The organism is Candidatus Igneacidithiobacillus taiwanensis, from assembly GCF_031962545.1.
Lineage (GTDB): Bacteria > Pseudomonadota > Gammaproteobacteria > Acidithiobacillales > Acidithiobacillaceae > Igneacidithiobacillus > Igneacidithiobacillus taiwanensis.
On record NZ_JAVRKK010000007.1, the window covers coordinates 1 to 48,806 of the forward strand.

Below are 48,806 nucleotides of genomic sequence, written 5' to 3' on the forward strand. Positions count from 1 at the left end.
ACAACGCCGAACGGCCACACCATCGACTCGGACAGAAACCACCGCTATCCTTCCTCCTCCAACATCTACCACAGTGCCAAAGGTGGTGGACGCATACATGGAGTTGTAAGTTCGCAACAGTCGTTGTATGGTTAGATACAGGAAACGTGGGAGGGCGATCGCACCGATCGCAGACAGCTTAGATGATTCAGCAGCGCACACTGAAAAACATGATCTGGGGTACCGGCATCGGCCTGCACAGCGGCAAGAAAGTCTACCTTGGCCTGCGTCCGGCTCCGGTCAACACCGGCATCGTCTTCCACCGCAGCGACCTCCCCGGCAACGCATACATCAAAGCGGATCCCTTGCACGTCGTCGATACGCGCCTGTCTACCAACATCGGCGATGGCGACGTGCGGGTCGGTACCATCGAGCACCTGATGTCGGCTTTTGCCGGTCTCGGCATCGACAATGTCTATGTCGATCTCGATGGGGCGGAAGTACCGATCATGGATGGTAGTGCCGCCCCCTTCGTATTCCTCATTCAGTGCGCCGGCATCGAGGAGCAGAACGCTCCCAAGCGTTTCATTCGCATCAAAAAAACCCTGGAGGTGTGGGAAGAGGACCGTTGGGTGCGTATCGAGCCCTACGACGGCTTTCGGGTCAGCTTCGCCATTGACTTCGACCACCCGGTATTGCGTAACGGTGGCCAAGAAGTGAGTGTCGATTTTGCCCACACCTCCTATCTCAAAGAAGTCTCCCGCGCCCGCACCTTTGGCTTCATGCGCGAAGTCGAGACCTTGCGGCGCATGGGGCTGGCCTTGGGCGGAAATCTCGACAACGCCATCGTCGTCGACGATTACCGCGTCCTCAATGAGGATGGCTTGCGCTATGCCAACGAATTCGTGCGCCATAAGGTGCTCGATTCCATCGGCGATCTCTACTTGCTCGGACACCCTCTCCTTGGGCACTTTTCCGGTCACAAGGCCGGCCATGCCTTGAACAATCAGCTCCTGCGCCTATTGCTGCAGCGCGAGGATGCCTGGGAATATGTGGATTACGCCGCGCCGGAACGGGCACCCTTCTCCTTCGTCGAGTCTTTGGTGTCGGTACCGGCCTGATCTAGGGTCCGAATCAGGCGTTCGAGGGCGCCGCGTAGCGGTCCCTCGGTCGTTGCGGCGAGTTCGCGCAGGGCCGCTGGCGCCGGCCCCGTTATGGCGGTCGAGGCCGGCACTCGGGGTGCGGCAACCCGCGGATGCCAGGGGCGCACCGATGCCTCGATACGCTCCACACGTTGCTCCGGATAGCGGGCATTCCAACGCTGGCAAATCTGTTTTTGGTGGCGGCGAATCCAACTCAGCCAGACGCCGCTTTCCACCAGTACCTGCAATACTCCACCGTGCCAATCCACCAGCCAGGTACGTTCCTGGGCCTCGAGGCTCAGGAGGGCATTCCAATCCTGCTGGCGCGCCTGCAGCTCCTGGCCATGGCGAAAGAGGGCGGCGAGGGTGGGGCCAAGCTGATCGCGGGCATGGCGTTTCGTCCGCGCGGGCTTCGTGCTACCCTCGGGCATATTTTTTTGACTTAGAGTTTTGGCATTCATGCTGGGAACCATCATCCGTCATGTGGTAGGTAGTCGCAATGACCGTCTGATCAAGAAGGCCGGCAGCGTTGTCAACCGAATCAATGGGCTCAAGGAGCAGTATCGGTCCATGAGCGACGCCGAGCTGCAGGGGCAGACGGCGCGCCTGCGCGCCCGCTACGAGCAGGGCGAATCCCTCGACGACTTGCTCCCCGAGGCCTTTGCCACCGTGCGGGAAGCGGCGCAGCGAACCCTGGGCATGTCCCATTATGACGTACAGCTCATTGGCGGCTACATGTTGCACCACGGCAAGATTGCCGAGATGCGCACGGGGGAAGGCAAAACCTTGGTCGCGACTTTGCCCGCCTACCTCAATGCCCTTGCCGGTAAGGGAGTGCATGTGGTGACCGTCAACGACTACTTGGCCAGCCGCGATGCCGAGTGGGTGCGCCGTTTGCATGCTTTTCTCGGGCTCTCGGTGGGTACCATCATTTCGCAACTGTCGCCGGAGCAGCGCCGCGCTGCCTACGCAGCCGATATCACCTACGGTACCAACAACGAATTCGGCTTCGATTATCTGCGCGATAACATGGCCTTTTCGCCTGCCGAGCGGGTACAGCGGGGCCTGCACTACGCCATCATCGACGAGGTCGACTCCATCCTCATCGACGAGGCGCGAACGCCTCTGATCATCAGTGGTCCGACCGAGGAAAGCACCGACCTCTACGTGCGGGTCGATCGCTTGATCCCTTTCTTCCAGGCGGAAGAAGACTTCACCATCGACGAGAAAGCCAAACAGGTCCTCCTCACCGAAGAAGGCGTCGAAAAGGCCGAGCGGCTGATGCGCGAGCATGGTCTTCTAGTGCAGGGCAATCTCTACGATGTACTGAATGTCAGCCTCGTGCATCATCTCAATCAGGCTCTGCGCGCGCATCACATTTACAAGCGTGAGACGGATTACATTGTGCGCGATGGTGAGGTCTGCATCGTCGATGAATTTACCGGGCGTATGATGATTGGGCGCCGCTGGTCGGATGGTCTGCATCAGGCGGTGGAAGCCAAGGAGGGGGTGGAAATTCAGAACGAGAGTCAGACTCTCGCCTCCATCACCTTCCAGAACTACTTCCGCATGTACGAAAAGCTTGCCGGCATGACTGGCACGGCAGATACCGAAGCCTTTGAACTGAATCAGATTTATGGCCTGGAAGTAGTGGTCATCCCAACCCATAAGCCCATCCGTCGCAAAGATCTGCCGGACCAGATCTACCGCACCGCAGGAGAAAAATGGGATGCCATCATCAACGATATCATCGACTGCCAGCAGCGTGGGCAACCTGTCCTCGTCGGCACCACCTCCATTGAACATAACGAGTATCTGTCGCGGCGTTTGCGCGAGCGCAAAATCGTCCACGCGGTGCTCAATGCCAAGCAGCATGAGCGCGAGGCGGAAATCATTGCGCAGGCAGGTAAGGTGGGCGCCGTGACCATCGCCACGAACATGGCAGGTCGCGGTACCGACATCGTCCTGGGTGGCAATGTGGCGCACGAGATCGAGATGATCCGCGCGCGGGAAGATCTCGACGAGGCGAGCAAGGAAGAGCAGATCCGTGCCCTGCGTGAAGGTTGGCAGCGGGAACATGACGCCAGTGTGGCTGCTGGTGGCTTGCACATCATTGGCACCGAACGCCACGAGTCGCGCCGTGTCGACAACCAGCTGCGCGGTCGCTCCGGGCGTCAAGGCGATCCTGGCAGCTCGCGTTTTTATCTCTCCCTGGAAGATCCGCTGATGCGTATCTTTGGTAGTGACCGTCTCGGTGGCTTGATGCAAAAACTCGGGATGCAGCCGGGGGAGGCCATCGAGCATCCTTGGGTCACCAAATCCATCGAAAACGCCCAACGCAAGGTGGAAGCCCGCAACTTCGATATTCGCAAACAGCTGCTGGAGTACGACGATGTTGCCAACGAACAGCGCAAAATCATCTACGCCCAGCGTAATGCATTCATGGACAGCGAAGATCTCCACAGCGAGATCGAAACCCTGCGCGAGGACGTGCTCGCGGCCCTGCTCGAGGATTATGCCCCACCCGGGGTCATGGAAGAGCAGTGGGATATCGAGGGCTTGGAGATGGCTCTGGAGCGGGTTTTTGCCGAGAAATTCCCGGTGGCCGAATGGTTGGCAGAGGACCGCAGTCTCAACCATGCCGGGCTGCAGGAGCGGATCCTGCAGCGCGTGCAGCAGCGCTGGCAGGAGCGGGCAGCGCTGATGGGCGAGGAGATGGCTCGCCACCTGGAAAAAAGCATCACTTTGCAGGTGCTCGACAGCCAGTGGAAGGACCACTTGGCGAGCATGGATCACCTGCGCGAGGGCATCCACCTGCGCGGTTATGCCCAGAAGAATCCCAAGCAGGAATACAAGCGTGAATCCCTGGTGTTGTTCAACGCCATGCTGGCGCGCATCCGGGAGGAGATTGTCAGTACCCTGTCCCATGTGCAGATCAGCCCAGCGGACGAGGCGGCAGCCGAGGGTATGGACTGGAGCAGCCTCTTTCCGCAGCGTTCGAATCAGGGCTTGGTTTTCCAACACCCCGAAATTGCCGGGGGCTCCAGCGCTGATGAAGATCTCGATCTGCCAGCGGTTGCAGCCCTATCCGCGGCGGCAGCGGCCCCCTTCCAGGCGCACAAGGTGGGGCGCAACCAGCCCTGCCCCTGCGGTTCCGGCAAGAAATACAAGCATTGTTGCGGCCGTTTGGATTGAGGAGCCAGCATGCCCGTTGCCCTGTCCGCCCCCGTTCTCCTTCCTCCCGTGGCCGGGGTGCGCGTGGCCGTTGCGGCGGCGGGGATTCGCTATCCCGGCCGCAAGGACCTGACCTTGTTGGTTCTCGACCCCGGTACCCAGGTCGCTGCCCTCTTCACCCGCAACCGCTTTCGCGCCGCCCCGGTCCTCGTTGCCGAGGCGCACCTGGCAGCCTCGTCGGCCGTTCGCGCCCTGGTCATCAATACCGGCAATGCCAATGCCGGCACCGGGGTGGCGGGCGCCCAGGCGGCTGCCGACAGCTGTCGCGTGGTGGCCGAGGCCTTGGGTTGCGCGCCGGAGCAGGTCTTGCCCTTCTCGACCGGGGTGATTGGCGAGCCGGTTGATTTGGCAGGCAAAATCGCCGCCGCCTTGCCTGTTGCCCTGGGGGCTCTGGATGCCGATGGCTGGCTGGCCGCCGCGGATGCCATTCGCACTACCGACACCGTCGCCAAGGGGGCATTTCGTCGCCTGTTCTTGGGGGGCAAGGAAGTGACGGTGACCGGAATTGCCAAGGGATCGGGAATGATCCGCCCCGACATGGCGACCATGCTCGCCTTCATCGCTACCGATGCGGCCCTGGCGCCAGACCTGCCGCGGCCGCTCTTGGCGGCAGCGGTAGAAAAATCCTTCAACCGCATTACCGTCGATGGTGATACTTCCACCAACGATGCGGCGGTGTTGATGGCGACGGGGGCGGCGGGCAATGTACCCGTACATGCGGGCAGCGAAGATCAGCACGCCCTCTTGCAGGCAGTCACGGAAGTCGCCCAGGAATTGGCCCAGGCCATCGTCCGCGACGGGGAAGGGGCAACAAAATTCATCCCCATCCGGGTGCAAGGCGGGCGAGATGCCGCGGAATGTTTGCAGGTGGCCTACCGTATGGCCCACAGTCCCCTCATCAAGACCGCATTCTTTGCTTCAGACCCCAACTGGGGGCGCTTGCTGGCGGCCATCGGGGCGGCAGGCATCGAGGATCTCGATGTCTCCCGGGTGCAGATTCGCTTGGGCGAGCTTGCCATCGTCCGTGACGGCGCGCGCGATCCCGACTATCGTGAAGAGGCCGGCCAGCAGGTGATGGCGCAGGCAGAGATCCCGATCACCGTCGATCTCGGCCGCGGAACGGCGGTCGAGGAGATCTGGACCTGTGATCTCTCCTACGACTACGTGCGCATCAACGCCGACTATCGGAGCTGACGCATGGCGGTCGTGCCGGTAGCCACGGGGGTACTGCAGCGAGACGATGGGCGGGTGCTGATATCCCTACGCCCGGAAGGCAAGCCCTGGCCGGGTTTTTGGGAGTTTCCGGGGGGCAAGATCGAGCCCGGTGAGGCACCGGAGGCGGCTTTGGCGCGGGAACTGGCGGAAGAAATCGGGGTGCAGGTGCAGGGTATCGAGCCCTTGCTGCGTCGCGATCATCCCTATCCCGAGCGCACCGTTGCCCTGCATTTTTTTCGGGTGCGCTCCTGGACTGGGGAGCCCTTTGGCTGCGAGGGGCAACAGATTCGCTGGGTCTACCCCTGGGAAATCGCTGCCCTCGACTGCCTCGCCCCCAATCTCCCGGTAGTCGCCAAGCTATTGAATGAAAAACTGCCGCAGCCGCCGCTTTGGCTCATTGCCGACCCGGCTCGGGTAGCGACGGAGCGTTTTCTCCCGGCCCTGGCTGCCGCTCTCGATGCCGGTCTGCGCGCCGTGGTATTGCGTTGCAAGGCCCCGGTCCCGGCGGCGCTGGCGCGCTCACTGCCAAATTTTTTGGGCGACGCCCTGGCCAGCGGGGTCCAGGTCTACCTCAATCATCCCGACCCCTTGCCGGATTGGCCCGCGAACGGCCTGCATTGGACCGAAGCGCGCCTGGCAGCGGCGCAAGAACCGCCCGCCCAGCCTTTTGGTGTGTCCTGCCACAGTCTCGCCAGTTTGCAACGGGCGGCCCAGTTGCAAGCGCGCTATGCCTTTCTTTCGCCGCTCTTTGCGACGGCCACCCATCCCGATGCCGAGGCCCTCGGCTGTGAGCGCTTTGCCGAGTGGGTAGCGCCAGCGGCCTTGCCGGTCATCGCCCTCGGGGGCTTGCGCCCGGATCGGGTGGCTGCCGCGCGGCAGGCTGGCGCCCAGGGGATTGCCGTGTTGTCGGGGATTCTTGAAGCTGCCGATCCCGCCCAAGCCACCCGCGCCTATCTCACCGCCTGGAACGAAGATGCCTGAACTCTCCGTCGTCATCCCGCTCTATAACGAGATCGACAATGTCGAACCCTTGGTAGCGGCCCTGCGTGCCGCCTTGACCGGGGCCGATGTCGAGGTCATCATCGTCGACGATGGCAGCCGCGACGGCAGCGCTGCCGCCCTCGATCGCGCCCAAGCCGCCTGGCCCGAGGTGCTGACCATCATCCATTTGCAGCGTAATTTCGGCCAGACCGCCGCCATGCAGGCAGGCATCGACGCCGCCCAGGGCGAAGTCATCGTCACCCTCGACGCCGATTTACAGAATGACCCCCAGGATATTCTCCCGCTGGCGCGGCGCTTGCTGGAGGAGAATCTCGATGTGGTGGCGGGCTGGCGGAAAAATCGGCAGGACGGCCTGCTCTTGCGGAAGATTCCCTCGCGCATCGCCAATCGCCTGATCCGGCGCCTTACGGGGGTGCATTTGCACGATTACGGCTGCACCCTGAAAGCCTACCGTGCTTCCGTCCTGCAAGGAGTGCGCCTCTATGGCGAGATGCATCGTTTCATTCCTGCCTGGCTTTCCACCCTGACCTATACCGATCGCATTGTCGAAGTGCCCGTACGGCACCATCCGCGGCGGGCGGGTAAGAGTAAGTACGGCATCACCCGCACCTTCCGTGTCCTGGTGGACCTGCTCTTCGTCAAATTTTTCTTGGGTTATAGCCAGCGACCCATGCATTTTTTTGGCGTCATTGGCCTCTTTTCCTTGTTCATCGGCAGTGGCATGCTCGCCTATCTCTTCATCGACAAATTTGCCGAGGGTGCTGCCATTTCCGGGCGGCCCATGCTCATCGCCGGGGTGCTTTTCTTTCTCGCCGGACTGCAGTTTCTTAACACCGGCATCGTCGCCGAGATGCTGGCGCGCATCTACTTCGAGGGGCAGGGCAAGACGACGTATGTGGTGCGCGCTCGGGTTCCCGAAACACCCTGAGATGCGCCCCATCCCCATCCTCATGTACCACAACATCGAACTGGCGCCGCCGGGAGCGCGGTTGCGCAGCCTGTATGTGTCGCCGCGGCGCTTTGCCCGGCAGATGCGGCTCCTCGCCTGGGCCGGGTACCGCGGCGTTTCCTTGGCGGATGCCGAACCTTACCTGCGCGGTGCGCACCAGGGCAAGGTGGCGGTCATCACTTTTGACGATGGTTACCGCGACAATCTCCAGCATGCCCTGCCGGTTTTGCAGCAATGGGGTTTCAGCGCCACCTGCTTTGTGGTTTCTGGCGCCCTGGGCGACTGCAATCGCTGGGATGCCGCCGAGCTTGGGGTCGAAAAGCCGATGATGACGGCGGCGGAGCTACGGCAGTGGGCGGATGCGGGGATGGAGGTCGGCGCGCATACCCGCAGTCATGTGCGCTTGCCGCAGGTGGCAGCAGCAGAGGCACAGGCGGAGATTGCCGGCAGCAAGACGGATTTGGAGGCATTGTTGGGGCGCGACGTGCGCAGTTTTTGCTACCCCTATGGCGACGGGGGTCCGCGCGAGCGCGATCTCGTCGCCGCCAGCGGTTTTGCGATGGCGGTGAGCACCCGTCGGGGACGGGCGCGGGTGGGGGATGACCTGCTTACCCTGCCGCGTATTTCCGTGGGCGGCCATCATCTTCCCCACGTGCTGCCCTTGCAGCTCTGGACCGGCTATGAAGACCGCCCGCGGGCCTGAGAAAATCCCCATGGCAGGACCGATGCGGAGACCTCTCCTTTGGGTTGGCACCAACCCTGGCGGCGGTGGCACCGAAACGCACATGATCACCATGCTGCGGGCCTTGGCGGAGGCAGGTGTGGAGGTGCATGCCCTAGTGCATCCACAAGGAAAGATTGCCGCTGCACTAGAGGACACCCCGGTGCAGTTGCATTTCGGACGCTTTCACAATAGTGCCGACCCCAACGGCATCGCTGTTTTGCAACGATTGCTGCGGCAGTTGCGCCCTGGCTTGGTGGTCGGCAGCTTCAGCAAGGAATACTGGCCTCTGGCTTTGAGCACCCGTGCGCGCGGGATTCCCCTGCTGCTCTTTCGGCACATGGATCTGCCCATTCGCCCGAGCACCCGCTGGCTGCTGTCGCGCTGGCCGCTGCGCTTGGTGGCTATCTCCCGCTACCTACAGCGGCGCCTGGTAGAGCGGGGAATTCCGGCAGCGCGGGTGGAGTACCTGCCCAACCCCGTTTTTCTGGAAGACTTTGTGCCGCCGCCAGGAAGCCGAGAGCGCCTGCGTCAGCAACTGGGGATCGCCGACGATGTTTTTCTGGTGGGCTATGTGGGTGCCTGGCATCGCGGCAAAGGGATCTTTGCCTTGGCCGAGGCCATCGATGCCGCCCATGTCCAGGATGCCCGCGTACAGGGGCTCTGGCTCGGGGGCGGCGCCCACGAGGAGGCTTTTCGTACCGCAATGGCGGGGCGACCCTGGCAACATTTGCAAGGCTGGACCGACCTCGTAACTCCCTGGTACGGTGCCATGGATGCCCTTGCCTTGCCTTCCATCGAGCCCGATACCTTTGGCCGGGTTTTGGTAGAGGCGCAAGCGGTAGGACTGCCGGTGCTCGGTGCCGATATTGGCGGCATTCCCGAGGCCTTTGCCGCGGGCAAGAGCGGCTTGCTCCTACCGCCCGGCGACTTGGCGGCGTGGCGGGAGGCCCTTCTCGGCCTAGGACATAGTGCCGCACTGCGCGCCAGCCTTGGCGCGGAGGGGCGAGTCTATGTGCAGTCTTTTGCTGCACAGCGCGTTGCCGAGGCATTCCTGCACCAATCCAATGCGTTGGGATACGCCGCCTGACATGCTGCGCCGCCCTCTACCCAGCCATCCTCGGCGCATCATCCTCATCAAGTCCCACAGCGCCGGCATTGGCGACATTTTGCGTAGTTCGGCCGCTTGGGCAGTCCTCAAAAGACGCTGGCCCGATGCCGAATTGCACCTGATTTTTCTGACCCGCTGGCCGGGGTATCCGAGCGAGGAGCTCATTTCTCGGCATCATCTGCTGCACAGCGCCCACTTTTTGCCTCTGCAGGAGGGTCGTTTTGCCGGTATGCGTGGGGTGGGCCCCAAGGGCTGGCGCAGTTTGCTGCCGGAATTGCGTCGTCTGGGAAAGGAAATCCAACCTGACCTCATCATCGACCACGAGCCGCACGGTATCGAGACGGCTATCGCCAGCCGTATTCTGCGTGCGCAATCTCCGCGTGCCGCGACGGTGGGGGTGGCGCAGGTACCGGGGCGGGGTTTGCTTTACGATCATTCCGGCCCCAGTCTCTCTCGCTATGCGCAAAAGCACGGCCTGCCGCAGCCCATGGACTATACGGAGCGAGATTTTGCAGCGTTGGCGGCTTTGGGCTTGGAGCGGAAGGGGCAGCCGATTTGCTTGCAGGTGGGTACCGACGGGCGTGCTTGGCAGCAGAAAAATTGCAAGTCCTCAGAAAGATTGCGCATTGGATTGAATATTGGTTGCGGAACTCCGGATGCGTTGGCCAAAAGGCCGGATCTCGATCTTTTGGTCGAGAGTTTTGGAAAACTCGCCCTGCTACAGCCATATCAGCTCTTGCTGACGGGTGCTCCCAACGAGCATGCGGTGAATGCCGAGTTCCGGCAACGCTACTGGCAGCGTTGGGGAGAATCACCAATCGAAAATCTCGCGGGTGCGGGCTCTCTCGATCTGTTGAGCGGTATCATCGACAGTTGCGATCTTTTTGTGTCCAGCGACTCTGGGCCGTACCACATGAGTGTCGGTCTCGGAAAACCGACCATCGTCTTGTTCCATCGACCCAATCCCGCACATTATCACCGGGTTGGTAATCTGCTCGTGCTGGTGGCGCCTTCGGTCGACATGCTGCTCGACGCGCTTCGCCAACGTCTTCCTGCACCTTGAGAGAACCATGCGTATTCCCGATCCCTGGATGTTCAGTCTCTACGCGCTACCGCTCTTCTTTTTCCCTCTCAGCACGGCGGGTTCGGGAATTGCCATGGGCTTGCTGCTGCTTGCTTACGGATTCAGCGGACATTGGCGGAATTGGCGGGCGATTGGGGCGCGCAGTTGGTGGTTGCCCTGGCTGCTACTCATGGCCTGGACGGCCATCGGTTTGTTGTGGACGACGAACATGTTTTTTGGACAGAAGGTCCTGGTTTCGACCTTTGACGCCATCTTTGCTTTCATTGGCGCGACCTTACCTTGGCAAGAGCGTTGGGTGAAGTGGGTGATTCGTTGGTTTTTGGCGGGAATCTTGGTCAATGAAGTGCTTGCCTTTCTCATGACCTGGAAAATCTTGCCCTGGCACAATACCGACTGGATTCCGTACACCGGTTTTTGTGACCATATTTTTCTCTCTCTGGTCATTGCCCACGCCATTCTCTGGCTGATCTACGATCAGAAAATGCAGTGGAATTTCTCGCGCTCAGTCAATTGGATATTGATCTTCGTTCTGCTGGCGCAAATGGCGCTCACGCCCGGACGCTCCGGTCAGGTTCTGCTGATTCTGCTGTTGCCCATAGCCTTATTTCTGCTCTATCCCGGACGTTGGCGCTGGGCCTTGCCGCTTGCCGGCTTGCTCGGTGCGGCGCTGTTGCTGGCCATTCCCGAAGTCCGCCAACACCTGCTGGTGGGTGTGCATGAACTCGCGAGCTTCTCCCCCGCGCAGGCGGATGTGCGGACGAGTTGGGGAATTCGTCTCGTTGCCATGTGGGGTGGTGCGCTGCTGTTCTGGTTGCACCCCCTCTTTGGGGTGGGTACCGGCGACTTCTACCCCGCCGTCCTGCAGCTACAGGCGCAGCACCTCTTGCCCGCCACGCCGGGTTTTGTCATGAACACGGCCGCCAACAGTTTTCTGAGTGAGGCGGCGAGCCTGGGCATCATTGGGCTCTTGCTCTTTCTCTGGGTTCTGTGGGCTATTGGCCGCGAATCCTGGCAGGCGCGTTTTACCCCGCAGGGCTGGTTCGTCCTGAGCTATTTTGCCATTTATGTGATTGGCGGGATCTTCGATTCCCTCAGCTGGGGCTATGCGGATGCCGTCAATATTGCCCTTTTTGCCGGTATGCCCTTGCTGGCGCGTTGGTCTGCGAGCGGGCGAGGATGACGACGAGGTTTTCGCTGGTCTACGTTGCGCAAGACTGTAGCTCTGCGTTGGACCGTTCTCTACTTAGTGCCGTAGGAGTTGCCGACGAGGTTTTGGTGGTGGATGGCGGTTCTCAGGATGATTCGATCGTCGTTGCGGAGTCACACGGTGCACGAGTACTGCAAAATCCCTGGCAAGGGTTTGCGGCCCAGCGACAATTTGCTGTGGAGGCGGCAAAGCATGATTGGATTCTCATGCTCGATGCCGATGAGGTGTTGCGACCCGAGGGAAAACAGGCCATCGTCGACTTGTTACGTGAGGGCCCCGAGGCGGCCGCCTATTTTCTGCGCCGGTGCAGTTATTTTCACGGGCGGCGTATTCGCTACGGAGACTGGGCCAAGGACCGGGTACTACGCCTCTTCGATCGTCGCCGCGGCGCCTATGACCTTGCCGAAGCGGTACACGAGTCCTGGCACAGCGCTGGGCCGGTGGCAGAATTGGGCGTTTTGGCCTTGGACCATTACTCTTATGCGAATTACCAGCAACTCTTGCAAAAAATGCAGCGTTACGCCCAGTTGAATGCCGAAAAGCTCGTCGCGCATGGGCGGCGAGTTGCAAGCTATGATCCCATGTCTCACGGCTTGGCGGCATTTTTTCGCGCTTACCTTGTTCGTCTTGGCTTTCTCGATGGCGTCGATGGGGCGGCCATCGCCTGGACCACCGCCCTGGGCTCGTTCATGAAATATGCCATCGCCCGGGAAATGCAGCAGGCGGAGCGGCGGTGAAGGTTCTTTTGCTGCGCCTGAGTTCTCTGGGCGATGTGCTGCATACCCTACCGGCGCTTACCGACCTGCAGGCGGCGCGGCCGGATGTACTACTGGATTGGCTCATCGAGCCGGCCTTTGCGCCCGTGGCCGCCTGGCACCCCCTGGTGCGGCGCAGCCTCGCCTTTTCTTTGCGCCAACGCCCGCGGGGCGGCACGGCATTTTTACGCACCGTATTACGCCTGCGGCGGGAGTTGCGTGCCGCGGCCTACGACCTGGTGGTGGACAGTCAGGGTCTCTACAAAAGTGCAGTGCTGGCGCGGCTGGCGGGTGCGCAGGTGGCCGGGCTCGCCGCGCGCAGTGCTCGCGAGCCCTTGGCAAGTCTCCTATATGGGCAGCGTCATGCCGTTCCCTGGGGGCCGACGGCCATCCAGCGTAATCGCGAGCTTTTTGCCCAGATCTTTGCCTACCCGCGGCCGGAGGGCGAGGCGGACTACGGTTTGGCGAGGCAAGCCGAGCGCTGGCGTGCTGCAGCAACGGAGGACTTCGAGTTCTTGCGTAGAGGTGCGCCCTTCGTGCTCGGCTTGCATGCCACTTCTCGGGTTTGGCAGAACAAGGAATGGCCCGTTGGCCATTGGATTGCCCTTGCACGAGAACTGGCGGGAGAGGGCTATCAGCTCTTGCTACCGGCCATCGACGAGCGGGAGAGGCTACGCGTAGAATCCATTGCCAATGCGGCGCCCAATGTCGTGGCCTTGCCGCCGCTGAAACTGGAGGACTTGGGCAGAATCATGGTGGCAGCGAAGGCCTTTGTGGGCATGGATACCGGGCTTTCTTACTTGGCTGCCGCCCTGGGGCTGCCTGGGGTAACCATATACGGACCGACGCCCCCGGAGCAGGCATCGCGGCAGATTGCGGTCTTGCAGTCCCCAGAGTCTTGCGCCCCTTGTGGCAGCAGGCGCTGCCGCCGCATTGCCGCGCCGGGAGAGCCCATCCCCTGTCAGCAAGCCCTCTTGCCGGAGCAAGTTTGGATGGCACTGCGGCCATCGTTGGCGGTCGCATGATTGCCGGCAGTTCTCTCAGTCGCGAGGAGACGCGGCGGTTCCGCCGGCACCAGTTCTGGACCGATCACGGTATTTTCCGCGAGCTTTTCTATGCCAACTTGCATGAGGTGGCGCCGGGGCTTTTCCGTTCCGCCCAGCCCGCCCCCTGGCAGTTGCAGCGTTGGCAGGCAATGCATCACTTTGATGCCGTCCTCAACATTCGCGCTCCGGCCCCCGAGGAGCCGCACTTTCGCCTCGAGCAGGATACCTGCGATGCCCTTGCCATTCGGCATCTGCCCATCCACGGCTTTGGTTCTCGCGATTTACCGCGGCGTGAGTCCTTGCTCGCCTTTCTCGACCAGATCCCGACCCTGCCGCCGCGCCTTCTGGTGCACTGCAAATCGGGGGCGGATCGGGCGGGCTTCATCTCTACCTTGCTGTTGCATCAACGCTATGCCGTACCGCTGGAGGAAGCCCGTGCGCAGCTGCGTCTCTGGCCCTACGGGCACATTCGCCACGCCAATACCGGAATACTCGACTGGTTTTTTACCCGCGCCGTGACGGAACTGGCGCAGAGGCCGGGTTTGAATCTGCGCACCTGGGTGGCAACGGATTACGATCGCGAGGAAATGCTGCGCAGCTTTCGCCCCTGGTATCGCCTCGATTGGTTGACGGACCGCATTTTGCGCCGGGAATGATGCCGCGCCTCTACCGTCTGCTGACGCGCCTCCTGACCCCCCTGCTCCTGCTCTTTACTTGGCAGCGCATGCTGCGTCGCCCCGCCTATCGCGCCCATTGGCGAGAACGCTTTGGCTGGGTGCCGCGGCGACGGGATCGTCCCTTATGGATCCATGCAGTGAGCGTGGGGGAGGGGATGGCGGCCCTGCCCTTGATTCTTGCCCTACAGGAGCGCTATCCGCAACTGCCGATTTTGCTGACCAGCACCACCCCTGGCGGGCGGCAGGTTTTGCGCGCGCGTCTGGGCGATTCGGTACAGCAACTCTACTTGCCCTACGACGTGCCCGGCGCCATAGCGCGCTTTCTGGAACGGCAACAGCCGCGTCTGGGGCTTTTTCTGGAAACCGAAATCTGGCCCAACCTCATTCATGCCGCGGCGCAGCGCCACATTCCCCTCTTTTTACTCAATGCCCGTTTATCGGCTCGCTCCCTGCAGGGCTACCAGCGCTGGCAGGGGCTCTTTGCGCCGGCACTCGCTGGACTGACCCAGATTGCTGCGCAAAGTACCGCAGATGCCGAACGCTTTCGCGCCCTTGGGGCGCCGCGGGTGACGGTGGCGGGGCAACTCAAATTGGACTTGCAGATTCGCCCTGAGCAGCGGCAGGCGGGGGCGATGTGGCGGGAGCGTTTTGCAGGGCGACGAGTCTGGGTCTTTGCGTCTACCCACCCGGGCGAGGAGGAACTGGCGGCAGATCTCCTCTCGACCCTGCAGACGGAATTCCCCGATCTGTTGCTCGTGCTGATCCCCCGCCATCCCGAGCGGGCCGAGGAGATTGTGGCGGCGCTGCAGCGGCGTGGGCGGCGCGTTGTGCGGCGCAGTCTGGATGCTCAGGTCGCGGCCGACACGCAAGTCTTTCTAGTCGACAGTTTTGGTGAGGTGATCGATTTCTGTGCCGCCGCCGATCTCGTCGTCATGGGCGGCAGCTTTGTGCCCCACGGCGGTCATAATCCCCTGGAACCGGCGGCCTTGGCCAAGCCGGTGCTGCTGGGGCCGCATACGGAAAATTTTGCGAGCCTGGTTACCGAGATGGCGGCTGCCGAGGCGCTGCTCGTCTGCGCCGACGGCAATGGTTTACGAGAAAACCTGCGTACCCTGCTGCACGATCCTGCCGCCGCCAAGGCCTTGGGGGAGCGCGCCGGGACTTGGTTTGCGGGGCAAAGCGGGGCAGTGCAGCGCAGTTTGCAACTGCTCGCGCCCTACCTCTAGGCAGAATCCAAGGCCTGAAGCAAGCGCTCGACTCCCTCGCCGAGGACGGCGCGGGGGGTGGCGACATTCATGCGCAGATAGCCGTTACCCCCGGGGCCAAAACTGGGGCCGGGATTGAGGCCGAGACCAGCACGGCGCAAACCCTCGGTAATTTCGGTATCGCTGCCGTAGGCGGCCACCCCAAGCCAGGCCAAGTAGCCGAATTCCGGCACCCGATAGGTCACTTGGGGAAGACGCTCGTGCAATTGCGCGGCGAGGAAGTCGAGATTCTCCCGCAGGTAGGCGCGCAGGGCATCGAGCCATGCCGCGCCAGTCTGCCAAGCCGCAATCGCCGCGAGCATGCCGAGATCGTTGATGTGATGGCACTGACTGCGTTGCAATTCCGCCGCCAAGAGGGCGCGCAGATCCGGATCGGCACAGCTGGCAACTCCACCCCCAAGACCAGCGATATTGAAGGCTTTTCCCGCCGAACTCAGGACGACTGCCTCGGGCGCCAGCTGCGCCAGAGGCGTGTGGGTAGCGTAGCTGAGATCGGCATGGATCTCATCGCTGACCAAGCTTACCCCCAAAGCCCGACAGAGCTCGATGAGCCGCTGCAATTCCGTGGTCTGCCAAACCCGGCCAACGGGGTTGTGGGGGGAGCAAAAAAGCAAGAGTTTTGCTTTTGCTAGGGCGGCCTCGAGGGCCGACCAGTCGATCGTATACCAGCCCTCGGCATCGGCGCGCAGGGGCACGAGTTCCAGGCGGCGATGATTGTCTCGTACTGCCGCGAGGAAAGGCGGGTAGACCGGGGGCAGGACGACGACGCCGTCGCCAGGCTCGGTAAAGGCGCGCACCGCCGCAAAGAGGGCAGGGACAACGCCGCTGACGCTCAGCAATGCCTCCGCGGCAGGGGCCCATCCGTAGCGTTGCTGCCACCAGGTGCGCGCCGCTTGCTGGAAGGCGGCGTCGCGCTCGGGGTAGCCAAAGATGGGATGCTCGAGGCGCTGGCGCAAGGCGTCGAGAATGCCCGGGGCGACAGCGAAGTCCATGTCGGCCACCCACAGGGGCAGGACCTCGGCCCCAAAGCGCTGGGCAGCGCCGTCCCATTTGAGGGAGGCGCTACCACGGCGCTCGATGACCTGGTCGAAGTCGATCACGACCGCCGAGTCCAGACCGTCACCTGGGCGATACTGTGCTGATATTTGCGCGCCGTTTCGCGAATCACAAAGGGCAGGTCGCGGGGAAACTCGGGATGCAGGGCAAAATGCTCGCCGAGGAGGGCCTTGAGTCCGGTCAGGGTATCGATGCTCTCGCCATCCCGCCGCAGGCCGCCGATCCAACGCTCTTTGGGGGTGAATTCCGCGAGCCAGGTATACGGAGAACTGAGGACCAAGATCCCACCGGGGCGAATGCGCTCGGCAATGTCGCGCAAGAATTTGGCCGGATCGCTGAGGCGATCGATGAGGTTGGCGGCCAGCACGAGATCGAAGTCGCGGTGGATGGGCTTGAGGTTGCAGGCATCCCCCTGCACGAATTGGCAGCGACCGGCATGCTCGGCCAGACCGAGGGCGGCGAGATCGGCCCAGTGGTGGCTTTGCAGTTCGCCTTCCTCGGTGATGGCGTAGGGAAAGCGGAGTTTCTCCTGTAAACGCGCCGCCACCTGTACGAAACGCGTCGAGAAATCGATGCCGATGACTTCTTGCGCCCGCGCTGCCAGGGCAAAACTGCTCCGGCCCACGGAGCAACCGATGTCGAGGGCGCGCGCTAAGGGACGGTCTCCCCAGACGGCGAGGGCGAGCTCGGCAATGGCCTGGGCATAGTTGGCCACCCCGAAGTACTCGGGGCCGTAGTGGAAATGGCAGTACTGCGCTACCGCTACATCGCTCTCGTAGACTGGAGTTTCCGGCAGAGCATTGTCGGAACGCACATAGCGAAAGCCGGCGTGTTGAAAGAAATGCCGGCGGAAGGCGTAGCGTGCCTCTTTTTGACTTTCGTTACCGAGACTGATGAAAGAACCACCTTTGATGAGGTTGTGACGTTGATCGAAGGTGGGTACGGTAAAGTCGTCGTAGTAGGGATGCACGCGAAAACCGGGAAAGGGATAAATGGGCGTTTCCGTCCATTGCCAGACATTGCCGACGACATCGTAAAAACTGCCGTGGCGGTGTCGATCGACAGGGCAGGGGGAAGCGCCGTAGGCAAGGCCAATTTGCGCTGGCGCCAGTTCGCCCCAACTGTCGTTGTCCGGCAGCCCAGAGAGATCGCGCAGACGTCGCCACTCATCTTCGCTGGGCAGACGCAAGGGGATTCCCGTCTGCGCCGATTTCCAGCGGCAGAAGGCCGCCGCCTCGTGGTAGTTGACCTCCACTGGCCAAGACCAGGGCAGGGGACGCTCCTCGGCAATCAGGCGCAGGCGCCAACCCGCCGGGGCACGGACCCAGAAAGTCGGATGCTGGGCGCCGGTATAGCGTCGCCACTCATCGCCCTCGCTACTCCACCAGCGTGCCTCACGGTAGCCGCCGTCGTCGACAAAGGCGCGGAATTCGCCGTTGCTGACCAGGAACTCACTGGCCTCAAAGGCTTCCAGCTCGCGCACGTGGCTGCCGTATTCATTGTCCCAGCCGTAATGCGGGTCGTCTGCGGCTTTACCCAGCCGAACCCGTCCCTCGGCTACCGGTAATAAGCGGTTTTGTGGCCAGTCTTCGGTCATGGACAGGGGTTCGGGAGTAAAGGCGGGCACCGGCTGCACCCGCTCCAGCGGCAACTGCCGCATCAACACCGAACTCGTTTCGATGTGGATGTTTTCGTGCTCGATGCCCATGAGGATCGCCCACCAGGGTGATTCCCAGGTGATGGGTAAGTCCAGGGGCAGCCGGCTGATCACTCCGTCTACCATCTCCCGCACTTGCTTGCGGTAAGCGCGCACCCGCTCCACGCTTGGCCACTCGTAATGGGTTTCGTCGAGATCGTCCCAAGACATTTCATCGACACCAACGGCAAAGACCGACTCGAGATCGGCATCGATCCGGGTATCGATGAGTCCGGCAACGAGGAATTTGTTGGTGTAAAAGGTGGCAGTGTGACCAAAGTAGAAAATGAGCGGGTGGCGCAGCGGGATCGCCTTTTCGTACCAAGCCTGCTCATTGCGTAGGTGTCGAAAGAGTTCTTCGTCGAGGCTGAAGGTCTGATGAAAGACCCGTCGAATTTCTTCCCGTTTTTCCTCTATCCCACGGCCATCCAGACGTAGGGGATGAATACGCATTCCGCTCATCGATTCTCCTCCGGTTTCCGCATCAGGATAGCACAAGATACTGGCCGGTCGGAAAGCAAAAACCCCGCCGCAGCGGGGTTGCATAGAGGTGCTTGCGCTTTAGACCGGCGCCGGATGGGAGGGCTCGTGCAGAGAGACGACGCGGTCTTCGCCGCTGACCTCTTCCAGGGTTTTGCCGCTCGGTTCGGGAATGAAAAAGACGGTGAGGAGCAAACCGGCCAAGGCAAAGAAAAAGGTGATCATCAAGGTTCCATGCAAGCCGAAATTATGCAGCAGGATGGGGAAGATGAAGGCGCCGAGGAAAGCGCCGACTTTCGCGGTACCAGCGGAGAGGCCATGTCCGGTGGTGCGCAGGTTGACCGGGAAGACCTCGCCAGCGATGACGAAAGTGGTGGTGTTGGGTCCGTATTCCGCAAAGAAATAAGACAGGCCATAAATGACCAGGAAGACGCCAATACTCTCGGAGAGCATCGGGAAGGCCCCGATGAGCAGGAACATCAAGCCCATCATGAAAAAGCCAAGTATTTGCAGGGTCTTGTGACCGATGCGGTCGATGGTGAAGGCAGCGAGGAAATAGCCCGGAACTGCCGCCACGGCAAAGACGATGAGGCTCAAGGCGGTGCTCTGAATGACATCGGCATGGGGCGCCAAGCGATGCATGATCATCGGGGTAGAGATGGTGTTTCCATAGTAGGCATAGTCGAATACAAACCAACTGCCGGCCGTACCGATAAGGGTAAGAAAATACTTGCTTAAGGGCTGTTTGACGATCTTAGATTCGGGTTTGCGGGCGGTAGCGGTACCGAGGCTGAAGGAGGCCAGTTCCCGCGCTGCCGCCTCGCCATCGCCCTTGACGCGGGCCAGCCAGCGTGGCGATTCCGGAAGGGTACGGCGGATGTAGATCACCGCCAGGGCAGGCAGGGCACCCAGCCCAAGCATCAAGCGCCAAGCAAGATCATGGTTCATGCCGGCGGCGAGAAGGGTGAGGGCAACCACTGGACCTGTCACCAAGCCGATGGCTTGCGCAGAAAAGACCAAGGAAACCATGCGCCCCCGCGACTTCGCGTTGGCATATTCCGACATCAGCACCGCCGACATCCGGTAATCCCCGCCAATACCCAGGCCCAGAATGACGCGGGCGACCAGCAGTACCGCAACATTGGGCGCCACCGCCGACAGCAAGGCGCCAATGGTCATCAGCAGGGCCTCAAGGCCGTAAATCTTCTTGCGCCCGAGTTTGTCGGCCAAAATGCCGAAGAGATACGCGCCAACGAAGGCCGCAATCAAAGAGATGGAGCCGATCAGACCGACCGTGTCCGGGCGCAGGTGCCATTCGTCTTTGATGAGGACCAAGGCGGTACCGACGATGAAGAGATCATAGGCCGAAGTAAAAAGCCCATGGAAGAGGCCCCAATGGCCTTGAGGTGGAAGGGGCTGAAGCGCGCGGTGTTGAGCGCCTCGGCAATATCACTGTCTTGCAGGGTCGTTGTGCGCACGGAGTACTCCTGGGTAGCGGCTATACACGTTGTAGGCCAAAACTTTACACCAGGATTGTGACATTTTGACGAAGCTTTTATGTCACTTTTATGACAGCTTTATGCACCTTCGGGGTAGCCGAGCTGGCGCCAGGCCTCAAAGACGGCGACGGCGCAACTGTTCGACAGGTTGAGACTGCGCTGCCCGGCGCGCATGGGCAGGCGGAGCAACTGGGCGGGCGAGAACTCGGCGAGAATGCTCTCGGGCAAGCCCCGGGTTTCGGGGCCAAAGACCAAGACGTCCCCAGGCTGAAAGCGTGTGGCAGCAAAACTGCCCGGTTGCCCCTTGGTGCTGAAGGCAAAAAAGCGGCGCCCGGCCAGACTGGCCCGGCAATCGGTCCAGGAAGGGTGGCGGACAACCGTGGCAAATTCGTGATAATCCAGCCCGGCCCGCCGCAAGCGTCGATCGTCCCAGGCAAAGCCCAAGGGTTCGACAAGGTGCAGGCCGGCCCCGGTGTTGGCACAGAGGCGAATGACATTGCCCGTATTCGGGGGAATCTCGGGTTGATAGAGCACAATCTCCAGCCAAGCATGTGGATTCATAGGGCGCGCGTCAAAATCCACAAATCCACCCGCGCTACCCCGTGCTGGCGTAGCAGTTGGGCGAGGGTTTCGGCGGTGCTGCCAGTGGTCATCACATCGTCAACAAGAGCGACGTGGGCGGGCAGGCGACTGCGCACGGCAAAGGCCGACTGCAGGTTGATCCGCCGCTGATCACGGCTACCGCCCACTTGATGCGGGGTATTGCGCACCCGACGCAATACATCGCGCACCGGCACCCCATAGCTCCGCCCCCAGTGGTGGGCGAGGAGTGCCGCTTGGTTGTAGCCGCGTTCGCGCAAACGGGCGGGGTGCGCGGGTATCGGCAGCAGGGCCTCCGGGCGCGGCGGCGGTGTTTCCCATGCGTCGATCCAGGCCTTGGCCAAGGGGCGGGTCCAGTCGAGTCCGTCGTGAAATTTCCAGGTACGGATAGCTTCTGCCAAGGGCGAAGTGTAGACAAAGGGGCAGAAGGTATAGTCGTAGCTGGGGGCCTCGACGCTACATACGGGACAGTCACCGGCGTCGTTCACCGGTAGGGCACACCAGCTGCAACGATCGGCAGGAAGGCGCGGCAACTCCCGCAGGCAATCCGCGCAGAGTGCCGCCCCCGGTGCCGCGCAAATTCGGCAGGACTCCGGTAGCAACCAAGGCAGCAGCTTCTGCTGACCCCATCGTGCGCACGCCGCTCCCCAAGTCTCCAACCCCACACGCAGCCTTTCCTCTGCCCTCATTGGTCGTCATTGTTGTCGCTTGCGGCGCCGTTGACAAGGCAGAGTCCCTCCCCTATACCGTGCCGATGCAAGCCACAAGAGAAGACGAATGGGCGCAGGCCCTGGCAGAGCGCAGCGAGGCCGGCTTGTTGCGGCAGACAGAAGTCTTGCAGGCCGAGCCGGGTTTGCGTCCCCTCTACCGCGATGCCTCGGGGAACCTGCTCCTATCCTTTGCCAGCAATGACTATTTAGGCCTGGCGCGACATCCGGCCCTGCGGCGGGCGGCACAGGACAGCTTCGCGGCACCAGAACTGGGCGCTGGCGCAGCCCCGCTCCTCGGTGGCGAACGCCCGCAACACGCCGAGCTCGCCGCCGCCCTGGCCGCTTGGCTGGGGGTGGAAGCCGTGCTCCTTTTCGGCTCCGGCTACCTCGCCAATCTAGGGGTTCTCGGCGCCCTCGTCGCCGCCCAGGACCAAATCTTCCTCGATCGTCTCGCCCACGCCTCCCTCATCGATGGCGCGCGGCTCAGCGGCGCACGGCTGCAGCGCTTCCGCCACAACGATCTCGCCCATCTCGAAAATCTACTGCGCCGTCCCCGTTCGGGACGAGCCTGGATCGTCACTGAGGGAGTGTTCAGCATGGATGGGGATCTCGCTCCCCTGCCGGATCTACTCGAACTGGCGCAGCGCTACGACGCCGGTTTGCTTCTCGACGAAGCGCATGCCTTTGGTGTCTTGGGCGAGGAGGGGCGGGGTAGCTGCGAACATTGGCAGTGCGCCGCCAACGGCTTGACCCTGCGCATCGGCACCCTCGGTAAGGCCTTTGGCACCTACGGCGCCTTCGTTGCCGGTTCTACTACCCTCATCTGCTACCTGCAGCAGGCGGCGCGCAGCTATCTCTTCCATACCGCCCTGCCAGCGGCGCTGGCGGCCGCGACCTTGGCCGCTTTGCCTTTGCTGCGCCGGGGGAAAGATCGGCGTCAACACCTGCAGTTGCTGGTGCAGCGACTGCAGGCTGGGCTCGCCGGGCGTTCCTACCTGCCCAGTAGCACGCCCATTCAGGGGTTGCTGTTGGGGAGCAATGAAGCGGCTCTGGCGGCGGCTGCGAGCCTGCGCCGCGCCGGTATATACTGCCCAGCGGTACGGCCGCCAACGGTGCCCAAAGGACAGGCGCGCCTGCGCATCAGTCTCAGCGCCGCCCATAGCGCCGAAGACATCGATCGGCTTGTGCATGCCCTGGAGCGCCCGTGCGCTTAGCTCGCGCCAAACCGCCCCTGGTCTTGCTCCACGGCTGGGGCATGGATCGGCAAGTCTTTACCCCTTGGTTGCCCGCCCTGGAGGAGGATTTTCTTGTCGACTTTTGGGATCTGCCGGGGCACGGCAAGCGCCCCTGCCCGGGCTGGGATTGGGAGATGGAGCTATCTGCTCTGCACGACTTTTTGGCAAAACTAGCGGCGCCGCCAATACTCCTGGGATGGTCCTTGGGCGGTCTGCTGGCCCTCGCTCTGGCTCTGCGTCCGCAGCCGCCCATTGCCGGTCTGACACTGGTGGCCAGCAGCCCCTGCTTTGCCCAGCGTCGGGATTGGTCGGCGGGTATCCCGACCGCGCAACTGCAAGCCTTTGCCCGCGAGTTGGCGACCGACGCCGCGGCGGTGCGGCGGCGTTTTCTCGCCCTGCAGGTCTTGGGGGATGCCGAGGCACGCCGGCAACTGCCGCGAGTGGAGGACTGGCCCTTGCCCGATCCCGTCTGTCTGCAAGCGGGATTGGGCTTTTTAGAGCAGCAGGATCTGCGTAGCTCCTTGCGCCCCTTGCTCTTTCCCGTCCTCCTTCTTGCGGGCGATTACGACCGCATCGTACCGCCCGCGGCCAGTGGGTATCTCCATGGCGCCTTGCCCGGTAGCGTGCTACGGCGCCTTCCCACCGGCCACGCTCCCTTTCTCTCTCAGCCTGCCGCTTGTGCCGCTGCCCTGCGCGAGGTCTTCTGGCAATGAATCTGCAAAAACGCTTGGTGCAGCGCCATTTTTCCCGAGCAGCGGCCAACTACGAGGCCCTGGCCACCCTGCAAGACCAAGTCGGTCAGGAAATGTTGGCGCGCTTACCGCTGCTGAAGATCGACCCGCAGTACCTGCTCGACCTAGGGGCTGGCACCGGGCTGCAGAGTCGTCGGCTCAACCGCTATTTCCCGCGCGCTCGGGTCATTGCCCTCGATCTCGCCCTGCCGATGCTGCAGGAGGCGCGACGGCGCAAATCCTGGCGTCAGCGCCAGTGGTTTCTGCAAGGCGATGCCGAGGCCCTGCCTGTGCGCGGCGCCATGTTGCAGATGATCTTCAGTAATTTATTGCTGCAGTGGCTGCCCGATCCGCTACCCGCCCTGCGGGAAATGCGCCGAGTCCTGCAGCCCGAGGGTTTGCTTTTGTGCAGCTCCTTGGGCCCGGACAGCCTGCGCGAACTACGTCAAGCATTTGCCGAAGTCGACGGCGAAGCGCATGTGCACGATTTTCTCGACATGCACCTCCTCGGCGATGCCCTGGTGCAAGCGGGCTTTGCCGATCCGGTCCTGGATGTTGAACACTACGAGCTGCAGTACGATGACCTCGATGCCCTGCTGCGCGACCTGCGCGGCATTGGTGCCGCTAGCGCGCATGCCCGTCCGGGGCTCTTTACCCCGCGCAAATTGCAGCGGCTGCGCGCCGCCTACGAGGCCTTCCGTACCCCAACGGGTAAGCTGCCCCTGCACTACGAGGTCGTTCACGCCCATGCCTGGGCGGCGGCACTGCGCAGCGATGGCGAGCTGCAACCCTTGCATTTTCTACCGCGGCAGTCGCGTCCATGAGTCAGGGATTTTTTATTACCGGCACCGATACCGAGGTCGGCAAGACTTGGGTTACGGCGGCGCTGGCACGCTACCTCGCGGCCCGGGGGCAACGGGTGGCGGCCCTCAAGCCCTTTGCCTCGGGACAAGAAGCCGACGGCAGTTGGGCGGATATCGAAGCCTTGCGCGCGGCGAGCCAGCCCCCCCTGACCCTTGCCGACTGCAATCTCTACCGTTTTGCGCCACCGATTGCACCGCATTGGGCGGCGCGCGAGGCCGGACAGGTGCTCGATCGCCAGCATCTCAACGCCTTCGTGCGTGGGCGCCAAGTCGATTTCACCCTTGTTGAGGGCGCTGGTGGTATCTTGGTACCCCTGGGGGACGACTGGGACACCCTCGACTGGGCCGAGGAACTCGGTTTTCCGCTCATCCTGGTCGTGGGTCTGCGGCTTGGGGCCATCAACCATGCGCGGCTGAGCGAGGCAGTGATCCTTCAGCGCGGCGTACCCTATGCCGGGTGGATTGCCAATCACTGCCAGCCGCAGGTAGCCAGCGGCACGCAAGAGAGTCTGCAGCGCTGGATGCGCGGCCCCTGCTTGGGAGAAATCGCCCACGGCAGCCGTGAATTCTCTACCATCTCCCTTCCGTAGCATACAGATACCGGCTACACTCAACGCACAGGCAAGGCCCAGAAATAGGGCTGTCGCGCCGCAAAAAGCAAGATGGGAGCGTGCAATGGCGTGGGTCAGGGCTTGGGTTTTGCTGGTAGTCAGTAATCTACTGCTGAGTGCAGTGGCTGTCGTCTGCCTCTACATCGTTACGGTTGTGCTCTCTCTGTGTTGCGCGATGACGGCAGAGCGTTTTCCTTGGTGGACATTGGCCGCGGTCTTTTTCCTTGTAGGCGTGTCGGTTTCTCTGCTTTCCTGGCTCCTCGTGCCGCGGATTGTGCGACGGATGCTTTTTTTGCAACCTCTTGCGAGTAGCGGACGTGCTGCTTTGGCGGGGCAGATCGTTGCAGAATTGTCCTTGCGTCTGGGATTGCCTGCGCCTCGGATCTATCAGTTCCCCTCTCCCGTACCGAATGCCCTTGTCCTCGGCACCAGTCGCCACAGCGCTTTTTTCCTACTTTCCAGCACGTTGCTAGAGCGGACCTCCGACGCCGAATTGCGCGCCATTCTCGCCCATGAGATGGGGCATATTTACTCGGGTGACATGGTGGGCATGCAACTCCTTCAGAGCGTCATTATTCTCATCGCCCTGCTGTCGATGCGACAACCCCGAAGCAGCGCGGAGCGTAAGCGCGCAGAGCCCTTGCGCGTCCTGTTGCGGGCATTGTTTTTTTTCCTCTCCCTACCGCCTCTATCGGGATTTTTGCGGCGACGGGAAATTGCTGCCGATCGTTTTGCCGCAGAGCAGGTTGGTGGTGCCGGGATGATTTCCGCGCTCCGTAATTACGCGATCACCCCCTGCAATGTTAGCGATCCCTTGGCCAGTATTTCTCCCTTCAGCGTCAAGCAAGATGTCTTTTTTGGGAGAGCAAGCCTCGAGGAACGCATCGCCGCATTGCAGAAAGAGCGAATTTGACCGGCAAAGGCATAGCAGCAATACGGCAAGAGTAGATTCTTGCTATACTCTCGCTCCTTTCTCCAGCGAAATGGTCATGACCTACGCCGCGGCCAATCTATTCCATAGCTTCTCTCCCTGGGCAATTACCGGTGCCTTTGGCCTGTTGGGCACCGCCTGGGCGATTTCGGCTTGGCAACGTTTGGGGGTGGGTGGCGAACTGTGGTGGTCGGCCTTGCGTGCTACGGTTCAGCTCGCCCTCATGGGCCTAGTGCTGGGATGGCTCTTCCGACAACAGTCTCCCCCGTTACTCATCCTGTTTCTAGCGTTGATGATTTTTGTGGCGGGCTTTTTCAACCGCAAACGCGGAGCAGGCATTCCCCATGCCTATTGGATCGGCACCGCCAGCATTTTTCTGGCCGCGAGTTTGACCCTGGCGTGGATGCTCGCCTCCGGGCTCGTCACTTGGCAGGGCCAGTCCCTAGTACCCATCGGGGGCATGATCATTGGCAATGCCATGAATGCGGTCTCCCTGGCCTTGAATCGACTGCGCAGTGAGATCGATCAGCGCGAAGATCTCCTGCTCGCCATGCTCGCCCTGGGGGCCAATGAACGCCAGTCGATGCGACAGCTCTATGGCATCGTCGTGCGCAGCTCGTTGATTCCCACTCTCGATAGCCTCAAGAGTGTAGGCATGATCCACATCCCGGGCATCACCGCCGGCATGATCCTGGCGGGAATGGCGCCCCTCGCCGCTGTTTCCATGCAACTCATCGTCATGCTGATGCTCACCGCGGCGGTAAGCATCAGCGTGACCAGTGCCGTGGTGCTTGCGGGGCCACGAGCGCTGCGTTTTAGCACGCGGCAGGAGGCAGTATGACGAAAATTGCCGAGCGGGTGCGCGGGTTTCTGCCGGTGGTCGTTGATGTCGAGACGGCCGGTTTCGACTGTCAGCAGCATGCCCTGCTCGAAATTGCCGCGGTGGTGGTCGCCGGCGAGAGTGGCGCGCTGCAGCCCGTACAAACCCTGCACTATCATTTGCAGCCCTTTGCCAATGCTATCCTCGACCCTCGCGCTCTGGCCTTCAACGGCATCGACCCACACCACCCTCTGCGCGGCGCCATCTCCGAAGGTGAGGCCCTGCGCGACCTCTTTCGTACCCTGCGGCGCCAGGTGCGGGAGCAGGGCTGTCGTCGCGCCGTGTTGGTCGGACACAATGCCAATTTTGATCTTTCCTTTCTTCTTGCCGCGGCAGAACGAGAAAATCTCAAAAACAATCCTTTTCATCCCTTCAGTACCCTCGACACCGTCAGCTTGTCGGCCCTTTTCTTGGGCGAAACCGTGCTTGCCAAAGCGGTGCGCAAGGCAGGATTGGATTGGGATGGAAAACAGGCGCACTCGGCCTTATATGATGCCGAGAAAACTGCGCAACTGTTTTGCTGGATACTCAACCGATTCGATCAAAGTGAGCTGTCTCCCTTCCGTCCCATGCAGGCGGGGAATGTCCCCGCGGATTCCGACAGGAGTGTTTCATGAGTTACCGATTGCGCATTGAACCTAGCGGCCATGAAATGGACATTGCGGCCAACGAGACCATTCTCGAGGCCGCTTTACGGCATGGCTATACCCTACCCTATAGTTGTCGCAGTGGAACCTGTGCCACCTGTAAAGGAAAAATTCTCTCTGGTTCGGTGGATTACGGTGAAGTCGACGCTAAAATGCTAACCGATGCCGAAATGGAAGCCGGGTATGCCCTCTTCTGCCAGGCGACGCCCCTCACCGACCTGAGCATCGAGGCAAAAGAAGTGGGGGCAGCAGCGGGGATTCAAATCAAAACCCTGCCTTCGCGTGTAGCGCGAATTGTCGATTTGGCACCCGAGGTGCGGGCACTGTTTCTGCAAATACCCAGCAGTCAGGAGTTTCATTTCTTGCCAGGGCAGTACATCGATATCCTCCTCAAGGATGGCAGTCGTCGCGGTTTTTCTCTCGCCAATATTCCCAACTCGGAGGGACTGTTGGAACTGCATATCAAGCACGTACCTGGGGGTCAGTTCACCGGTCACGTCTTTTCTGGCATGAAAGAAAAAGACATTCTCCGCTTTGAAGGCCCCTTGGGTACTTTCTTCATTCGCGAAGAGTTTCCCGAAAGGCCGCTGCTCATGGCAGCTACTGGTACTGGCTTTGCGCCGATCAAGGGCATGCTGCAGCAACTCTTTACCAAAGGAGAGCAGCGCGAGATCCATCTGTACTGGGGGGTACGCTACGCGCCAGAATTTTATTATCAAGAACTGTTACAGGAATGGCAGAGTGCGTATCCCAACTTTCACTTTACGCCGATAGTTTCGCGCCCCGATGCCGCGTGGACGGGCAGAAGCGGTTATATAACCGAGGCGATTCTTGCTGATTTCCCGACACCAAAAGATTTCGCCGCCTATCTTTGTGGGCATCCAGATATGGTGTCTGACTTATCGCAACGTCTGCAGCAGGCCGGTCTCGATTCCAACTATATATTTTCTGATGCCTTTGTATTTGCGAAGGCAAAAAATCCCTGACATAATCGCGCGTATTGGTGTCGATGAATAAACACCAACATGGCTATGTGACAAGGGAGCTCAGCAAATGGAAAATACGGTTCGGAAAAGGCACCGCCGAACGGCGGAGGAGCGTTTGGCGGATCTCGAAGCCAAACGGCAACAGATGGAAGCGCGGTTACGAGAGCAAATGGCCAAGCTCGAAGAGCAAAAGCGCCGTTTGCAGGAAAATCCCAAGCTCAAGCGCGAACGTGACGCCCAGCGACGCATGTTGGTCGATCGTATTTCGCGCTTGGCGAGCGGTTGGGAGGCAACACAGATACTCGCCGCGGTTGCCGAGGTCTACGAAAAAGTAGATGGCAATGAGGCCAAGATGCAGGAACTGCATAAGCGCGGTGAGGCATTGATGCAGGAGCTCAAGCCGCGACGCGGTCGTCGTCCACGCAACAGTATCTGATGCATGCACAAGGGGGCGTTTCCGCCCCCTTATTTTCTCCGCCAGCGCGCCAGCGTCGTAATACGATGCGCCATGTAAGCGCGGATGTACCAGGGCTGGTTTCTCTTTCGTAACAGATTGCGCACGCGCTGCTGCATTTGTGCCATCTCGAGTTGTGGCTCTTTGAATTGGCCGTTGGCATAACAAAAGCTGCAGTACTTCTTGCTCCGACTGCCGTCGGTTTCGCTGCCGCCGCCCTCCGGGTCAAAACAAAGTGGCATGCCGCAGCTCTGGCAACGTTGTTTTTCCAGTTCCCACTGCCGTTGTAGTTTCTTCACGAAGTCCCTCATAGATCGTTGGGCGCCTCAAGTTCGAGAGCTTCCAGATATAGATGTGCCATACCCAATAGAAATACTACGTTGGGTAGGAGGAAGGTAAGAATGCCAGCCAGAAACCAAGCTAAACGCTGGCCACTATGGGTCCAGTGCACGATCGGGGATACTGCAGCTTGCCACTGCGCAGCCACATCCATGCTGGGCAACCACTGCAAAAGTAGTGCCTCGCCACCGCCATTGCTGAACAGTGCCGATCCCAGAAATGGGGCTGCCACCGCCAGCGTCAGCGCGTAGCCGCCGTATAGCACCACAATCACGATCAGGGCAACGGCGCCGCTGAGTACCCCCAATAACAACATCATCAATAACACTGCCCCCGGGCGGTTACTGGCGATGGTGATGGTGTGGCGCAGGGCCTTGCCAACCCCCTCGCCGTGCCAAAGCGCGGGGCCGGAGAGGTTGAAAACGATGAGAGCGAGGATCAACAATACCGCATTGAACAGTACACTCAGGGGAAAGAGGGGAACAACGAGGTAAGCGCCAAAAGCTGGAAGTTGCGTCAAGCCAAAGGCCAGGACCTCGACCACCCCAATACCCAAGAGGAGCAAAGCCTCCATCAGGACCAGCAGTAATAGCCGTGGCCAAGTGCGTGCTGCAAAGAACAGGCTGCGCCAAATGCCGAGATTGCGCTCGCCGCGGGCATGGAAAATGAGCATGCGTCCTGCGGCGAGATAGCCAATGAGCAGGGCCAGCCCAAAAAAGAGAGCACCGAGTAATTCACCGGCGGGTCCAGGATTCCAGTCGGTTAGGGCCTCCCAGAAAATCGCCCCAATTACCAAGCTACCGCCGTAAACGATATTGGGACGCCAGAGGGTAACTCCGCGTGAAGCCTGCAGGAGCAGGCCAAAAGACAAATCGCCGTGACTATTATTGGGTTGCGGGAACATAAATCTTCCTTGGCTGCGCAGCCGCAAGCATAGCAAAGGCCGTCCGCAGACGCATTACGATACGACTGTCTGTTTAGCTGATGATCACAAAATATATTCCATAGAGCGCGCCATTGAGGACAAAATGTACCGGCCGCAAGGGGTGACTCCGCAAGGCCAAGATCAGGGTATAGGCCCCGGCGGTGAGGGTGAGCAGGGCACCGACCAATACCGGCGCCGTTGGTGTCCAGGGCGTGAGGGATACGCCAATGGCGGGGAGCAGAGAGCCCTGGAAAACGAGGGCACCCGTGATGTTGCCAAAGGCGAGGGTATCTTTTTTGCGCCGAATCCAGAGAATGCTATTGATTTTTTCCGGCAATTCGGTGGCGATCGGCACGATCAGCAGCGACAGCAGCAGGGCGGAAATGCCGAAGAGCTTGGACAAGTGCTCTACTCCGTGCACGAAAAGTTCGGCCCCGTAGATGATGCCCGCGAGCCCGAGACCGAGTTGCAGCAGGATGACCAGCAACCAATCGGGCAAACCCAGGCGAGTTAGGTACAAAGCGGCTTCGGCCTCGGTTTGATGTCCGTCGGCGACCAGCGCTGCGGACGCGCGTAGGGTCAGTAGCAAGTAAAAGAAGTAGAACAGCACGAGCACGATGGCGATGGCGCCACGTATGGCGCTGCCGTGATGGGGGATGAAGAGCGCCACCGTGGCGAGGAAGAAGGCGGCCAGAAACCACGAGAGATCGCGCCGCAGGCCGCTGCGTTCCGGGGTCAGGGTGCCCAGCCAACCCCGCTGTTTGGCTGCAAAGAGCGACATTAGGAAAAGGGTGAGGGTGGAGAGCATCATCGGCGCGCCGAGAATGGCGCCAACACCCACCTCTTCACCAACTTGCGGGCTAGCGAGACTGCTCGAGGCAAAGACCGCCACCAGTGGCACCATGGTTTCCGGCAGAGCGGTTCCGACAGCGGCAAAGATGGAACCGGTTACGCCCTCCGAAAGACCCAGACGATCGCCCAAGTGCTCCAAAGAGTTGGTGAAGAGCTCTGCAGCCAAGAGAATCAATACCAAGGCAAGGAGAAGCTGGACGATATCCATGGATCGGTTTCCGCAGTAAGTAAACGCCTTAGGATAGCCGCAGGATGCGGGGGCGCCTAGACCTTGCGAGACCCGCATTTTTGCGCCAAGGTTGGACGCTTCAACCAGGGGAAGTGTCATGCAGGAACTCTGTCAGTTTTTTGATCGCCGCATCTATCATGTAGAAGGTGGGGAAGAGACCCCGGCGGTCTACTATATTGCCGACGAAGATGCTGGCGGCATCCTGGTCAACGCACCGCTGCACTGCGAAGAGACCTGGCAGCAACTGGCATCCCTCGCGCCGCCAACGGTCCTCTTTCTTCCCAGTCGCTTTGGCGCCCAAGACCTCGTCTCCTGGCGGGAGCGTGGTTTGCGCCTGGTGGCCCAGCCGGCGGAAGGCAAGGCCCTGGGTGTGGAGCTGGACGTTGCCCTCGACAGCAAGCTGCGCCTCACCCGCACCATCGATTTTCTCCCCATGTCCGGGCGCACGGCAGGTTCCTGTGCCCTGCGGCTGCGCAATAAGCCCGGCGCTATTTTCTTTGGGCCCATCCTCGAACCCGCCGCCCCGGATGCCTGGCCTACGCTGCTTCCCCATCCCGACGACCAATCTTGGGAAAATCGCCTGTTTGGCAGCCTGGGTTTGCAGGACGTGAGTTTTGCCTATGCCTTTTGCGATCGCTTTTTCCCGGGTCGCACGCCGATTGGGCCGGGGGCGGATGCGGGCATCGCCGCCGCCCTACACGAGCTTTGGGCCGATGACTGAATCATGCATGTACGCATGAATTGGCGTATAGTGCGCACTCGCTTGCCGAGGGAGTAGGGAGATGGGACAGGAAACTGCACAGCGTTTCAGTGATTTTTCGCTTGCCGAGCCGATCCTGCGTGCGGTGCAGGAGATTGGCTACGAGCAGCCCTCCCCGATCCAGGCCCAGAGCATCCCGCCGCTGCTCGCCGGGCAAGACGTCATCGGCTTGGCGCAGACCGGCACCGGTAAGACCGCGGCTTTCGCCTTGCCGTTGCTCAGCCGGGTGGATTGCGCGCGGCGTTTCCCGCAGATTCTCGTCCTTACGCCCACGCGCGAGCTTGCCATTCAGGTGGCAGAGGCCATGCAGAGCTATGCCAAATATCTGCCCGGATTTCATGTGTTGCCCATCTATGGCGGCCAATCCATGGGGCTGCAGCTCAAGCAGCTGGCGCGCGGCACCCAGGTGATAGTGGGAACCCCGGGGCGAATCCAAGACCACTTGCGCCGCCGTACCTTGCAGCTGGACCAATTACAGGCTGTCGTTCTCGACGAGGCAGACGAAATGCTGCGTATGGGCTTCATCGACGCCGTCGAAGACATCCTGCATCACACCCCGGAGCAGCGCCAAGTCGCGCTCTTTTCGGCGACCATGCCGGCCGCCATTCACCGCATTGCCCGCACCTACTTGCGCGATCCCGTCGAGATCAAGATCAAAAGTGCCACGACGACGGTGTCGGCCATTCGCCAGCGCTACTGGCAGGTGAGCGGCACCCACAAACTCGATGCCCTGACCCGGATCCTCGAGGTGGAAGACAGCAACGCCTGGATCATTTTTGTGCGTACCAAGACGGCCACGGTTGAGCTTGCCGAGCGCCTAGAAGCGCGAGGCTACGCCTGCGGAGCCTTGAACGGCGACATGAGCCAAGCGCTACGCGAACAGACCGTCGAGCGCCTCAAGTCTGGCGCCCTCGACATCGTCATTGCCACTGATGTCGCCGCGCGCGGCCTCGACGTCGAGCGGATCACGCATGTCATCAACTACGATATCCCCAACGATACCGAGGCCTATGTGCATCGTATTGGGCGCACGGGTCGTGCGGGCCGTAAAGGCGAGGCCATTCTTTTTGTCGCACCGCGGGAGCGCTATCTGCTCAAGGCCATCGAACGGGCCACCGGGCAGAGCATCGAGCCCATGCATTTGCCAAGTCTCGCCGATGTCGCCGACCGCCGTGTTGCCCAATTCAAAGAGCAGCTGCAGGAGGTGATCGGTAGTCAGGATTTGAGCCCCTTTGAGGCCTTGATTGCCGAGTATCAAGAAGAAAACGATGTGGGTTTGGGAGAGATCGCTGCGGCCTTGGCGTTTTTGGTCCAGAAAGACAAACCCTTGTTGCCAGAGCCGGAAACCCGCCCCAGCGCCGTCCTGGATTCGGCTACCGCCGAAAAACGGCCACGTCGGGAGCGACACGGCGACGCTGAGGAACGTCCACGCCGGCCACGCGCGAGTGAACCGTCTTCGAGTGACGGCGCCCCGGCAATGCGGGCGTATCGCTTGGACGTGGGCGAGGAGCATGGCGCCCAGGTAAAGAACATCGTGGGCGCGATTGCCAACGAGTCGGGCTTGCCCAGCCGCTTGATTCGCAAAGTACAGGTCGCTAGCGACCATAGTACCGTTGAGCTTCCTGCCGACCTGCATGGCTCGATACTGGAGCACCTCAAAAAGACTTGGGTCTGCGGGCGTCCCTTGCAGATCCGTCCGTTGACGGGAGAGGATGCTGGCGCGGCCAGCAAGCCGCCGCGCGCGGGAATAAAGCGGAAATCTCCGGCGATTGCTGCTGGAGAAGAGCGGCGGTCGCCGCGTCCGACAACGCGTAAACGCGAACGGCGGACATAAAAATACCGGCTCAGAAACCCGGGCCGGCAAGTGTTTTCCCCGCAAGGGGGAGGGTGGCAAGTGCCACCCTGCATGGACGAATTACGCCCGACGGACCTTCTCGGCCTGTAGACCCTTGGGACCACGCGTCACTTCGAAGTTGACGCGCTCGCCTTCGGCAAGAGTCTTGAATCCAGAACCTTCGATGGCGGAGTGATGCACGAATACATCTTCCTTGCCATCTTCCGGCGTAATGAAACCAAACCCCTTGCTGTCGTTAAACCACTTTACCGTACCAACCGCCATGTTACACCCCAAATAAAAAATTGCCGAACTGGCATTTTCGAGTATAGGCCTTTTGGCCATGAATGCAAATCTGCATTTGCTTGCTGAATCTGCGCATGCCCCACCAAGCCACGGGCCGATGCTTGCGATTCAAAAATTTTGCGGATCGACGTCAATACCCCAACGTACCCGGCGCGCCGCGGGGAGGGAGGCAATCTGCTCGCGGGCACTGGCCAGGGCGCGATGCAGCTGGACGCGGCTGTCGCTTTCCAGCCAGAGATAAGCACGGTAGAAGCCAGCGCGACGCTCGAGCAGCGCCGGCAGGGGGCCGGTGCAAGTCAGATCCCGCAGATGCTGGCGCGCGGCTTGCAAAAAGGCCTGCACCCGTTCCATCTGCTGCGCCTCGGCTTGGAGCAGGGCGATGGCTTTGAAGGGGGGCAGACCGGCGGCTTGTCGCTCCTGCAGCAGGCGTTCCGCCGCTTTGCCGTAGTCGCCACTCTGCAACTCTTGCAGTAGCGGATGCTCGGGCAGATAGCTTTGCAGCAGTACCCGGCCCGGGGCATCACCGCGGCCGGCGCGGCCGGCTACCTGAATGACGGTTTGCGCCAGGCGCTCGCTGGCGCGAAAGTCGGCACTGTAGAGGCCTTGGTCCACATCGACGATGCCCACCAGGGTGACATCAGGAAAATGATGTCCCTTGCTGAGCATCTGCGTGCCCAACAGAATTGCCGGGCGCGTGTTTTGGATGGCGCGCAGGCGCTCGGCAAGTTGACGGGAGCTGTGTACTTCGTCGCGGTCGACGCGGAGCAGGGGGATGTCGGGAAAGCGCTCGCGCAGCAGCTGCTCTAGTCCTTCGGTGCCCACCCCAATGCCATGGATCTCCGTCGCTCCGCACTGGCGGCAGTGCTCCGGCACGTTACTTTCCCAGCCGCAGTGATGACAGCGTAGACGCCCCAGGCGGCGATGCCAGGTGAGCGCGGCGCTGCAGCGCCGACAGTGGGGGATGTGGCCACACTCTCGGCAGAGCAGGGCCGGCGCATAGCCACGGCGATTGAGAAAGAAAAGAACCTGCTGTCCGGCCGCCAGCTGGGTAGCGGCGGCCTGTAAGAGGTCGGGGTCGAGGCCGGTAAGCAGGCGCTTGCGCCGCAGGGGCAGGATTTCGATGCGCGGCGGTGTGTGAGCCGTGGCGCGCTGGCGCAGGCGTAGATCGGTAAAACGCCCGGTGGCGCGATTGTGCAAGCTTTCCAATGCCGGAGTTGCGGAGCCGAGGACGATGGGGACCCTCTCCAGCTGCGCGCGGCGCAGAGCCAGATCCCGGGCGGAATAGAGCCAGCCGCTCTGCTGTTTGTAGGAGGGATCGTGTTCCTCGTCGATGACCAACAGCCCCGGACTTGCCAAGGGTACGAAGAGTGCCGAACGCGTACCCAGGAGGATGGAGATTTCGCCTTCGCGCGCCTGGGTCCAGACTCGCAGTCTTTCGCCGTCGCCTTGTCCGGAGTGGTAGATCGCTACCCGCTGGGCGCCAAAGCGTGCCGCGCAACGGCGCCGGGTCTGCTCGACCAGGCCGATTTCGGGCACGAGAAAAAGCACTTGGCGTCCATTGGCGATGTGCTCTTCCATCGCTTGCAAGTAGACCTCGGTCTTGCCGCTACCGGTTACCCCATCCAGTAGAAATGCCTGGAATCCCCGTGCTTGGCGCAAGGCCGCGACGGCCGCGGCCTGTTCGCCTTCGAGCTGCGGTCCAGGGTGGAGCAGGCTCGTTACTTTCGTCGCTGGCTCGACCCAGCCGGCGGCCTGAAATTGGCGCAGACGCTGGCGGTCGGCGCTGTCGAGGCTGCTGCTCTCGATGACCCCGGCGCACAGCCGTTGCGCCAAGGCACGCTGACGGGGGCCGAGACCCTGGGTGGGTAAGGCGACATCGGCGCGCCAGCGCCACGCCTGGGGCTCCAGGAGGGGTACCGGGTGTCCCTGACAGAGCCGGGTGGGCAGGGCTGCTGCCCAAACGGCCCCCAAGGGATAGTGGTAATAGTCACTGCCAAATTGCAGAAGTTGGATGAGGCTCGCCGGCAGCAAAGGTGCGCTATCGAGGATGGCAGTAACATTTTTGACCGCAACATCCTGAGGGCAAGGGGCGGCGGCGACGACAATGGCGACGCGCTCACCGCGTCCAAAAGGGACGCGGACCCGGCAGCCCGGGAGGGGCAGGGGGAGCGCGCAGCGATAGCTAAAACGCTGCGGCAGCGGGGTGAAGACCACGACTTCGAGGCAGGATTCTTCACTGGCCATGAGTTGCCCACAAATTCTGTGGATAAGTCTGTGAGTGGATTGGGTTGAACTGCGAAAAGGTTCTGAGTGGACAGCGTTTTTTCTCCATGCCTAAAAAGCAGGCATTTTTAACTCGTTGTTTTATATTTATTTTTTGCAATCCCATCCTAAGCCGTTGATTCCCGTCGTCTGCCGGTCGAGCCCGGCAAGACTGTGTATAAGTGATTACCCATTCTTGCTTCAGGCATGCCCCAAACTGGCGACCAATCCCCAGAAAATCCAGAGTCCTACCCAGTTGTTATGCAGAAAGGCGCGGAAGGCGCGATCGCGGTCGCCATCGAGCAGGCTCTGCTGGTACAGGAAGAGGCCAGCGGCGCCAAGCAGGCTGAACCAGTACGGCCAGGAAAGCCGCAGGGTATGACCGATGGCGGCAAGGATGAGGAGCATGACGATTTCGAGCAGCAAAATGGCCAGCCAGTCGAAACGCCCAAAGAGGATGGCGGTAGAGCGGATGCCGGCACGCAGGTCATCCGGGCGGTCGGCCATGGCATAGGCGGTGTCGTAGGCGATCACCCAGCAGGCATTGGCGAGCATCAGGTACCAGGCGAGGGCGGGCACGCGATCCTGCACTGCCGCAAAAGCCATCGGTATACCAAAGGAAAAGGCCAGCCCGAGGAAGGCCTGGGGCAGATGGGTAAAGCGCTTGAAAAGCGGGTAGGCGGCGCTGATGGCAACGGCAATCAGGGCAAGATAAAAGACCAGGCGATTGAAAAACGGCAATAGGGCAGCGGCCAGCAGGCAGAGGATGACGAAGAGAACGAGGGCCTCGCGCGGGGAGATTTTGCCGCTGGCGAGGGGGCGATGGCGGGTACGGGCAACTTGCCGATCGAAATCGCGATCGAAGTAGTCGTTGATAACGCAGCCTGCCGAGCGCATCAGCCAGGTGCCCAGGGTAAAGAGAAGAAACAAGGTCAAGGGCGGAGTGCCGCCAGCGGCAATCCATAGACCCCAGTAAGTTGGCCAGAGCAGTAGTAGGGTGCCGATGGGACGGTCGATGCGCATCAGGCCGGCATAGGCCTGCAGGCGTTGGCGCCAGCTCAGCTTCATCGTCCGCGCCCGCGCCAGTGGGGAAGATCGGGCAGAAGGTGCTCCTCGACCCAAACGCGGCAGGGGCCGCGTCGCAATACCGAGGAGCGGCGCCAGCGTCGGCTTTCGCCAAAGACCGGGTGAACCTGAATTTGGATTGGGCTACGGCGTAGGCGACGATGGCGAAAGAGCGTATTGCCGATGGGACGTCCACCATGACGGGTCAGGGGCAAGAGCCCCTGGCCGATGGCGCGCAGGGGGAAACTCGAGCGCGCCCAGATGGCGGGACGTTGGGCATCCGGTCCGTGCAACTGAACCTCTCGCCAATAGACCCAAGCGCCGCGTCGCAGTCCCAGGGCCTTGCTTTCCTCTAGTCGAGCGCGCCCGCGCCCGCAGGCAATGACTCGGGCGCGCGGCCACTCTGCTGCACCATAGGCGCGGCGCAGGGCGCTGGTAAAGGAAGCCGGCAGACGCAACCAGGGCCAAAGCGCAGCAGGGGCATGGGGGTGTCGGCGTGGTCGCATGGGGAGAAATGATCCGGCCTTTTGCCGGGGGGGTCAATCCGAGAACAGAAAACGATCGACCCGGGCGGGGGGCAGATTGCGCCAGACGAAGCTGGCGCGGTTATGGCCGAACCGCGGACTCAGACCGCGGCAGGAGCTCAGGGGATGGTAGGTGAATTGAATGAGTGCCGTGCCCGGTTGGGCGCATTTGGGGAGTTCGGCAAGGATGCGTTCCACCACCTGCGGCGGGATGCTGCGCAAGGGTAGACTGGAAACGATGGCGCGGGCAGGCAAGCGGTCGGCAACCAAAGTCGCTAGTTCGGCAGCATCGCCGTGGATCACCTCTACCCCCGGAAATTGTGCGCGCAGGTGCTGGACCATATTGAGGGAACGTTCGACCAAGACAAGATCGGTCTTGGCGATACCGCCTTCGAGGAGAGCGCGGGTTACCGGGCCGAGGCCGGGCCCGAGCTCGATCACCGTGCCATCGCCGGTGGGTACCAGCCCTGCCATGCGGCGGGCGAGGAAAGGAGAACTGGGGAAGAGGGCACCAATGCCGCGGGGGTCGCGAAGAAACTCGCGGCTGAACTGCCAAAAACCGGTACGCCGTTGCATTTCTGTCATGAACCATCCTCGATTGGGGGGAGCGCTTGCCCGCGTCGCTGCTTCTGGGATATCTTCCAAACTAAAGAGTAGCAGGTAGAAGGAAAAAACGGCAGGATTGTTATACTACTGCTAACAGGACTATTTCGCGGCCCATATCTACTGGAGTTGCCACCATGCCCGACAGTGTTGCCAGTTCTCCGCGTTTCGTTAGCAATCTCACCAAAAACAGTCTGGCCTTGGTGCTGGCCGGTGGCCGCGGCAGTCGCCTTGGTCCCCTCACCGATTGGCGGGCCAAACCTGCGGTTCCATTTGGTGGCAAGTTTCGCATCATCGACTTCTGCCTCTCGAATTGCATCAATTCTGGTATTCGTCGGGTGGGGGTGCTGACCCAGTACAAAGCCCACAGCCTCATTCGGCACCTGCAGCTCGGCTGGGGCTTTCTGCGCGGCGAATTCAGCGAATTCATCGAACTCCTCCCCGCCCAGCAGCGTATGAATACCGGCTGGTACAAAGGGACCGCCGATGCCATCTTTCAAAATATCGATATTTTGCGTGCCCATCGCCCGCGCTATGTACTCGTTTTGGCTGGCGACCATATCTACCGTATGGACTATGGGCAGATGCTTGCCGAACACGTGCAAAGCCAAGCCGATATGAGCGTTGCCTGTATCGAGGTTCCCATTGCCGAGGCGCGCGCCTTTGGGGTAATGACCGTCAACCATGAAGATCGGATCATCGGTTTTACGGAGAAGCCGGCCGATCCCAGTCCTTTGCCGGGACATCCAGACAAGGCACTGGCGAGCATGGGCATCTATGTCTTCAACACCGATTTTCTCTACGAACAACTCATTCGCGATGCCGACGATCCTCAGTCCAGTCATGATTTTGGCAATGATCTGATCCCTTACATGGTGTCGCGCTATCGGATCATGGCGCATCGCTTCCGGCACAGTTGCGTAACCAGCGGTATGAGTGGTTCCGACAGTCACCGCTGCTATTGGCGCGATGTCGGCACCATCGATGCCTATTGGGCGGCGAACATCGACCTCGTGCACGTTACCCCCGATCTCGACGTCTACGACAGTCGCTGGCCCATCTGGACCTATCAGGAGCAGTTGCCGCCGGCCAAATTTGTTTTTGATGACGACGGTCGGCGCGGTATGGCCCTCGACAGTATCGTCTCCGGAGGCTGCATCATCAGCGGGGCAACGGTGCGTCGCTCCCTGTTGTTCTCCAATGTTCGCGTCAATGACGGCAATACCCTGATCGAGGACTCGGTGATCCTACCCAACGTGCGCCTGGGTGAGGGTACTCGTCTGCGTAAGGTGGTGGTGGACAAGGGCGCGATCATTCCCGCGGGCTTGGTGGTGGGCGAAGATCCGGAAGAGGACGCGCGGCGTTTCTACCGCACCCCCAACGGCGTCACCCTGATCACGCCGGAGTCTTTGGGTCAGCAACTGCACTTCGTGCGCTGATGTCATGACACCCGCTCGTTCCCTGCACGTGGTCTTGTGTTGGCACATGCACCAGCCCGATTATCGTGATGGAGCGGGTACCTATCGTTTTCCCTGGACCTATCTGCACGCCTGTAAGGACTACACCGACATGGTCGCGCACCTCGAGGCCAACCCCCAGGCGCGAGCGGTATTCAACTTTGTCCCGGTGCTGCTCGAGCAGCTCGATGACTACGCTGCACAGTTTCGTAGCGGCGTCTTCCGCGATCCTCTCCTGCAGGCCCTCGCCGCTCCCGATCTCAAAACCCTCGATAGTGCGCAGCGGCACGCTTTGCTCCAACAGTGTTTTCGTCTCGATCCAGAGCACATGCTCACGCCCTTTCCCGCCTATCGCCGTTTACAGGAGTTGTGGGAGTTCATTCGCCAGGACGCGGCGGAAATGAGCGATTACCTTTCGGTGAAATACCTTGCGGATCTGCTTGTCTGGTACCACCTTGCCTGGACCGGCGAAACCCTGCGCCGGCAGAGTCCTCTCTTGCAGCGGCTGCTGGCCAAAGGCAACGGCTTCGACTACGCCGACCGCAAGGCCCTGCTCGACTACCTGGGCGAGACGATCCAGGGGCTCCTGCCGCGCTATCGTGCCCTTGCCGAGGCCGGGCAGATCGAGCTCTCTAGTACGCCCTACCAGCATCCCATTGCGCCGCTGCTTCTCGATTTTGCAAGCGCCCACGATGGCCTGCCGGATGCGCCTCTACCAGTTTCTCCAGCATACCCAGGCGGCGCCGAGCGGGTGCAGTGGCAGTTGCAGAGGGCGCTGGCCAGTCACCGTGAGCATTTTGGGCGGGAGGCGGCTGGGATCTGGCCCGCTGAGGGGGGTATTTCGGCGGCCTTTGCCCAGCTCCTCGACGGCGAAGGGTTGAGTTGGGCTGCTTCGGGAGAGGGGGTGCTCGGGCGCAGTTTGGCCCACTCCTACCCCGAAACCGGTGCGGCGGGGGGGCGGGCGGAGTATCTCTACCGCCCTTATCGTCTCTCGGGCACCCGGCTGCAGCTTTTTTTTCGGGATGATGCCCTCTCCGATCGCATCGGCTTCGACTATAAGACCTGGTCTGGCCACGATGCGGCAACGGATTTTTTGCAACGCTTGGAGGCGATCTGGCGGGACACCCAGGATCAGCCGGCACCAGTCGTCAGCATCATCCTCGATGGCGAAAATGCCTGGGAATACTATCCCTACAACGGCTACTATTTTTTGAGCGAACTCTATCGACTGCTCAGCAATCACCCACATATACAGCTTTGTACCTTTGGCGATTTCGTCCGCGAGCATGGGGATGTGGCGCAAGAGATCCCGGTGCTGGCGGCCGGCAGCTGGGTCTACGGCAATTTCAGCACCTGGATTGGCGACCCGGCCAAAAACCGGGCCTGGGACCTGCTCTGTCACGCCAAGGCGGCGGTGGATGCCAAGATTGCTAGCTTTGCGCCGGCGCGGCAGGAAGAAATTCGTCAGCAATTAGCGCGCTGCGAGGGCTCCGATTGGTTCTGGTGGTTTGGCGACTATAATCCTGCCGATGCGGTGCGGGATTTCGACTCCCTCTATCGCGATCATCTGCGGCATCTTTACGCGCTTCTGGAGCTGCCCACCCCAGCCGAACTTGAAGAAGCCATCAGCCAAGGCGGCGGCAACGCCGAAGCGGGTGGTACCATGCGACGCGGTCAAGCCGAAGGAAACTAAGCCATGCCCCTGCCCCTCCTCTTTGGTGTCCACGCCCATCAACCCATCGGCAATTTCCCGTCGGTAGTGGATGACGCCGTCGAGCGTTGCTATCACCCCTTTTTGGAGGTGCTCGACCGCTATCCCGACTTTGTCTTTGCTTTTCACAGCAGCGGTTGGCTGCTTGCCTACATTGCCGAGCACCATCCGCAAACCCTCGCCCTGCTGCGCGGCATGGTCGCCCGCGGCCAGGTGGAACTGGTGGGCGCCGGGGATACGGAGCCGGTGCTGGCGGCCATACCGCAAATCGATCGCCTCGAGCAATTGCAGGCCATGACGGCGCGTCTGCAGGCGGATTTTGGGCAGAGTCCCGAGGGGGCTTGGCTTACCGAGCGGGTCTGGGACCCTTCGGTGGTTCCCGCCCTGGTCGATGCGGGTATCCGCTATGTGGTGGTGGACGACTATCATTTTCTCTGTGCCGGCCTGGAGAGGGAGGATCTCGGCAGCTTTTACCGCACCGAGGAAAATGGCCAGGCCATCGACGTTTTCCCCATTTCCGAGGCGCTACGCTATCGTCTGCCGTTTTCGGAAGTGGCCGAGGCCATCGCCTTTTTGCAGCAACAGGGCGAGGAGCAGCCGGGCAGCGCGGCAATTTATTTTGACGACATCGAGAAATTTGGGCTTTGGCCGGAAACCTACGATTGGGTCTACGGCCGCGGGTGGCTGGCGCAATTCATCGAGGCGGTACTCGCCTCCGACCGCATCCAGCCCCGCCACTTTGCTGCCTACCGCCGCGAGTCGCGGCCGCGCGGTATGATCTACCTGCCAACGGTATCCTACAGCGAGATGAATGCCTGGACCTTGAGCCCCAATGTGGCGCGGGAATACGCGCAGCTACTCGCTCAGGAACGCGATGCCGGTCGCTTGGAAGGCCGCAAGGCGCTGATTCGCGGCGGGATCTGGAAGGGTTTTCTGCATCGTTACCCCGAGGCCAACTGGATGCACAAGCGCATGTTGCAGCTGTCGGCGCGTTTCCATGCCTTGCCCAAGCGGCAGCAAAGCGCAGAGTTGCGTGCCGACCTGCATGCCGCCCAGGCCAACGATGCTTACTGGCATGGCCTTTTTGGTGGCATTTATCTGCCGCATCTGCGCCGCGCCGTGCATCACCACCTCACCCGTCTCGAGGCGGGCCTCGATGCCCTACGCAAGCGCCCGGCCCTATATTGGGACGATGTCGATCTCGATGGGCGGGAGGAGTGTTTTTATCACAGCGCTGCCATGCAAGTGGTACTGCATCTCCCCTATGCGAGCATTCAGGAGTGGAATCATTACCCCACCGAACATGATCTTGCCGATACCCTGGCGCGGCGGGATGAGGCCTACTACGACAAGATTCGCCAGGGCGAGACGGCGGCTTCCGGCGAGCACGGCAGCGGCATAGCTTCGGCCCATGACCGGGTGAGCTTCAAGACCGCCATCCACAGCGAGGATCTGGTTTTCGATGCCTACCCCTGTCAGAGCTTCCTCGACACTCTCGATGGCCAGCCGCCCCTGCACTACGAGCCGGTCGCCGCGGCCAAGACTCCGCACTTCCGCAGCCAGGCCCAAGACTGGCAAATCGACAAGGTCTATGTGCTCGAGGGCGAGGAGCTTTCGGTGTATTACTCGGGGGAGCGCAGCGCTGTTGGCGCCGAATCGACCTTGCAAACGCGACTGTATCTTGCCATGCCGAGCTGCGATGGCCCGGCGGGTTGCCTCCTTGTCGATGGCGAAGTAGTTGGTGGCTTTGCCGCGGAGCGTGGCGGCGAGGCGCGGGAATTCCGCCTAACGGATGCCGTTCTTGGCGGTAGTGTGGAGATCAGCCTCGATGGACGCACGACCTGGCGGGCCTGGCCGCACCAGACCGTCTCCCAATCCGAGGCTGGCTTCGAAAAGATCATGCAGGCCTGGGTCTTGGAGTTGCATTGGCCTTTGGCGGGCGATAGCTTTGCCGAGTCGGTGAAGGTGCGGGTACGGCGCGCATGAACAGCGGCTACCTGGGCATCGATGTTGGCGGCACCAACCTGCGCTTTGGGGTCTATGTGGGGGATCAGTGCGTCGCCGGCTACCGCACCGAAGTGAATCTGGCGGAGCGCTGCGCCCAGGCTGCAAACCCGGAAGCGGCCCAGCAACTGGTATTGGACGCCCTTGCCGGCGGTTTTCATCGTCTGCGCGAGCAATGCCCACAGTTGGCGGGGGTAGGGGTGGCTTTTCCTGGTTTCATTACCGCCGATGGCATCCTGCATCAATCCCCAAATTTGCCGCAATTGCACGATTTTGCTCTGGAAGCCGCTCTCGCGGAGCACCTGCAGGTGCCGGTGGTGTTGGAAAACGACGCCAATGCCGCTGCCTTTGGGGAGTTCCGCAGCTGTCAACAAAGCCATCCCGAATTGCAGTCACTCCTCTATGTGGGTTTAGGCACCGGTGTTGGCGGGGGCTGGGTGCATGCGGGGCGACCGTGGCGGGGACAACATGGCACGGCCATGGAAATCGGGCATCTCATCGTCGTTCCCGGTGGGCGCCGTTGTGGCTGCGGCAATCAGGGCTGCTTGGAGCAATATGCCTCGGTACAGGGGCTGGTTTCCAGCTACCTCGAATATAGCGGTATGCATGCCGATTCGCTGATCATTGCCCAACTGGCTCGTGATGGGAATCCGGAGGCGCGGCGCGCCTTTCAGGTCTTGGCGGAGTTTCTCGCCGCCGCCCTCGCGCACGCGGCAAAGCTGCTCGATTGTGGACAGATTCGCGTTGGTGGCGGTTTGAGTGGCGCCTGGGACTGTTTTGGCGATGAACTCGTGCAGCAGTTTCGTGCCAACCTGATTCCGGTCTTGCGCGAGGCGGTAGAAATTGGACCGGGTAATCACGATGACGATGCCGGGATGCGCGGTGCCGCCCTGCTCGCGCAGGAGCTGCTCTCGTCTTGATGCGGGTAGGGGTATTCGACTCCGGTTTGGGCGGGCTCAGCACTTGGCTGGCCTGCGCCCGCTTGCTGCCGGAGGCGGAGTATTTTTTCTTTGCCGATACCGCCCATGCCCCCTACGGCGACCGCAGTGCCGACGAAGTTCGCCAACTCACCGAGGCCGCGTACCAGCATTTTTCCGCGTTGGGCGTCGATGCCTTGGTCATTGCCTGCAACACCGCCACCAGTGCTGCCGTGGCGCCTTTGCGTCAGCAGGCAGCAATGCCGGTGATCGGTATCGAGCCGGCCATCAAGCAGGCCTTGGCTGCCAGCCCTGGCGAGGTTCTGCTCCTTGCCACGGAACTTACGGTGCGCGGCGAGAAGCTCGCGCGGCTGCGGCGGGAATGGGATACGGAGCAGCGGGTGCGGCCCCTGGCTTGCCCCGGGTTAATGGAGATCGTCGAGAGCCAAGCGGCGGACTGGCGTCAGCAGGCCGCCGCATACTGGCAGCATCACGTTGCGCCCGGCCTGGGAGCAAGTCAGGCCATCGTTTTGGGTTGCACCCATTATTGCTGGTTGCGGGAAGAGATCCGCACCTGGTCCGGCGGCTTGCCGATCTTTGACGGCAACGATGGTGTGGCGCGACAGCTCTACCGTCTGCTGCACAGGCAAGAGCCGGGCGGTCCCGGGGCATTGCCCGAGGAGTTGGTGCTACGCCTCAGGGCCTCTGCTGCGGCAACGGAAAAGCGCGCCGCCGCCCGGCAATTACTCCGGAGCAGCGGCGCCGAGGTAGAAGTCTTGCCCTACTAGTCGAGGGAGATGCCGTCTTTGCCGAGGGTGACGCCGTATTTCTTGGCTTGCTCCTCGCCTTGGGCGTAGGAAAGATTGGCGAGCTCTTCGGCATTCTTGGCTTTGCTCACCGCCTCATCATATTTGCCTGCTTTTTCGGCTGCCTCCGCTTCTTGCAAGAGCTTGGGGGTGGCCAACCACTGATAATGGATACTCGCGGCCTTGGCCATGGCCGCCTTGGCGGCGCCAATGGCCTGTTGGGCTTCGCTGGCGTTGGCGGCAAAGGCGGCGCTGCTGCAGAGAAGGGCCGCGCAGGCAAGACCGCTGATGAGCAATGGCTTCATAATGAATTCCTCCTTTCTTTCGATGGATCCCACGAACTCAGCCCAAGCAAAAAATGTTCCCTGTCAGATTCCGCGAGTTGGCCCTGGGTTTTGCCCCAAAAGGAACCATGGGCAGCTAGCTGAGGGTCCGAAAGAGCCAGTCAGATTTGTCCGAGGAGAAGGAAAAGGGCATGGATGGAGAGTCCGAGGAGCAGGCCCACCAGGGTGCCGTTGATACGGATGTACTGCAGGTCGCTACCGATTCCCTCCTCGAGAACGCGGATCATGTCGGCGAGGGGCCAGGCGAGGATGGTTTCCTCGATGTGATGGGTAAAGCGTGCCTGCAGGCTGGGGAAAAGGCGCCGCACGCTATCTTCCAGGTAGCCGTCGATGGCGGCGCGGAGGGCCGGCTGCTTGGCGAGTAGCGTTCCAAACCAGGCCGCACCACGCAGGAGGAGTTGCCGACTGCGGGAGTCTGCTGCCCGCAAGTCTGCCAGCAACCAGCGCTGCAGGTCGCCGACCACGCGATACACGTAGTCGCGCGCTGCTGGATGGGCAAGCAGCTCCTCTTGCCAAATGCGGATACGCGCCTGCAGCGCGGGATCCTGCTGCAGTCGCTGCAAGCTCTCGTGTAGCCAGCGATCGAAGGCTTGGCGTTTGGGATGCTCGGGGTTTTGGTGAATCTCGCTCAAGCTTTCCTGGGCCGCGCGCACCAGGTTGCGAGCCAGATTGCGACTGAACTGCGCCGGGTCGATGACTACTCCCAACCAGGAAAAGAGGGTGGGGTAGGCCCGTTGTAGGAGTTTTTCGATTTGCAGGGCCAATTCTTCCTGCACGTTCTCCTGCTGCAGCCAGCCATCGAGGCGGGCAATGGCATCACTGAGCAGGGCCTGATGGCGTCCATCTTCGGTAAGAAGTTGCAGGAGCTGGGCGCTCCAATGGGAGAGATCGAGACTGCGCAGTTGGGCCGCCAAGCTGGCGCCGAGGGCCTGTCGTAGGGGCTCGAGTTGCGCCAACTGTAAGGCCCGGTAGAGCAATTGCTGGAGCTGCTCGGCAAGGATGGCACGATTGCGCGGCCGGCGCAGCCAAACGCCAAGCCCGCGGGCAAAGGAAGCGCGCTGAATAAGACGCAGGATGGCCTCTTCTTGCAAAAAATGGGTGCGGATGAACTCCGCCAGCCGTTGTGCCAAGCGATCGCGGCGGCGGGGGAGGATGGCGGTATGGGGAAAGGGGATGCCAAGAGGATGGCGAAACAGGGCAACAACAGCAAACCAATCGGCGAGAGCGCCGACCATGGCCGCCTCACTACCGGCGAGTAGCCAAGCATAGGGTCCGCGCCCGCGCTCCAGGGCGGCCCAGAGGAAGAGGGCAAAGGCAAAGAGCAGCAGGGCCAGGGCCAGACGTCGATTCTGACGTAAGCGGGTGGAGGCAGACTGGGTCATGGGGCAAGCATAGCATTGCCACGGCTTGCCGGGGCACTGTCCTTTCTGTCATTGTGCCCAAGCAGAAAGCGTTGGAGGCGGGTATGGAGAGGGAATTGCGTCTGGAAGCCGATTTTGCCGCGGAACTCGAGGGCTTATACGCGCCCTGGCAAGCGGCACCGATACCCAACCCCCAGCTCTGTCTGCTGAACGAGGGCTTGGCGATCGAATTGGGTCTTCCCCTCGCGCCATTGCGCACAGAAGCTGCGGCGCTGCTCAGCGGGCAACGTCCGATTCCTGGCAGTCGTCCCCTTGCGCAGGCTTATGCCGGTCACCAATTTGGCGTCTTCAACCCGCAGCTGGGGGATGGGCGCGCTCTGTTGTTGGGAGAATGGCGTGATCCCCAGGGGCGGCTTTGGGATCTGCATCTCAAAGGCTCGGGGCGCACACCGTTTTCGCGCGGGGGCGACGGCAAGGCTGCCCTTGGGCCGATGTTGCGCGAATATGTTCTCGGCGAGGCCATGCATGCCCTGGGTATTCCCAGCACCCGCGCCTTGGCGGTATTGCGCACCGGCGAGGCGGTACAGCGCGAGCGTCCGCTGCCGGGGGCGATTTTGGCGCGGGTGGCGGCTAGTCATCTGCGCGTTGGCACCTTTCAGTATGTGGCAATCCGCGAAGATGAGGCGCTCCTGCGCCGTCTCTGCGACTATGCCATCGCCCGTCATTACCCGGAACTGCAGGCGGAAGCCGGCGGCACTCGGTATTTGGCCTTCCTTACCGCAGTCATGGAACGGCAAGCGCGGCTCATTGCCCAGTGGATGGGGGTGGGCTTCATTCATGGAGTGATGAACACCGACAACATGAGCATTGCCGGAGAGACCATCGATTACGGCCCCTGTGCCTTTCTCGATGCCTACGACCCGGCCACGGTGTTCAGCTCCATCGATCAGAATGGTCGCTATGCCTATGGCGAGCAGCCGCGCATCGGGCAGTGGAATCTGGTGCGTTTGGCCGAGTGCCTCGTGCCTTTGGTGGACGCGGATGTCGACCACGCCATTGCCCAGCTCACCGACGTGTTGCAGCGCTTTCCAGCGCGCTACCAGCAGGCCTGGCGGGAGATTTTTGCCGCAAAATTGGGGATATTGGCGGTGCGCGAAACGGACGATGCCCTCTTGGAAGATTTTCTTCAGCTTCTTGCCGACGAGCATCAGGATTTTACCCTCGCGTTCCGCTCCTTGGCGGCAGATCTGCAGGCCATGCCAGTGGCGGAGCGGCAGCGCCTGGGCATCCCCGCCAGCCCGGCAAGTTGGCAGCCGTGGCGGGAGCGTTGGTTGCAGCGCCTCGGTACCGATCGCCCGCAGTCGGCCATTGGCGCGGCCATGGATCGCGTCAATCCCATCTATATTCCCCGCAATCATCAAGTAGAGATCGCCCTGGCCGCTGCCAGCGAGGCCGACGACTGGCGCCCACTGCATAAGCTCCTCGAAGTGCTCGCTAATCCCTACAGCGCCCGCCCGGAGTATCTGCCCTACAGCGAGCCCATGCCCGGCGGCTTCGGCCCCTACCGCACCTTTTGCGGGACCTGAGCGGGGCTCTGCTTTTGAGGCAGAAACGCCGTTAATAATACAAGTGGTTGCATGCATCTCCTGCATAAGTTCACAAACCTTTGGCACTTCTTTGGCGAGGGAGGAGTGCCATGCAGGTTCAACATGTCGGGTACCGGATCCGGGGGTTTTACCGG

At 61.4% G+C, this 48,806-nt stretch carries 46 protein-coding genes; 30 read left to right on the forward strand and 16 right to left on the reverse strand.

Annotated features, from left to right (window positions below; all coding sequences use genetic code 11):
* The first annotated feature begins 182 nt into the window (after positions 1-182).
* Entirely contained in the window at positions 183-1,100 is a 918-nt protein-coding gene (lpxC, locus tag RTI30_RS02045; protein ID WP_312261960.1) for a UDP-3-O-acyl-N-acetylglucosamine deacetylase, read from the forward strand.
* On the opposite strand, the gene RTI30_RS02050 is transcribed toward lpxC, so the two are convergent.
* On the reverse strand, positions 1,037-1,582 hold the full coding sequence (locus tag RTI30_RS02050; protein ID WP_312261958.1) for a DciA family protein: 546 nt from the start codon (positions 1,580-1,582) through the stop codon (positions 1,037-1,039). The two genes, lpxC and RTI30_RS02050, sit on opposite strands and share 64 nt — an antisense overlap.
* Here RTI30_RS02050 and secA point away from each other — a divergent pair.
* The 12 genes from secA to waaA are packed head-to-tail and all read left to right on the forward strand — an operon-like array spanning position 1,581 to position 15,348.
* The gene (secA, locus tag RTI30_RS02055; RefSeq protein ID WP_312261956.1) at positions 1,581-4,316 is read left to right on the forward strand and encodes a preprotein translocase subunit SecA; all 2,736 of its coding nucleotides are present in this window, start codon (positions 1,581-1,583) and stop codon (positions 4,314-4,316) included. The genes RTI30_RS02050 and secA overlap by 2 nt on opposite strands.
* A gap of 9 nt (positions 4,317-4,325) precedes the next feature.
* Complete coding sequence (gene argJ / locus RTI30_RS02060) at positions 4,326-5,549, forward strand: bifunctional glutamate N-acetyltransferase/amino-acid acetyltransferase ArgJ (protein WP_312261954.1); 1,224 nt, start codon at positions 4,326-4,328, stop codon at positions 5,547-5,549.
* A 3-nt stretch (positions 5,550-5,552) separates the two neighbouring features.
* Positions 5,553-6,551, forward strand: a complete 999-nt coding sequence (locus RTI30_RS02065; protein WP_312261952.1) for a Nudix family hydrolase — start codon at positions 5,553-5,555, stop codon at positions 6,549-6,551.
* Positions 6,544-7,500 carry a glycosyltransferase family 2 protein gene (locus RTI30_RS02070; RefSeq protein ID WP_312261950.1) on the forward strand — a complete coding sequence of 319 codons (957 nt, stop codon included), beginning with the start codon at positions 6,544-6,546 and terminating at the stop codon, positions 7,498-7,500. The genes RTI30_RS02065 and RTI30_RS02070 overlap by 8 nt, the downstream gene beginning before the upstream one ends.
* A 1-nt stretch (position 7,501) precedes the next feature.
* Positions 7,502-8,224 (forward strand): polysaccharide deacetylase family protein, encoded by a 723-nt coding sequence (locus RTI30_RS02075; RefSeq protein WP_312261948.1) that lies wholly within the window; start codon positions 7,502-7,504, stop codon positions 8,222-8,224.
* Between the two features lie 10 nt (positions 8,225-8,234).
* Entirely contained in the window at positions 8,235-9,332 is a 1,098-nt protein-coding gene (locus RTI30_RS02080) for a glycosyltransferase family 4 protein (RefSeq protein WP_312283318.1), read from the forward strand.
* A 1-nt stretch (position 9,333) separates the two neighbouring features.
* Complete coding sequence (locus RTI30_RS02085; protein WP_312261944.1) at positions 9,334-10,416, forward strand: glycosyltransferase family 9 protein; 1,083 nt, start codon at positions 9,334-9,336, stop codon at positions 10,414-10,416.
* A 7-nt stretch (positions 10,417-10,423) separates the two neighbouring features.
* Positions 10,424-11,617, forward strand: a complete 1,194-nt coding sequence (locus tag RTI30_RS02090; protein WP_312261942.1) for an O-antigen ligase family protein — start codon at positions 10,424-10,426, stop codon at positions 11,615-11,617.
* Positions 11,614-12,381, forward strand: coding sequence for a glycosyltransferase family 2 protein (locus RTI30_RS02095; RefSeq protein WP_312261940.1), 768 nt, complete (start codon positions 11,614-11,616; stop codon positions 12,379-12,381). Before RTI30_RS02090 ends, RTI30_RS02095 begins: the two co-directional genes overlap by 4 nt.
* Positions 12,378-13,424, forward strand: a complete 1,047-nt coding sequence (gene waaC, locus RTI30_RS02100; RefSeq protein ID WP_312261938.1) for a lipopolysaccharide heptosyltransferase I — start codon at positions 12,378-12,380, stop codon at positions 13,422-13,424. Before RTI30_RS02095 ends, waaC begins: the two co-directional genes overlap by 4 nt.
* The gene (locus RTI30_RS02105) at positions 13,388-14,101 is read left to right on the forward strand and encodes a protein tyrosine phosphatase (RefSeq protein ID WP_312261936.1); all 714 of its coding nucleotides are present in this window, start codon (positions 13,388-13,390) and stop codon (positions 14,099-14,101) included. Before waaC ends, RTI30_RS02105 begins: the two co-directional genes overlap by 37 nt.
* Positions 14,098-15,348, forward strand: coding sequence for a lipid IV(A) 3-deoxy-D-manno-octulosonic acid transferase (gene waaA, locus RTI30_RS02110; protein ID WP_312261934.1), 1,251 nt, complete (start codon positions 14,098-14,100; stop codon positions 15,346-15,348). Before RTI30_RS02105 ends, waaA begins: the two co-directional genes overlap by 4 nt.
* On the opposite strand, the gene RTI30_RS02115 is transcribed toward waaA, so the two are convergent.
* The 5 genes from RTI30_RS02115 to RTI30_RS02135 all read right to left on the reverse strand — a co-directional run bounded on the left by RTI30_RS02115 (position 15,345) and on the right by RTI30_RS02135 (position 21,383).
* A complete protein-coding gene (locus tag RTI30_RS02115) occupies positions 15,345-16,487 on the reverse strand; it encodes a PatB family C-S lyase (protein WP_312261932.1) in 1,143 nt (380 codons plus the stop codon). The two genes, waaA and RTI30_RS02115, sit on opposite strands and share 4 nt — an antisense overlap.
* Entirely contained in the window at positions 16,484-18,601 is a 2,118-nt protein-coding gene (gene ovoA, locus RTI30_RS02120) for a 5-histidylcysteine sulfoxide synthase (RefSeq protein ID WP_312261930.1), read from the reverse strand. The genes RTI30_RS02115 and ovoA overlap by 4 nt, the downstream gene beginning before the upstream one ends.
* A gap of 99 nt (positions 18,602-18,700) precedes the next feature.
* Entirely contained in the window at positions 18,701-19,954 is a 1,254-nt protein-coding gene (locus RTI30_RS02125; RefSeq protein WP_312261928.1) for an MFS transporter, read from the reverse strand.
* A 242-nt stretch (positions 19,955-20,196) separates the two neighbouring features.
* Positions 20,197-20,679, reverse strand: coding sequence for a tRNA (uridine(34)/cytosine(34)/5-carboxymethylaminomethyluridine(34)-2'-O)-methyltransferase TrmL (gene trmL, locus RTI30_RS02130; protein ID WP_312261926.1), 483 nt, complete (start codon positions 20,677-20,679; stop codon positions 20,197-20,199).
* Complete coding sequence (locus RTI30_RS02135) at positions 20,676-21,383, reverse strand: ComF family protein (RefSeq protein WP_312261924.1); 708 nt, start codon at positions 21,381-21,383, stop codon at positions 20,676-20,678. Before RTI30_RS02135 ends, trmL begins: the two co-directional genes overlap by 4 nt.
* A gap of 89 nt (positions 21,384-21,472) precedes the next feature.
* Here RTI30_RS02135 and RTI30_RS02140 point away from each other — a divergent pair, with 89 nt between their 5' ends.
* The 9 genes from RTI30_RS02140 to RTI30_RS02180 all read left to right on the forward strand — a co-directional run bounded on the left by RTI30_RS02140 (position 21,473) and on the right by RTI30_RS02180 (position 28,748).
* Positions 21,473-22,642, forward strand: a complete 1,170-nt coding sequence (locus tag RTI30_RS02140; protein WP_312261922.1) for an 8-amino-7-oxononanoate synthase — start codon at positions 21,473-21,475, stop codon at positions 22,640-22,642.
* The gene (locus RTI30_RS02145; RefSeq protein ID WP_312261920.1) at positions 22,633-23,376 is read left to right on the forward strand and encodes an alpha/beta fold hydrolase; all 744 of its coding nucleotides are present in this window, start codon (positions 22,633-22,635) and stop codon (positions 23,374-23,376) included. The genes RTI30_RS02140 and RTI30_RS02145 overlap by 10 nt, the downstream gene beginning before the upstream one ends.
* A complete protein-coding gene (bioC, locus tag RTI30_RS02150) occupies positions 23,373-24,218 on the forward strand; it encodes a malonyl-ACP O-methyltransferase BioC (RefSeq protein WP_312261919.1) in 846 nt (281 codons plus the stop codon). The genes RTI30_RS02145 and bioC overlap by 4 nt, the downstream gene beginning before the upstream one ends.
* Complete coding sequence (gene bioD, locus RTI30_RS02155) at positions 24,215-24,847, forward strand: dethiobiotin synthase (protein ID WP_312261918.1); 633 nt, start codon at positions 24,215-24,217, stop codon at positions 24,845-24,847. Before bioC ends, bioD begins: the two co-directional genes overlap by 4 nt.
* An 85-nt stretch (positions 24,848-24,932) precedes the next feature.
* Positions 24,933-25,781 carry a M48 family metalloprotease gene (locus RTI30_RS02160; RefSeq protein ID WP_312261916.1) on the forward strand — a complete coding sequence of 283 codons (849 nt, stop codon included), beginning with the start codon at positions 24,933-24,935 and terminating at the stop codon, positions 25,779-25,781.
* A 76-nt stretch (positions 25,782-25,857) separates the two neighbouring features.
* The gene (locus RTI30_RS02165) at positions 25,858-26,640 is read left to right on the forward strand and encodes an ABC transporter permease (protein ID WP_312261914.1); all 783 of its coding nucleotides are present in this window, start codon (positions 25,858-25,860) and stop codon (positions 26,638-26,640) included.
* Positions 26,637-27,296 carry a ribonuclease T gene (gene rnt / locus RTI30_RS02170; protein WP_312261912.1) on the forward strand — a complete coding sequence of 220 codons (660 nt, stop codon included), beginning with the start codon at positions 26,637-26,639 and terminating at the stop codon, positions 27,294-27,296. Before RTI30_RS02165 ends, rnt begins: the two co-directional genes overlap by 4 nt.
* Positions 27,293-28,312 (forward strand): CDP-6-deoxy-delta-3,4-glucoseen reductase, encoded by a 1,020-nt coding sequence (locus RTI30_RS02175; protein ID WP_312261911.1) that lies wholly within the window; start codon positions 27,293-27,295, stop codon positions 28,310-28,312. The genes rnt and RTI30_RS02175 overlap by 4 nt, the downstream gene beginning before the upstream one ends.
* A gap of 67 nt (positions 28,313-28,379) precedes the next feature.
* A complete protein-coding gene (locus RTI30_RS02180; RefSeq protein ID WP_312261909.1) occupies positions 28,380-28,748 on the forward strand; it encodes a hypothetical protein in 369 nt (122 codons plus the stop codon).
* A gap of 29 nt (positions 28,749-28,777) precedes the next feature.
* Here RTI30_RS02180 and RTI30_RS02185 read toward each other — a convergent pair whose 3' ends face one another.
* The 3 genes from RTI30_RS02185 to RTI30_RS02195 form a co-directional block, all read right to left on the reverse strand.
* Positions 28,778-29,065, reverse strand: coding sequence for a zinc ribbon domain-containing protein (locus tag RTI30_RS02185; RefSeq protein ID WP_312261907.1), 288 nt, complete (start codon positions 29,063-29,065; stop codon positions 28,778-28,780).
* Positions 29,066-29,073: 8 nt separating this feature from the next.
* Positions 29,074-30,009 carry a hypothetical protein gene (locus tag RTI30_RS02190; protein ID WP_312261905.1) on the reverse strand — a complete coding sequence of 312 codons (936 nt, stop codon included), beginning with the start codon at positions 30,007-30,009 and terminating at the stop codon, positions 29,074-29,076.
* 73 nt (positions 30,010-30,082) lie between these two features.
* Positions 30,083-31,090 carry a sodium:calcium antiporter gene (locus tag RTI30_RS02195; protein WP_312261903.1) on the reverse strand — a complete coding sequence of 336 codons (1,008 nt, stop codon included), beginning with the start codon at positions 31,088-31,090 and terminating at the stop codon, positions 30,083-30,085.
* A 118-nt stretch (positions 31,091-31,208) separates the two neighbouring features.
* Between RTI30_RS02195 and RTI30_RS02200 the strand changes: the two genes are divergently transcribed.
* Positions 31,209-31,832 carry a hypothetical protein gene (locus tag RTI30_RS02200; protein ID WP_312261901.1) on the forward strand — a complete coding sequence of 208 codons (624 nt, stop codon included), beginning with the start codon at positions 31,209-31,211 and terminating at the stop codon, positions 31,830-31,832.
* A gap of 61 nt (positions 31,833-31,893) precedes the next feature.
* Complete coding sequence (locus RTI30_RS02205; RefSeq protein WP_312261899.1) at positions 31,894-33,705, forward strand: DEAD/DEAH box helicase; 1,812 nt, start codon at positions 31,894-31,896, stop codon at positions 33,703-33,705.
* 81 nt (positions 33,706-33,786) lie between these two features.
* Here the strand turns inward: RTI30_RS02205 and RTI30_RS02210 are convergent, their stop codons facing one another.
* The 5 genes from RTI30_RS02210 to RTI30_RS02230 all read right to left on the reverse strand — a co-directional run bounded on the left by RTI30_RS02210 (position 33,787) and on the right by RTI30_RS02230 (position 38,447).
* Complete coding sequence (locus RTI30_RS02210; RefSeq protein WP_163098445.1) at positions 33,787-33,990, reverse strand: cold-shock protein; 204 nt, start codon at positions 33,988-33,990, stop codon at positions 33,787-33,789.
* 129 nt (positions 33,991-34,119) lie between these two features.
* Positions 34,120-36,255, reverse strand: coding sequence for a primosomal protein N' (locus tag RTI30_RS02215; protein WP_312261894.1), 2,136 nt, complete (start codon positions 36,253-36,255; stop codon positions 34,120-34,122).
* A gap of 219 nt (positions 36,256-36,474) precedes the next feature.
* Positions 36,475-37,341: a 4-hydroxybenzoate octaprenyltransferase gene (gene ubiA / locus RTI30_RS02220; RefSeq protein ID WP_312261892.1), complete on the reverse strand. Its 867-nt coding sequence runs from the start codon at positions 37,339-37,341 to the stop codon at positions 36,475-36,477.
* Complete coding sequence (locus RTI30_RS02225; RefSeq protein WP_312261890.1) at positions 37,338-37,844, reverse strand: chorismate lyase; 507 nt, start codon at positions 37,842-37,844, stop codon at positions 37,338-37,340. The genes ubiA and RTI30_RS02225 overlap by 4 nt, the downstream gene beginning before the upstream one ends.
* Positions 37,845-37,877: 33 nt before the next feature.
* Positions 37,878-38,447, reverse strand: a complete 570-nt coding sequence (locus tag RTI30_RS02230) for a methyltransferase domain-containing protein (protein ID WP_312261888.1) — start codon at positions 38,445-38,447, stop codon at positions 37,878-37,880.
* 155 nt (positions 38,448-38,602) lie between these two features.
* On the opposite strand from RTI30_RS02230, the gene glgC reads away from it, so the two are divergent.
* Genes glgC through murI form a run of 5 tightly spaced genes read left to right on the forward strand, consistent with a single transcriptional unit; the run spans position 38,603 to position 45,342 of the window.
* Complete coding sequence (glgC, locus tag RTI30_RS02235) at positions 38,603-39,904, forward strand: glucose-1-phosphate adenylyltransferase (protein ID WP_312261886.1); 1,302 nt, start codon at positions 38,603-38,605, stop codon at positions 39,902-39,904.
* Between the two features lie 46 nt (positions 39,905-39,950).
* Positions 39,951-41,615, forward strand: a complete 1,665-nt coding sequence (locus RTI30_RS02240) for a glycoside hydrolase family 57 protein (protein WP_312261884.1) — start codon at positions 39,951-39,953, stop codon at positions 41,613-41,615.
* A gap of 3 nt (positions 41,616-41,618) precedes the next feature.
* On the forward strand, positions 41,619-43,619 hold the full coding sequence (locus RTI30_RS02245; RefSeq protein WP_312261882.1) for an alpha-amylase/4-alpha-glucanotransferase domain-containing protein: 2,001 nt from the start codon (positions 41,619-41,621) through the stop codon (positions 43,617-43,619).
* A complete protein-coding gene (locus tag RTI30_RS02250; RefSeq protein ID WP_312261880.1) occupies positions 43,616-44,557 on the forward strand; it encodes an ROK family protein in 942 nt (313 codons plus the stop codon). The genes RTI30_RS02245 and RTI30_RS02250 overlap by 4 nt, the downstream gene beginning before the upstream one ends.
* Positions 44,557-45,342 (forward strand): glutamate racemase, encoded by a 786-nt coding sequence (murI, locus tag RTI30_RS02255; protein ID WP_312261962.1) that lies wholly within the window; start codon positions 44,557-44,559, stop codon positions 45,340-45,342. Before RTI30_RS02250 ends, murI begins: the two co-directional genes overlap by 1 nt.
* On the opposite strand, the gene RTI30_RS02260 is transcribed toward murI, so the two are convergent.
* Together RTI30_RS02260 and RTI30_RS02265 are read right to left on the reverse strand one after the other, a co-directional pair.
* Positions 45,339-45,665 carry a hypothetical protein gene (locus tag RTI30_RS02260; protein ID WP_312261878.1) on the reverse strand — a complete coding sequence of 109 codons (327 nt, stop codon included), beginning with the start codon at positions 45,663-45,665 and terminating at the stop codon, positions 45,339-45,341. The genes murI and RTI30_RS02260 overlap by 4 nt on opposite strands.
* A gap of 140 nt (positions 45,666-45,805) precedes the next feature.
* Positions 45,806-47,086, reverse strand: coding sequence for a DUF445 domain-containing protein (locus RTI30_RS02265; protein WP_312261876.1), 1,281 nt, complete (start codon positions 47,084-47,086; stop codon positions 45,806-45,808).
* Positions 47,087-47,169: 83 nt separating this feature from the next.
* Here RTI30_RS02265 and RTI30_RS02270 point away from each other — a divergent pair, with 83 nt between their 5' ends.
* Positions 47,170-48,651: a protein adenylyltransferase SelO family protein gene (locus RTI30_RS02270; protein WP_312261874.1), complete on the forward strand. Its 1,482-nt coding sequence runs from the start codon at positions 47,170-47,172 to the stop codon at positions 48,649-48,651.
* Positions 48,652-48,806 lie beyond the last annotated feature (155 nt).

Excerpts from the sequence above, each read along its gene's own strand:
- lpxC (WP_312261960.1), top strand. The coding sequence starts at position 183 with ATGATTCAGCAGCGCACACTGAAAAACATGATCTGGGGTACCGGCATC.
- secA (WP_312261956.1), top strand. The coding sequence starts at position 1,581 with ATGCTGGGAACCATCATCCGTCATGTGGTAGGTAGTCGCAATGACCGT.
- RTI30_RS02050 (WP_312261958.1), bottom strand. The coding sequence starts at position 1,582 with ATGAATGCCAAAACTCTAAGTCAAAAAAATATGCCCGAGGGTAGCACG.
- argJ (WP_312261954.1), top strand. The coding sequence starts at position 4,326 with ATGCCCGTTGCCCTGTCCGCCCCCGTTCTCCTTCCTCCCGTGGCCGGG.
- RTI30_RS02065 (WP_312261952.1), top strand. The coding sequence starts at position 5,553 with ATGGCGGTCGTGCCGGTAGCCACGGGGGTACTGCAGCGAGACGATGGG.
- RTI30_RS02070 (WP_312261950.1), top strand. The coding sequence starts at position 6,544 with ATGCCTGAACTCTCCGTCGTCATCCCGCTCTATAACGAGATCGACAAT.
- RTI30_RS02075 (WP_312261948.1), top strand. The coding sequence starts at position 7,502 with ATGCGCCCCATCCCCATCCTCATGTACCACAACATCGAACTGGCGCCG.
- RTI30_RS02080 (WP_312283318.1), top strand. The coding sequence starts at position 8,235 with ATGGCAGGACCGATGCGGAGACCTCTCCTTTGGGTTGGCACCAACCCT.
- RTI30_RS02085 (WP_312261944.1), top strand. The coding sequence starts at position 9,334 with ATGCTGCGCCGCCCTCTACCCAGCCATCCTCGGCGCATCATCCTCATC.
- RTI30_RS02090 (WP_312261942.1), top strand. The coding sequence starts at position 10,424 with ATGCGTATTCCCGATCCCTGGATGTTCAGTCTCTACGCGCTACCGCTC.
- RTI30_RS02095 (WP_312261940.1), top strand. The coding sequence starts at position 11,614 with ATGACGACGAGGTTTTCGCTGGTCTACGTTGCGCAAGACTGTAGCTCT.
- waaA (WP_312261934.1), top strand. The coding sequence starts at position 14,098 with ATGATGCCGCGCCTCTACCGTCTGCTGACGCGCCTCCTGACCCCCCTG.
- ovoA (WP_312261930.1), bottom strand. The coding sequence starts at position 18,601 with ATGAGCGGAATGCGTATTCATCCCCTACGTCTGGATGGCCGTGGGATA.
- trmL (WP_312261926.1), bottom strand. The coding sequence starts at position 20,679 with ATGAATCCACATGCTTGGCTGGAGATTGTGCTCTATCAACCCGAGATT.
- RTI30_RS02140 (WP_312261922.1), top strand. The coding sequence starts at position 21,473 with ATGCAAGCCACAAGAGAAGACGAATGGGCGCAGGCCCTGGCAGAGCGC.
- bioC (WP_312261919.1), top strand. The coding sequence starts at position 23,373 with ATGAATCTGCAAAAACGCTTGGTGCAGCGCCATTTTTCCCGAGCAGCG.
- bioD (WP_312261918.1), top strand. The coding sequence starts at position 24,215 with ATGAGTCAGGGATTTTTTATTACCGGCACCGATACCGAGGTCGGCAAG.
- RTI30_RS02160 (WP_312261916.1), top strand. The coding sequence starts at position 24,933 with ATGGCGTGGGTCAGGGCTTGGGTTTTGCTGGTAGTCAGTAATCTACTG.
- RTI30_RS02165 (WP_312261914.1), top strand. The coding sequence starts at position 25,858 with ATGACCTACGCCGCGGCCAATCTATTCCATAGCTTCTCTCCCTGGGCA.
- rnt (WP_312261912.1), top strand. The coding sequence starts at position 26,637 with ATGACGAAAATTGCCGAGCGGGTGCGCGGGTTTCTGCCGGTGGTCGTT.
- RTI30_RS02175 (WP_312261911.1), top strand. The coding sequence starts at position 27,293 with ATGAGTTACCGATTGCGCATTGAACCTAGCGGCCATGAAATGGACATT.
- RTI30_RS02180 (WP_312261909.1), top strand. The coding sequence starts at position 28,380 with ATGGAAAATACGGTTCGGAAAAGGCACCGCCGAACGGCGGAGGAGCGT.
- RTI30_RS02190 (WP_312261905.1), bottom strand. The coding sequence starts at position 30,009 with ATGTTCCCGCAACCCAATAATAGTCACGGCGATTTGTCTTTTGGCCTG.
- RTI30_RS02195 (WP_312261903.1), bottom strand. The coding sequence starts at position 31,090 with ATGGATATCGTCCAGCTTCTCCTTGCCTTGGTATTGATTCTCTTGGCT.
- RTI30_RS02200 (WP_312261901.1), top strand. The coding sequence starts at position 31,209 with ATGCAGGAACTCTGTCAGTTTTTTGATCGCCGCATCTATCATGTAGAA.
- RTI30_RS02205 (WP_312261899.1), top strand. The coding sequence starts at position 31,894 with ATGGGACAGGAAACTGCACAGCGTTTCAGTGATTTTTCGCTTGCCGAG.
- RTI30_RS02210 (WP_163098445.1), bottom strand. The coding sequence starts at position 33,990 with ATGGCGGTTGGTACGGTAAAGTGGTTTAACGACAGCAAGGGGTTTGGT.
- RTI30_RS02215 (WP_312261894.1), bottom strand. The coding sequence starts at position 36,255 with ATGGCCAGTGAAGAATCCTGCCTCGAAGTCGTGGTCTTCACCCCGCTG.
- ubiA (WP_312261892.1), bottom strand. The coding sequence starts at position 37,341 with ATGAAGCTGAGCTGGCGCCAACGCCTGCAGGCCTATGCCGGCCTGATG.
- RTI30_RS02225 (WP_312261890.1), bottom strand. The coding sequence starts at position 37,844 with ATGCGACCACGCCGACACCCCCATGCCCCTGCTGCGCTTTGGCCCTGG.
- RTI30_RS02230 (WP_312261888.1), bottom strand. The coding sequence starts at position 38,447 with ATGACAGAAATGCAACGGCGTACCGGTTTTTGGCAGTTCAGCCGCGAG.
- glgC (WP_312261886.1), top strand. The coding sequence starts at position 38,603 with ATGCCCGACAGTGTTGCCAGTTCTCCGCGTTTCGTTAGCAATCTCACC.
- RTI30_RS02240 (WP_312261884.1), top strand. The coding sequence starts at position 39,951 with ATGCACCAGCCCGATTATCGTGATGGAGCGGGTACCTATCGTTTTCCC.
- RTI30_RS02245 (WP_312261882.1), top strand. The coding sequence starts at position 41,619 with ATGCCCCTGCCCCTCCTCTTTGGTGTCCACGCCCATCAACCCATCGGC.
- RTI30_RS02250 (WP_312261880.1), top strand. The coding sequence starts at position 43,616 with ATGAACAGCGGCTACCTGGGCATCGATGTTGGCGGCACCAACCTGCGC.
- murI (WP_312261962.1), top strand. The coding sequence starts at position 44,557 with ATGCGGGTAGGGGTATTCGACTCCGGTTTGGGCGGGCTCAGCACTTGG.
- RTI30_RS02260 (WP_312261878.1), bottom strand. The coding sequence starts at position 45,665 with ATGAAGCCATTGCTCATCAGCGGTCTTGCCTGCGCGGCCCTTCTCTGC.
- RTI30_RS02265 (WP_312261876.1), bottom strand. The coding sequence starts at position 47,086 with ATGACCCAGTCTGCCTCCACCCGCTTACGTCAGAATCGACGTCTGGCC.
- RTI30_RS02270 (WP_312261874.1), top strand. The coding sequence starts at position 47,170 with ATGGAGAGGGAATTGCGTCTGGAAGCCGATTTTGCCGCGGAACTCGAG.